The sequence below is a fragment of the Variovorax sp. UMC13 genome (genome assembly GCF_014170375.1).
GTDB lineage: Bacteria > Pseudomonadota > Gammaproteobacteria > Burkholderiales > Burkholderiaceae_C > Variovorax.
Genome location: NZ_LZZW01000018.1, coordinates 278,707 through 334,561, shown reverse-complemented (window position 1 = coordinate 334,561; position 55,855 = coordinate 278,707). Strand labels below are relative to the sequence as shown.

The 55,855-nt window shown below is 68.9% G+C and carries 49 protein-coding genes and 1 pseudogene (2 of these 50 running past the window's edge); 17 read left to right on the top strand and 33 right to left on the bottom strand.

Annotated features, from left to right (window positions below):
* Positions 1–897 carry the 3' portion of a tripartite tricarboxylate transporter substrate binding protein gene (locus tag A9977_RS16295; protein ID WP_183025899.1) on the top strand. The gene continues 99 nt to the left of window position 1, outside the view, so the window shows 897 of its 996 coding nt (coding positions 100–996); the start codon falls outside the window, past its left edge; the stop codon is at positions 895–897.
* 20 nt (positions 898–917) lie between these two features.
* The gene (locus A9977_RS16290; protein ID WP_183025898.1) at positions 918–1,904 is read left to right on the top strand and encodes a tripartite tricarboxylate transporter substrate binding protein; all 987 of its coding nucleotides are present in this window, start codon (positions 918–920) and stop codon (positions 1,902–1,904) included.
* Between the two features lie 470 nt (positions 1,905–2,374).
* On the opposite strand, the gene A9977_RS16285 is transcribed toward A9977_RS16290, so the two are convergent.
* The 5 genes from A9977_RS16285 to A9977_RS16265 all read right to left on the bottom strand — a co-directional run bounded on the left by A9977_RS16285 (position 2,375) and on the right by A9977_RS16265 (position 9,311).
* Complete coding sequence (locus tag A9977_RS16285; protein WP_183025897.1) at positions 2,375–4,702, bottom strand: ATP-binding protein; 2,328 nt, start codon at positions 4,700–4,702, stop codon at positions 2,375–2,377.
* Between the two features lie 261 nt (positions 4,703–4,963).
* Positions 4,964–5,191 (bottom strand): tripartite tricarboxylate transporter substrate-binding protein, encoded by a 228-nt coding sequence (locus A9977_RS16280; RefSeq protein WP_183025896.1) that lies wholly within the window; start codon positions 5,189–5,191, stop codon positions 4,964–4,966.
* A gap of 223 nt (positions 5,192–5,414) precedes the next feature.
* Positions 5,415–6,794: a cytochrome c gene (locus A9977_RS16275; protein ID WP_183025895.1), complete on the bottom strand. Its 1,380-nt coding sequence runs from the start codon at positions 6,792–6,794 to the stop codon at positions 5,415–5,417.
* A complete protein-coding gene (locus A9977_RS16270; protein WP_183025894.1) occupies positions 6,791–8,563 on the bottom strand; it encodes a GMC family oxidoreductase in 1,773 nt (590 codons plus the stop codon). Before A9977_RS16270 ends, A9977_RS16275 begins: the two co-directional genes overlap by 4 nt.
* 10 nt (positions 8,564–8,573) lie before the next feature.
* Positions 8,574–9,311, bottom strand: coding sequence for a gluconate 2-dehydrogenase subunit 3 family protein (locus A9977_RS16265; protein WP_183025893.1), 738 nt, complete (start codon positions 9,309–9,311; stop codon positions 8,574–8,576).
* A gap of 230 nt (positions 9,312–9,541) precedes the next feature.
* Between A9977_RS16265 and A9977_RS16260 the strand changes: the two genes are divergently transcribed.
* The 4 genes and pseudogenes from A9977_RS16260 to A9977_RS34305 form a co-directional block, all read left to right on the top strand.
* A complete protein-coding gene (locus A9977_RS16260; RefSeq protein WP_183025892.1) occupies positions 9,542–10,333 on the top strand; it encodes a hypothetical protein in 792 nt (263 codons plus the stop codon).
* 112 nt (positions 10,334–10,445) lie between these two features.
* On the top strand, positions 10,446–11,351 hold the full coding sequence (locus A9977_RS16255) for a LysR family transcriptional regulator (RefSeq protein WP_183025891.1): 906 nt from the start codon (positions 10,446–10,448) through the stop codon (positions 11,349–11,351).
* Between the two features lie 233 nt (positions 11,352–11,584).
* The gene (locus tag A9977_RS16250) at positions 11,585–12,772 is read left to right on the top strand and encodes an MFS transporter (RefSeq protein WP_183025890.1); all 1,188 of its coding nucleotides are present in this window, start codon (positions 11,585–11,587) and stop codon (positions 12,770–12,772) included.
* Positions 12,773–12,864: 92 nt separating this feature from the next.
* A pseudogene (locus tag A9977_RS34305) lies at positions 12,865–12,996 on the top strand (IS481 family transposase); the annotation flags it as partial.
* A 43-nt stretch (positions 12,997–13,039) separates the two neighbouring features.
* Here A9977_RS34305 and A9977_RS16245 read toward each other — a convergent pair.
* Positions 13,040–15,223 carry an FG-GAP repeat protein gene (locus tag A9977_RS16245; RefSeq protein WP_183025889.1) on the bottom strand — a complete coding sequence of 728 codons (2,184 nt, stop codon included), beginning with the start codon at positions 15,221–15,223 and terminating at the stop codon, positions 13,040–13,042.
* 420 nt (positions 15,224–15,643) lie between these two features.
* Here A9977_RS16245 and A9977_RS16240 point away from each other — a divergent pair, with 420 nt between their 5' ends.
* Entirely contained in the window at positions 15,644–16,075 is a 432-nt protein-coding gene (locus A9977_RS16240) for a VOC family protein (RefSeq protein ID WP_183025888.1), read from the top strand.
* 134 nt (positions 16,076–16,209) lie between these two features.
* Here A9977_RS16240 and A9977_RS16235 read toward each other — a convergent pair whose 3' ends face one another.
* The 3 genes from A9977_RS16235 to A9977_RS16225 are packed head-to-tail and all read right to left on the bottom strand — an operon-like array spanning position 16,210 to position 20,376.
* A complete protein-coding gene (locus A9977_RS16235) occupies positions 16,210–17,193 on the bottom strand; it encodes a tripartite tricarboxylate transporter substrate binding protein (protein WP_183025887.1) in 984 nt (327 codons plus the stop codon).
* Positions 17,194–17,234: 41 nt separating this feature from the next.
* Positions 17,235–19,349 (bottom strand): acetate--CoA ligase family protein, encoded by a 2,115-nt coding sequence (locus A9977_RS16230; RefSeq protein WP_183025886.1) that lies wholly within the window; start codon positions 19,347–19,349, stop codon positions 17,235–17,237.
* Positions 19,350–19,356: 7 nt separating this feature from the next.
* Positions 19,357–20,376, bottom strand: coding sequence for a tripartite tricarboxylate transporter substrate binding protein (locus tag A9977_RS16225; RefSeq protein WP_183025885.1), 1,020 nt, complete (start codon positions 20,374–20,376; stop codon positions 19,357–19,359).
* Positions 20,377–20,621: 245 nt separating this feature from the next.
* On the opposite strand from A9977_RS16225, the gene A9977_RS16220 reads away from it, so the two are divergent.
* Complete coding sequence (locus tag A9977_RS16220; RefSeq protein WP_183025884.1) at positions 20,622–22,175, top strand: long-chain fatty acid--CoA ligase; 1,554 nt, start codon at positions 20,622–20,624, stop codon at positions 22,173–22,175.
* Positions 22,176–22,184: 9 nt separating this feature from the next.
* Here A9977_RS16220 and A9977_RS16215 read toward each other — a convergent pair whose 3' ends face one another.
* From A9977_RS16215 to A9977_RS16155, 13 genes are all read right to left on the bottom strand, one after another.
* Positions 22,185–23,165, bottom strand: a complete 981-nt coding sequence (locus A9977_RS16215; protein WP_183025883.1) for an MBL fold metallo-hydrolase — start codon at positions 23,163–23,165, stop codon at positions 22,185–22,187.
* 90 nt (positions 23,166–23,255) lie between these two features.
* Positions 23,256–24,101: a helix-turn-helix transcriptional regulator gene (locus A9977_RS16210; protein ID WP_183025882.1), complete on the bottom strand. Its 846-nt coding sequence runs from the start codon at positions 24,099–24,101 to the stop codon at positions 23,256–23,258.
* 39 nt (positions 24,102–24,140) lie between these two features.
* A complete protein-coding gene (locus A9977_RS16205; RefSeq protein ID WP_183025881.1) occupies positions 24,141–25,172 on the bottom strand; it encodes a phosphotransferase family protein in 1,032 nt (343 codons plus the stop codon).
* A gap of 3 nt (positions 25,173–25,175) precedes the next feature.
* Positions 25,176–25,988 (bottom strand): enoyl-CoA hydratase-related protein, encoded by an 813-nt coding sequence (locus A9977_RS16200; RefSeq protein ID WP_183025880.1) that lies wholly within the window; start codon positions 25,986–25,988, stop codon positions 25,176–25,178.
* Between the two features lie 167 nt (positions 25,989–26,155).
* The gene (locus tag A9977_RS16195) at positions 26,156–27,382 is read right to left on the bottom strand and encodes an ABC transporter substrate-binding protein (RefSeq protein ID WP_183025879.1); all 1,227 of its coding nucleotides are present in this window, start codon (positions 27,380–27,382) and stop codon (positions 26,156–26,158) included.
* A complete protein-coding gene (locus A9977_RS16190; protein ID WP_183025878.1) occupies positions 27,379–28,671 on the bottom strand; it encodes an acyl-CoA dehydrogenase family protein in 1,293 nt (430 codons plus the stop codon). The genes A9977_RS16195 and A9977_RS16190 overlap by 4 nt, the downstream gene beginning before the upstream one ends.
* A complete protein-coding gene (locus tag A9977_RS16185; protein WP_183025877.1) occupies positions 28,668–29,072 on the bottom strand; it encodes a DUF6285 domain-containing protein in 405 nt (134 codons plus the stop codon). The genes A9977_RS16190 and A9977_RS16185 overlap by 4 nt, the downstream gene beginning before the upstream one ends.
* Complete coding sequence (locus A9977_RS16180) at positions 29,072–30,079, bottom strand: phosphotransferase family protein (protein ID WP_183025876.1); 1,008 nt, start codon at positions 30,077–30,079, stop codon at positions 29,072–29,074. Before A9977_RS16180 ends, A9977_RS16185 begins: the two co-directional genes overlap by 1 nt.
* Positions 30,072–31,103: a branched-chain amino acid ABC transporter permease gene (locus A9977_RS16175; protein WP_183025875.1), complete on the bottom strand. Its 1,032-nt coding sequence runs from the start codon at positions 31,101–31,103 to the stop codon at positions 30,072–30,074. The genes A9977_RS16180 and A9977_RS16175 overlap by 8 nt, the downstream gene beginning before the upstream one ends.
* A gap of 16 nt (positions 31,104–31,119) precedes the next feature.
* Positions 31,120–31,992 (bottom strand): branched-chain amino acid ABC transporter permease, encoded by an 873-nt coding sequence (locus tag A9977_RS16170; RefSeq protein WP_183025874.1) that lies wholly within the window; start codon positions 31,990–31,992, stop codon positions 31,120–31,122.
* Between the two features lie 3 nt (positions 31,993–31,995).
* Complete coding sequence (locus A9977_RS16165) at positions 31,996–32,712, bottom strand: ABC transporter ATP-binding protein (protein ID WP_183025873.1); 717 nt, start codon at positions 32,710–32,712, stop codon at positions 31,996–31,998.
* Entirely contained in the window at positions 32,709–33,512 is an 804-nt protein-coding gene (locus tag A9977_RS16160; RefSeq protein ID WP_183025872.1) for an ABC transporter ATP-binding protein, read from the bottom strand. Before A9977_RS16160 ends, A9977_RS16165 begins: the two co-directional genes overlap by 4 nt.
* A gap of 79 nt (positions 33,513–33,591) precedes the next feature.
* Positions 33,592–34,770 carry an acetyl-CoA C-acetyltransferase gene (locus A9977_RS16155; protein ID WP_183025871.1) on the bottom strand — a complete coding sequence of 393 codons (1,179 nt, stop codon included), beginning with the start codon at positions 34,768–34,770 and terminating at the stop codon, positions 33,592–33,594.
* 165 nt (positions 34,771–34,935) lie between these two features.
* On the opposite strand from A9977_RS16155, the gene A9977_RS16150 reads away from it, so the two are divergent.
* A complete protein-coding gene (locus tag A9977_RS16150; protein WP_183025870.1) occupies positions 34,936–36,495 on the top strand; it encodes an AMP-binding protein in 1,560 nt (519 codons plus the stop codon).
* A gap of 42 nt (positions 36,496–36,537) precedes the next feature.
* On the opposite strand, the gene A9977_RS16145 is transcribed toward A9977_RS16150, so the two are convergent.
* The 5 genes from A9977_RS16145 to A9977_RS16125 form a co-directional block, all read right to left on the bottom strand.
* Positions 36,538–37,695, bottom strand: coding sequence for an acyl-CoA dehydrogenase family protein (locus tag A9977_RS16145; RefSeq protein WP_183025869.1), 1,158 nt, complete (start codon positions 37,693–37,695; stop codon positions 36,538–36,540).
* A 127-nt stretch (positions 37,696–37,822) separates the two neighbouring features.
* Entirely contained in the window at positions 37,823–38,602 is a 780-nt protein-coding gene (locus A9977_RS16140; protein ID WP_183025868.1) for an SDR family NAD(P)-dependent oxidoreductase, read from the bottom strand.
* 11 nt (positions 38,603–38,613) lie between these two features.
* The gene (locus tag A9977_RS16135; protein ID WP_310936144.1) at positions 38,614–39,669 is read right to left on the bottom strand and encodes a phosphotransferase family protein; all 1,056 of its coding nucleotides are present in this window, start codon (positions 39,667–39,669) and stop codon (positions 38,614–38,616) included.
* Positions 39,666–40,958 carry an acyl-CoA dehydrogenase family protein gene (locus tag A9977_RS16130; protein WP_183025867.1) on the bottom strand — a complete coding sequence of 431 codons (1,293 nt, stop codon included), beginning with the start codon at positions 40,956–40,958 and terminating at the stop codon, positions 39,666–39,668. Before A9977_RS16130 ends, A9977_RS16135 begins: the two co-directional genes overlap by 4 nt.
* 28 nt (positions 40,959–40,986) lie before the next feature.
* Positions 40,987–41,766: an SDR family NAD(P)-dependent oxidoreductase gene (locus tag A9977_RS16125; RefSeq protein WP_183025866.1), complete on the bottom strand. Its 780-nt coding sequence runs from the start codon at positions 41,764–41,766 to the stop codon at positions 40,987–40,989.
* A gap of 139 nt (positions 41,767–41,905) precedes the next feature.
* Here A9977_RS16125 and A9977_RS16120 point away from each other — a divergent pair, with 139 nt between their 5' ends.
* The 3 genes from A9977_RS16120 to A9977_RS16110 all read left to right on the top strand — a co-directional run bounded on the left by A9977_RS16120 (position 41,906) and on the right by A9977_RS16110 (position 44,663).
* Positions 41,906–42,604, top strand: a complete 699-nt coding sequence (locus tag A9977_RS16120) for a TetR/AcrR family transcriptional regulator (protein WP_183025865.1) — start codon at positions 41,906–41,908, stop codon at positions 42,602–42,604.
* A gap of 89 nt (positions 42,605–42,693) precedes the next feature.
* The gene (locus tag A9977_RS16115) at positions 42,694–43,896 is read left to right on the top strand and encodes an ABC transporter substrate-binding protein (protein WP_183025864.1); all 1,203 of its coding nucleotides are present in this window, start codon (positions 42,694–42,696) and stop codon (positions 43,894–43,896) included.
* Positions 43,893–44,663, top strand: coding sequence for an enoyl-CoA hydratase (locus A9977_RS16110; RefSeq protein WP_183025863.1), 771 nt, complete (start codon positions 43,893–43,895; stop codon positions 44,661–44,663). Before A9977_RS16115 ends, A9977_RS16110 begins: the two co-directional genes overlap by 4 nt.
* Positions 44,664–44,667: 4 nt before the next feature.
* Here the strand turns inward: A9977_RS16110 and A9977_RS16105 are convergent, their stop codons facing one another.
* From A9977_RS16105 to A9977_RS16095, 3 genes are all read right to left on the bottom strand, one after another.
* Positions 44,668–45,450, bottom strand: coding sequence for an SDR family NAD(P)-dependent oxidoreductase (locus A9977_RS16105; RefSeq protein ID WP_183025862.1), 783 nt, complete (start codon positions 45,448–45,450; stop codon positions 44,668–44,670).
* A 50-nt stretch (positions 45,451–45,500) separates the two neighbouring features.
* A complete protein-coding gene (fadB, locus tag A9977_RS16100) occupies positions 45,501–47,654 on the bottom strand; it encodes a fatty acid oxidation complex subunit alpha FadB (RefSeq protein WP_220811824.1) in 2,154 nt (717 codons plus the stop codon).
* A 228-nt stretch (positions 47,655–47,882) separates the two neighbouring features.
* Positions 47,883–48,338 carry a PA2169 family four-helix-bundle protein gene (locus A9977_RS16095; RefSeq protein WP_183025860.1) on the bottom strand — a complete coding sequence of 152 codons (456 nt, stop codon included), beginning with the start codon at positions 48,336–48,338 and terminating at the stop codon, positions 47,883–47,885.
* A gap of 319 nt (positions 48,339–48,657) precedes the next feature.
* On the opposite strand from A9977_RS16095, the gene A9977_RS16090 reads away from it, so the two are divergent.
* From A9977_RS16090 to A9977_RS16070, 5 genes are all read left to right on the top strand, one after another.
* Positions 48,658–49,245, top strand: coding sequence for a chemotaxis protein CheB (locus A9977_RS16090; protein ID WP_183025859.1), 588 nt, complete (start codon positions 48,658–48,660; stop codon positions 49,243–49,245).
* Positions 49,246–49,261: 16 nt separating this feature from the next.
* The gene (locus A9977_RS16085) at positions 49,262–49,765 is read left to right on the top strand and encodes a GAF domain-containing protein (RefSeq protein ID WP_183025858.1); all 504 of its coding nucleotides are present in this window, start codon (positions 49,262–49,264) and stop codon (positions 49,763–49,765) included.
* Positions 49,766–49,939: 174 nt separating this feature from the next.
* A complete protein-coding gene (locus A9977_RS16080) occupies positions 49,940–50,863 on the top strand; it encodes a dihydrodipicolinate synthase family protein (RefSeq protein WP_183025857.1) in 924 nt (307 codons plus the stop codon).
* Positions 50,860–51,573, top strand: a complete 714-nt coding sequence (locus A9977_RS16075) for a FadR/GntR family transcriptional regulator (RefSeq protein WP_183025856.1) — start codon at positions 50,860–50,862, stop codon at positions 51,571–51,573. Before A9977_RS16080 ends, A9977_RS16075 begins: the two co-directional genes overlap by 4 nt.
* A gap of 66 nt (positions 51,574–51,639) precedes the next feature.
* The gene (locus tag A9977_RS16070) at positions 51,640–52,659 is read left to right on the top strand and encodes a tripartite tricarboxylate transporter substrate binding protein (RefSeq protein ID WP_259651989.1); all 1,020 of its coding nucleotides are present in this window, start codon (positions 51,640–51,642) and stop codon (positions 52,657–52,659) included.
* 60 nt (positions 52,660–52,719) lie between these two features.
* Here the strand turns inward: A9977_RS16070 and phnY are convergent, their stop codons facing one another.
* The 3 genes in view from phnY to phnA are tightly spaced (at most 8 nt apart) and all read right to left on the bottom strand, a layout consistent with a single transcriptional unit that may run on beyond the window.
* Positions 52,720–54,174, bottom strand: coding sequence for a phosphonoacetaldehyde dehydrogenase (phnY, locus tag A9977_RS16065; protein WP_183025855.1), 1,455 nt, complete (start codon positions 54,172–54,174; stop codon positions 52,720–52,722).
* The gene (psrA, locus tag A9977_RS16060) at positions 54,171–55,277 is read right to left on the bottom strand and encodes an iron-containing alcohol dehydrogenase PsrA (RefSeq protein WP_183025854.1); all 1,107 of its coding nucleotides are present in this window, start codon (positions 55,275–55,277) and stop codon (positions 54,171–54,173) included. Before psrA ends, phnY begins: the two co-directional genes overlap by 4 nt.
* Before the next feature lie 8 nt (positions 55,278–55,285).
* Positions 55,286–55,855, bottom strand: partial view of a phosphonoacetate hydrolase gene (phnA, locus tag A9977_RS16055; protein WP_183025853.1) — the end only. It continues 675 nt past the right edge of the window; only the last 570 of its 1,245 coding nucleotides appear in the window; its start codon lies off the right edge, out of view; it ends in the stop codon at positions 55,286–55,288.

The window sequence follows — 55,855 nt, the reverse complement described above, 5'->3', positions numbered from 1 at the left end:
GCCTGGCCCAACAAGCCGATCCGCATGATCGTGCCCTATGCCGCGGGCGGCGGCACCGACGTCTTCGCACGGATCGTGGCCGACGGCCTGGGCCAGCGACTGGGCCAGACCGTGATCGTCGACAACCGGCCGGGCGGCAACGGCATGATCGGCATCACGGCGGTGCAGCGCGCGCCCGCCGACGGCTACACGCTGCTGTTCTCGCTGACCTCGATCATTCAGAATCCGCTGCTCTACCCCAACGTGGGCTTCGACCCCTTCAAGGACTTCGTGCCGGTGTCCGAAGTCGGCCGCCAGCCCATCGTCTTCACCGTGAGCAACAAGCTCGGCGTCGACACCCTCGAGGGCTTCATCAAGCTCGCCAAGGCATCGCCGGGCAAGTATTCCTACGGCTCGTACGGCAACGGCTCGAGCGCGCACCTCTATGCCGAGGTGCTGCAGGACGCGGCCGGCATCCGGCTGCTGCACGTGCCGTACAAGGGCGAGACACCGGCCATCACCGACCTGCTGGGCGGCAACGTCGATGCGGTCTTCGTCTCGGCCAAGGGCGTGGGCCAGCACGTGGCGGCCGGCAAGGCCCGCTCGCTGGCGGTTGTCGGCACCGCGCGCGCGCCGCTGGCCACCACGGTGCCGACCTTCAAGGAACTGGGCTTCGCCGGCATGGACTCGGTCGGCTGGTTCGGCCTCTACCTGCCCGCGGGTGCCGCACCGGAGATCACGAAGCGCCTGTCGACCGAGGTCGCAACCGTCGTGCAGGGCGCGGACGCCGCCGCGCGCATCGATGCGATGGGCATCATCCCGGTCGGCAGCACGCCCGCGCAGCTGACCGCGACCATGCGCGCGGACCACGAGCGGTGGCGCGGGGTGATCCAGGCGAAGAACATCCGGCTCGAATGAAGAAACGCGAGAGGCACCCGATGGCACACCGCTCGCTCACCCTGGCCCTGGGACTGGCCCTCGGCGCACTGACCATGCTCCCCGCCGCGGCGCAGGCCACAGCCGCCGACTACCCCACGCAGACCGTCACGCTGCTCGTGCCCTTCCCCGCCGGCGGCATCACCGACAACATCGCCCGCCTGGTCGCCCAGGAACTGGGCACGGCCTGGGGCAAGCCCGTGGTAGTCGACAACCGCGTCGGCGCCAGCGGCACCATCGGCGCCGCGGCCGTGGCCCGCGCCCCCAAGGACGGCCACACGGCCCTCTTCACCATCACCACCCACGTGCAGATGCCGGCGCTGCGGCGCGCCCTGCCCTACGACGCGGTCAAAGACTTTGCCGCGGTCTCGCAGATCGGCATGTCGACCTCGGCCCTGGTCGTGACGCCCGACTTTCCCGCAACCACGTTGAAGGAACTGGTCACCGTCCTCAAGGCCGAACCCGGCAAATACGCCTACGGCTCGACCGGCGTCGCGACCACCTCGCACATTTATGGCGAGCTGTTCAAGAAGGAAGCCGGCGTCGACATGCCGCACGTGCCCTACAAGGGCGCGGCGCCGATGGTGACGGACCTGCTCGGCGGCCACATCCGCGTCGCGGTGCTCGACACCGGCACCGCGCTGCCCTACCTGCAAAGTGGCAAGCTGCGCGCCCTCGCAGCCCTGGGCACGCGCCGCTCCGAAGCGTTACCTCAAGTTCCGACCTTCCAGCAGGCCGGCTATGCCGGCTTCGAGCCCTATGCCTGGATCGGCCTGTTCCTGCCCGCCGGCACACCGCAGGCCCGCATCGACAAGATGTCTAGCGCGGTGGCCGCGATCATTGCCAGGCCCGAAGTGCAGAAGAAGATGCGGGAGATGAACATCGAGCCGGTGGGGAGCACTGCGGCGGAGTTTTCGGTGGTGTTGCGGGAGGATGCGGGGACTTGGAGGCGGGTGATTGAGGGGACGGGGATTCGGGTGGAGGAGTGAGGGGATCGAGGATCTCAAGGCGCGGCCGGATTTCAGAATCGGTCGGCGCCTCCATTCAGACCTGGCTGGACCGGTTAGGAGCGGCAGCACCGACGACAGCGGAGCCGCCACCTCGATATGCTCATTCTTCCTCACCAGAGTCGGAGGCTAGAGAAGCCGCGATCTCTGTTCGTCACGTATGCAATGCGGCACGTCTAGCCGCACGCAGAACAGGAGATCGTGGCAGGCAGCCGCTAGATCTGAAGCTCCAATAGGTCGTATCCGGTGTTCATCCGGAGTGGGTTTGAGAAACTGGAAAGTCGCCAAACACCCGATCCACTCAGGAGGAGCAACCGGACGAACATCCATAAGCATGCCCGACCGTTGCCCGCAGACTCGAGACTCAAGCAGATGAGCTTCGAATGCCTCGATGCCGTCGAGCCGCCGCTGCGCACGGCGACATGCCGACGTGTCGTCGTGGTACAGCCCACTCAAGCAGACTTAGGGTGGTATTTGTTGCTGCGATTGTTGAATGCGGGCATGGTGCCTTCGAGCACATCAACTACATGCCCATTGATCACGGGATTTTCGATCGCTCCGGACAGGTAGGAGATTTTCGATCCGCCCTTGCGATCGAATGTGGACCAGATTAGTTGCTCCGCGTCGCAAACCACCGCGAGGTTAGGGTTGTGCGTCACCATAATGATCTGACGGAATTTCTTTGCCTTAGTCAGGACGGGAACGAGCAGGTTATAGACCGTCTCGTTGTCGAGATTCTCTTCGGGCTGGTCGAGAATGATCGGGTTGCGACCTTTATCGACGAGAAGGTAAAAAATGAGCAGCAATGCGCCGCGCTGCCCCGGCGATAGCTGTTCAATCTTGGTTTCCTGAAATTGCAAGGAGTACCGGGGCTCAAGAAATGACAGTCCGAAGAGCAAGTCGTAGACATCCACACGGCTGAGCACCTTCAAGCGCTCGCGAACGTTTTGAACAGCCCGAAGCCTCCCGGCGAGGGCAAGGCTGATGGCTATGTCGTTTGTGGCACTGGCTTCAATGGCCTTTAGTCCGACCGTGATCTCCTCCAGGCGCGTTGTCGCCGCCTGCTGGTCTGGCGTCATCGCGTCAGGCGGCTTTGGGCCAGCCGTCGGCCTGATCTTTTTGTGCTCGGCGATCTGATGATTTTTCGCCCCTAGGAGTTCTTGCACCGAGCTTTTCACGTCGGGCTGAAGCCGCTCTTCGATGACGGCGATCTCAGCATTGATGAGACGTAAGTCCTTCCGGAAATCGTTCAGCTGGATGCGGAAACCAGTCTCCTGCTGCTCGATCAACTGGTCGAAGTTGTGAGCGCCCAAACGTATTTGATCGCTTGTGTGGGAGAAGATGACCGAGCGTAGCTCCTGCTCGAATGCGTTCGAGCTTCCCGAGACATGCGCATTACACAGGTCTTCAAAGTGTCCTTGTGGAATGTAGCGCACCATTTCGACCTTATCGGCCGCTGGATCTTCGGAGAGCGGCCTCGATTCGCTCGTGCCATCAGTCCAAGTCAGCTTGCCGGTGAAGTTCTTTGCCGGCTCACCGGTCTTGCCGCGAAAGCGGTCCTTTTTCAAGAAAGAGAAGTGCAGCTTCTGGCGTGAGTTGCCCAATAGCGCGACCACGTCTGCCAGGGCACTTTTTCCGCTGCCCTTGTTGCCGATGATCGCCACTAGATCGGAGTTAAAGAGGACGGCCGTGCCGTCGAGCCAGACGCCCGGTGCTCCTGCAACATGTTTCGTGATCTCGACGCGGTCGATGAAGTAGGTCTTGTTGGCTTCGATCTCTGCCTGTTTTGGCGGTCGATCGCCGATAAAGGATCGCTTCGCCGGCTCCATGATGGCTTGTTGCAGGCCGAGGAATGTCGGGTCCGCCTTGATCCATGTGACCTTTCCGGAGGGAAAGTCGCCGTAGCCACGCTTGTCGTTGTCATCCTTGACGCCGACGAAGCAGTGCGCATCGCTACCTGAGACGACAAGACGGGGAACATTGCCGAGCCGTTCTTGAAACTTCTTCAAGAAAGCTTTGTTTTTCTCAGTCTGCTCGTTGATTAAGCAGTCACGCAGTTCCAGGTTGCGAGACTCGAAGATCGGTGAGGACTTGAACAGCGAGATGAAGAACGCGTAGTGCTCCTGCCACTTGACTTCCTTGAGGCCGTCACTCGTATCAAACGGCATGAAACCAATCGCGAGACCGTCCTTGATGTGTGCGATCGCCGCCTTGTAGCTTTCGGCGGTCAGCTCGGCCAATGAGCATCCTGCATGAAGCGCCTTGGCCTCGTCTGCCATGTCGGTCTTCTTGAAGCCCTTTTGATTCAGGTTGTCCTCGGAAGTAGTCCGCGCTAATTCGACTAACGCGGCATTCGAGAGCGCGTTTCCAGTCTCCGCTATGCGGAGCATTGACTTGAAGTCGTGGAGTATCTGATCGGATGTCTGATCCGAGAATACAACATGCGCGTTGAGGCGCTTTCCCGGTGTGTTCATTGGCGCCATAAGGCGGAGTTCAATGCCCGGAAAAACAGTCTTGCTGAGTTTTGGCGCGCCGTCTTCCTTCAGGCGGCGCTGCAGTGCAAACCAGCCGTCAAACGTCCAGTAGTCCATCAATGCGAAAACCGCCGGCCGCGTCGCGTTAAGAGCCGCAATCATCTCATCGACCAAGCCGCGGTTGTGCGCAGAGTTCGGGTCAGCGTCGAACCTTGCGCCTTTCCAGTGAAAGGACGCTGGGGTGTGGACATGCAGGTCCCACTGCCTCCACTCGGATCCGCGTTCTAATAGGTTTGGCGATGTCATCAACTCTCCTTCGCGGATGTTTTCGTAAGTAAGGGTAACCGATCCCATCTTTCGCTCGGCTGCGAGCGCCGGCAATGTAGTTAGAAGCGTGATCCGGGCGCGACAGCGCGAAAGTCGGCAACGGCTGCGAAGCAGCCCCTCGGGGTTGCTATCGAACTTCCGCTTCCGTTCAACGGGTAAGCCGCCGCCGTGAGTTGCCTGGCCTCTCTCCGACAGCTCCAGCGTTCTGGCTGCGCCACCACGTACCGCCCCGCCACTCTGTCAATTGCCCCGCTGCGGCGTGCCCGTCGGCGCAAAGAAGTCCCAGAGCCCCGCATGCTCGGAGACCTTGAAGCCCTGCTTCGTGAAACTGGGGATCTGCGACGCAAGCGTTATGCGGTGGGTGCCGAGCACGCCCAGCAGTTTGGCGCGGCCTGACTCGGCGTGCGGCAGTGCTTCGCCCAAGATGACGAAACCACCCTGGGCATAGCCGCCCAGGATGTTGGCCATCAACTACATACCGACCTTGCAAAGCACTCCATAAACGCGCCCGTGATGAGCGGTGGTCTCGATCGCCTACGCACCAGTAGCCTGCCCAGTGCACAGGGCATCGGGTGCTCCCCGCAGCGAAATAAAGGAGGAGCCGAAGGCGGGGGACATTCGCGGAGGGGAGTACCCGGTGGCCTGTGCACGCGCCCGGAACGCAAGCACTCCGCAAATCACTTACAGCGTTTCACGGTCCCTTCGCCGTAGCCACAGGTTTGAGCGCTTCCCGAACCTTCGCCACCTGCCCCGCCGTCACCGCATCCCCCTGATTCCCCCAACTGGCCCGCGCAAAGCTCAACACACTGGCCACGTCCGAATCGTTCAAACGCCAACCGAAGTCCGGCATGGCGATAGGCGACGGTGCCTGCGTGGTACTCGGCATGGCCGAGCCCGCGAGCACGAGGCGGATCAGCGAGGTAGGGTCCTTGGCGTTCACCACGCTGTTGCCCGCGAGCGCCGGAAAGGTCTTGTTGGCGCCCGTGCCGTCCGAGCGGTGGCAGGCGTTGCAGTTGTTGAGGTAGACCATCGCCCCGCTGTTGGCCTCGACCGTGCCGTTGCGCAGTGCCTGCGCCGTCGGGTGCTGTGGCGCCGCGGCGACCAAGGCCGCCTGTGTCGGTACGGCGGGCCCCCCGGACTTGGCGCCCAGCGATTGCAGGTACACCGCGATCGCCTGCAGGTCCGCCGTCGACATGTGCTGCGTGCTGTTCTGCACCACGGCGACCATGGCACCGAAGGCGGCGGTCTGGCCTGTGCGGCCGGTCTGCAGGTACTGCACGATGTCTTCGGACGACCATTGCGCCATCGTCGGCCGGTCGGTGTGGCGCAAGGGCTGGGCGTACCAGCCGTCGATGATCGCGCCGGACAGGTAAAGCTCGCCCTTGCGGTCGCTGGCGGCCTTGACGCCGCCGAGCACGCTGCGCGGCGTGTGGCAGTCGCCGCAGTGGCCCAGGCCCTGCACCAGGTAGGCGCCGCGGTTCCATTCGGCGCTGCGTGCGCTGTCGGGCTGGTACGTGCCCTTGTCCAGGTAGAGCCAGTTCCAACCGATCATCAGGCTGCGCATGCTGAAGGGCCATGGCAGGTCGGTGGGCGGCGGCTGCTGCGCCACGGGCTGCACGCCGTTGCGGAAGAAGGTGAAGAGCGCGTGCATGTCCTCGTCGTTCACGCGCGCAAACGAGGGGTACGGCATGGCGGGATACAGACGGTGGCCGTCCTTGGCGACGCCTTCGCGCAGCGCGCGGGCGAAGTCGGCCTCGGTGTAGGCGCCGATGCCCGCCTGCGGGTCGGGCGTGATGTTGGTGGAGACGATGGTGCCGAAGGGCGTCTTCATCGGCAGGCCGCCACCGAAGGCCGGCTTGCCCGGCGCGGTGTGGCAGCTGACGCAGTCGCCCACGCGGGCGAGGTAGCGGCCGCGCTCGAACACGGGGTCGCCTGCAGCGGTGGGCACCGCGGCCGAAGCGGCCGGCGTTGCGGCGACAGGCGCATCGCTCTTCTGCGCCATCGCCCAGGCCCCCGCCCCCATCAGCACCACGGCCGCGGCGATGCCGCCGTACACACGACGCGCGTTCATGCCAGCGCTCCCGGGTTCTTCAGGTACTGCTCGCGGATGGCCTTGGCCGACCAGTAGGCCAGCGCGCCCACCATGCCCGTCGGGTTGTAGCCGAAGTTCTGCGGGAAGGCGCTCGCGCCCATCACGAACACGTTGGGCACGTCCCACACCTGCAGGAAGCGGTTGACGGCGCTGGTCTTGGGGTCGGTGCCCATGGGCGCACCGCCGGTGTTGTGGGTCGACTGGTAGAAGCGCACGTCGTAATGGGCGTCGGGCTTCTGGAAGTTCATCTTCATCTGCTTCGGCCCCATGGCCTTGGCGATCTGCTCGACCTTGGTGCCGATGAACTGGGTCATCGCGAGGTCGTTGGCCTTCCAGTCGAAGGTCATGCGCAGCAGCGGCTGGCCGTGCACGTCCTTGTAGGTCGGGTCCAGGTCGAGGTAGTTGTCGCGGTAGGCCATCACCGAGCCCTGGCTGCCCACGCTGGCCATGTACAGGTAGTTCTCCTTCACGGACTTCTTCCAGCCCGCGCCCCAATTGGGCGCGCCGGGCGGCAGGCTCATCTGCTGGATCGGCCGCCCGCCGGTGTTGATGCTGTTGATGGTGGCGCCGCCGATGAAGCCCAGCGGGCCGTGGTCGAAGTTGTCGCCGTCGAAGTCGTCGATGACCGAGCCGCTGGCGCCCGCGCCGACGAAGGGGTTCATCGGCTGCTCCTTGTCGAAGAACAGGCTGGCGCCGCCGTTGAGCTGGTAAGCGTAGTTGCGACCGATCACGCCTTCGCCGGTGGCGGGGTCGTAGCGCTTGCCGATGTTCGACAGCATCAGCAGCCGCACGTTGTGGAACTGGTAGGCGCACAGCACCACCAGGTCGGCGGGCTGCTCGACCTCGTTGCCTTCGGCGTCGACGTAGGTCACGCCGGTGGCGCGCTTGCCGTCAGGCGACATGTTCACGCGCAGCACATGCGACCTGGTGCGCAGCTCGAAGTTGGGCCGCTTCATCAGCACCGGCAGCAGCGTGGTCTGCGGCGAGGCCTTGGAATACATGTAGCAGCCGTAGCGCTCGCAGAAGCCGCAGAAGTTGCACGGCCCGAGCTGTGCGCCATGCGGGTTGGTGTAGGCGCGCGAGGCGTTGGCGGCGGCCTGCGGAAATGGGTGGTAGCCGAGTTCGCGCGCGGCCTTCTCGAACAGCTTGGCGCTGTTGACCGAGGCCAGCGGCGGCAGCGGAAACTCGTTGGCGCGGGCGCCTTCGAAGGGATTGCCACCGGCCTGGATCTTGCCGCCGATGTTGCCGGCCTTGCCCGAGGTGCCGCAGATCTTCTCGAACTGGTCGAAGTGCGGTTCCAGCTCCTCGTAGCTCACGCCGAAGTCCTGGATGGTCATGCCCTCGGGAATGAACTTCTTGCCGTAGCGCTCTTCGTAGGTGCTGCGAATGCGCAGGTCGCTGGGCAGCGGGCGCCAGTGGTGGCCGTTCCAGTGCACGCCCGCGCCGCCCACGCCGTCGCCGGGCAGGAAGGACGCGAGCTGCCGGTACGGCACGGCGATCTCGGCCGGCGTGTGGCGGATGGTCACGGTCTCGCGCGAGAGGTTCTGGAACAGCTTGCCGCGGATGCCGTAGCTGAGCTCGTCGGTGATGCGCGGGTAGGCGAAGTCGGGTTGGGTGTCGCGGTTCTCGCCGCGCTCCAGCGCCAGCACCTGGAGGCCGGCGGATGTGAGTTCCATGCCCATGATCGCGCCGGTCCAGCCGAAGCCGACCAGCACCGCATCGACACGGGGCTTCTTGATGTTGGCCATGTGTCGTCCTTCAGCCTTGCGGGCCGCTGATGCTGACCGGCGGCAGGTTGTACTTCACGCCGGGGCGGTCGACCCAGTCGGCATAGTCGGCGCGCGCCCCCGGAAAACCGATCATCTTCCAGGCCGCGGCGTTCTTGTTGCCGCCGTGGATGGGGTCGCTGAAGTAGCCCTCCTTGGTGTTCTGCAGCAGGAAGCCAAAGAAGTCCTTGGCGCCCACGCCCTCGAGCGTGACGGTGCCGGCCTCGAGGCCCGTGAGCACTTCGTCCTGCTGCGCGGCCGTGAGCTGGGCGAAGCCCTTGTCGGCGTACTGCTTGCGGCAGTAGGCATCGGTGGCGGCGATGCCCGCGCGGTACACCTCGCGCGGCGGCATCTTCTTCTGGTAACCGAAGAGCGGCGACACCTCGACGAAGGGGCCCTGCATGTACCAGGTGGCGGCATGGCCGAAGGCCCCTTCCATCTGGCGGTCGATGAACTCGGGCACGCCGGCTTCGATGGCGCCGGGGCCGGCATCGTCCGAAGGGATCAGGCGCGCGACGGCGGCCTGGACGAAAGTCCATTCCGTGGCGTTGAAGTAGACCGGTGTGTAAGGGGGGCCTGCCGTGACAGCCGGGGGCGGCGCGTTGGCCGTGGATGTCTGGGCCAGCGTGGCGCCGGTGAGGCCACCGGCGCCGAAGGCCGTGGCGGCCGGCACGATGGCAATGGAGCGGCGCAAGAAGCTGCGCCGGTCGGCAAAGGACTCGTCTTTCATCGCGTTGTGTGCGGCCCCAGAGACCGCTTGTTGTGATTGCGAAACGCGATGATGAAGTCGCCTGCGGCCGGCCGATGTAGGAAAGGGGCTTGCGGAGGGTCCGCATTGCTGCAGCGGCGGCCATTCGAAAGCCAACTGAAAGCATGGCGACGATCGTCGTCACGCGGAGCGTCTTTCTGCTCCGCTACGCTCGGTCTGTCGGGGCCCACTGGCCCCTCAGGAGAACCGCCATGCAAGAAGACGCCATCGACTTCCGCAACACCTCGCCGTTCAGGCCGGTCAACACCTTCAGCCACCTGCGCTTGAGCGAGGTGCGCTCGCTGGCCGAGGTGCTGGCCTGCCTGGACGCGCTGCAAAGCCGCGAGCCGGCGCACCGATTCCTCTGCACGCTCGATGACATCGACCAGTGCTGCTACACCAGCATGCACGCCCGCGAGGATGCGCGGCTCACGCCCGACGATGACGGCGCGAACGAGGACGTGGACTACGACGACCCGGTCGCGCTGCACGCCGACGAGGCACGGCAGCTCGCGCATGTGGCGGCCCAGCTCGACGTCCCCGCGTTGCAACAGGACTGGGGCACGTTGGCCCAGGCAAGGCTGAGCTCGCAAGAGGACGTGGACGCATTGCTCGCGATGAACCGCGACCCCGACCAGCTGCTGGCCCACGACGACGTGGTCTATGTGCAGCGCGTGCCGGTGGCGCGCGACGACCTGCTCATCGCCGGCCTGCCCAACGGCTACTTCAGTGCCGACTGGGACGTGTTCCAGAACCACGCGCTCATCCGCCACCTCGCCACCACGCACGGCTACCGCTTCTTCGGCATCGGCGCCTCATGGCGGGGCTTCGTGCGCCCGCAGGCACCGGACGAAGCGCAGGCGCGCCGCCTGGTGGACGATCTCGCGCGGGTCTATCCCTCCGACGATGCGGCCGCAGCGGCCGAGGCCTGGGGCGCGCTCGCTTCGCTGCTGACGGGGTGCAAGACCTTGTTGCTGGGCTACACGGAGAACTTTGCGGCGTAGTGCTGCAGCACGACTTGGCCGAGAACGTGCCGGCGCCGCCTCGACGGGGGCCCACCGTCGCGCTCGCCTGCCCCACACTGCGCCGCTACAGAAAAGAACACAGACAACGCCGATGCTCGAAACCCGCCTCCTCCAACAGTTCATCGCCGTCGCGGAAGAACTTCATTTCAGCCGGGCGGCGGAGCGCCTGCACATGGCCCAGCCGCCTCTGAGCCAAGCCATCCGGCGACTGGAAAGCGAGATCGGTTCTCCGCTATTCCTGCGCACCAACCGCAGCGTCGCGTTGACGCCGGCCGGCATCTCCTTCCTGGAACAGGTAAGGGCCATTCTTCAGTCACTGGACGAGAGCGTCGCGCACACGCGCCGCGTCGCGCAGGGGATCGACGGCCGGCTGACCTTGACCTTCATCCACATCACGCCTTACGCACCGCTGCTGCGTGCGTTGCGCCAGTTCCGGGCCGCATCGCCCGGCGTTGCCTTTGAGATGATCGAAGCGACGACGCGGGAGCAGGTCGAGGCCCTGGAAAATGGCTCGGCCGACATCGGGTTCATGCGCACGCCCGGGACGTCCACGCCGACCCTGCGCTTCGAGACCGTCGCGCGCGAGCCGATATGGGTGGCGCTGCCGGCGGGGCATCGGCTCGCGGGCCATGCCTCCATCGAATTGGCGTTGCTGAAGGACGAGGACTTCGTCGCGTCGCCCCGGCCGCTCGGGCCGGGCTTTCACGATCAACTCGTCCGTCTTTGCCAGGCTGCGGGGTTCCAGCCTCGGGTCGCGCAGCACGCACGCAAACTGCAGACCTTGGTCGCACTGGTCGCGAGCGGCTTCGGCATTGCGCTGATCCCCGCATCGTTGGCGAACGAGGCGCGGGAAGACGTCGCGTTCCGCCCCATCACCGCGGCGGGATCGGAGGACCTGTTGCAGCTGGACCTGCTCATGGCATGGAACGGGTCACGGGCATCGCCTCTGCGGGACAGGCTGATCGGGGAGATGCGGCGGCGCCTCCCGCAGCCTTGAAGCCTTGAAGCCCTGAGGCACTGAGACCTTCGACGTCTCGATTCGCGACACGAACGGTATTTCACGAGCGCCCGTGCCGGCACTAAGCTGCCTCGGCACCCACCGTCCGACGCGGTGTGTCGCAATGCCGTGACCCGTGCTGGCGCATGCAGCATCCGAAAACAGGGACAGCGCCGGCCATGGCCGCGCGAAGCGTTCCGGGGTCTTCTTTCCGTCGCCGACCTTGGAACCCCATGCCTGCAGCCATCTATGTTTTTTCACTGTGCACCTTCGCCTTCGGACTCTCCGAATTCGTCGTTGCGGGCCTGCTCTCTGCCATGGCCACGGACCTTCATGCCCAGATCGCCGCGGTGGGGACGGCCATCGCGGCCTATGCCTTTGGCGCGGCCATCGGCGCTCCCTTCGTCACGGCCTTTGTGTCGCATTGGCGGGACAAGCACGTCCTGATGGCGGCCGTGGCGGTGCTGGCCCTTGGCAGCGTGCTGATGAGCCTTTCGCCGAACCTTCCGACGCTGATGGCCATCCGCTTCGTGGTGGGACTGGGGCATGGCGTCTTCATGGCGGTCGCGTCGGATGCCGCGACGAAGCTGGTCGACCCGACACGCGCCGGCCGCGCGCTCTCCGTGGTCTGGATCGGACTGACGCTGGCGCTCGCCGTCGGCGTGCCGATGGGCACCTTCCTCGGCAGCCTCTGGTCGTGGCGCATCATCTTCCTGGCCATCGGGGCGCTGGGCACCCTGAGCATGTTCGGCTTGCTGTTCTTCATGCCCCTTCGTCAGGCCGACGCGCACCCTGACCGTCGGATGAGTGCGTGGCAGGGTCTGCAATCCGTCGCGCACCCGCAGTTGATGACCACGGCCGGCATCAGCGCGCTGGTGAGCGTCGCGACCTTTTCCTTCTTCACCTTCGTTTCGCCCTACCTGCTGGACGTCACCGGCGTCGACGTCCGATGGCTGAGCGCGGCAATGCTTGGATTCGGCCTGTGCGCCATCGCCGGCAACCTTCTCGGCGGCTATCTGGCGGATGCGATGGGGCCCGTCGGCAGCACCCTGGCCGCGTTGGCCGGGCTGACCTTGAACCTGCTCGGCTTGTATGTCTTGAACGGTTCTCCGGCCGCGATAGTGGTCCTTGTCGGATCGTTGGGCATGTTCTTCTTCTGCATCGTGACCTTGCTGACCCTGCGTCTGCTGAAGCAGGCCCAGGCACTGGCGCCCGCGTCGACGGCCGTGGCTGCGGGCTTGAACATCGCGTCCTTCAACCTGGGAACGGCGCTGGGTGGGGGACTGGGCAGCCTCACCATTTCGTATGCGGACCTGTCGCTGGTTCCCTTGGCGGGTGCGTCGGCTGCTGCAGCGGCGGCGGCGGTCCTTTGGCTGCAGACAAGACGCGTCGGGCTGCGCGAGGCAGCGGCCTGGTTGTGAAGGCCCAATAGGTTGTTTCGGGTGTTCACCCGGAGAAGTTTTGAGAGACTGGAAGTCGCCAAACCCCCAATCCACTCAAAACCCAAAACCGGATGAACACCCATAAGCATGCCCGGCTTACCTTTGCCCGCCGACTCGAGAGGGTCAAGCAGATGACCCTGGAAGGCCTCGATGCTGTGCGCGCTGCAGCCGCACAGGGCGTCACCGCTGCGACGGCAAGGAAGTCTACGAGGCCGACGGTAGAGGGCGGCGATTTCCCTTGGTTTGCTAGTAGAGGTATGCCGCCCCCCGGCTGGTGCTGCTGTTGTCGGCTTGATCGCCCCCGATGCCACTCGCGGCGCTGCTTTCTCCCGTCGCGCCCACCGCGATCGTCCGGCCGTCCGCCGCGATGTCGATCACGCTGCCGAACGCATCGCCGCTTCCGGTGTTGGGCGCCTTCAGGTATCTCGTGTGGGCGAACTGCGCGCCTGTTAGTCGGTACAGGTGAACGGCGCCAGCCGTCGGGGCCGCGCCTTGCGTCGGGTCGGCATCGACGCCGGTTCCATTGCTCGAATCACCGAGCGCGGCGATCGCCAGGACGGTGCCGTCGGGCGTGAGCGCCATGCCGAAGCCGCCGAAGGCGGCGTTCGGCACGGGTTGGGGCGCCGGGATCGTCTGGGCGAGGGTGTAGGCGCCCGCATGGCGCCGGAACACATACGCGACACCCGCGCGAAGCACGCCGCCGACCGATTTGTTGCGCGCACCGATGACCACCGTGTCGCCATCGCCCGAGATGGCGGTGGAGGCCCCGAACAGATCGTCGACGCCGGGCAGCGGTGCCTTGAGGTAGGCACGCTTGGTCCATGCGTCCGCGCCCGCATCGTAGCCATAGACGAATGCCGCGCCGGCATTGGCCATGCTGGTGTCGGTTTCATCGGTGAGCGAGCCGCTGCGTTCGTACTGTGCGCCCACCACGATCGTGCTGGCATCGGCCGAGATCTTGGCCTGCACGCCGAACAGCCCGCCCCGCTGCGGATGCTCAGGTTCGATTGTGGCCTCCCTGGCCCAGATGCCGCCTGTCTTGCGGTACACGTGAAAGCTTCCGCCGCTGGGGCTCGCGTACTCTCCGACCACGGCCACCGTGCTGTCCCGCGAGATACCGAGGAACGCGCCGAAGTTGCCGAGATAGCGAGGCGCTGGCGGGTTCCACGCGTCGGACTGCGTCCAGCCCGATGGAGTTCGTGAGAACACCTGCACCAGGCCCTGGTCGGCAAACGCGCCATCGTGGCCGAACATGCCCACCAGCAAGGTGCCGTCGTCAGAGATGACGGGCCTGGGATAGCTTCCGACCTGGAAGCTCAGCGTTTGCGCCCACTGCCACTGGCCCGCGCTGCGCGTGAACAATTCCAGGGTGGCCGAAGCGCCAACGGCCATGACGCTGCCGTCCGGGGACAGGGCCACACCTTGACCGAAGTCGCGGATGTCGGTGACGGCCTCCGGCTTGAAATAGCCGATGGCCTGCTTTGCGTCCGCCGTGACCGGCAGCGACCACGGACTGCAGCCATTGGCATTGCAGGCCTGCAAGGCATAGCGCCAGGCGGCCGGCGGCTGGGTCAGTGCCAGCTCCTGCAGCGCATAGGTGGTGCTGCCGAGGTTGTCGGCCAGCACGGTGAAGCTGCCTGTGGCGCCCGGGTCTTCGCCCAGGCGGTAGTAGCTGGCGTTGCCGATGGCCGGCCAACTGAACAGGAACGATTTGGGCGCGTAGGCCATGGTGGGCGGGGCGGGAATCGGCGGCGCGAGCGTCAACGGGTCGGCCACGCAGAGTGCGACGATGGACGTGACCGGCGCCGTGACCGTGCCGTTGGCATGGGTCAGCGTGCAGGCCTGGCCCAGAGGCTGGGTCCGCAGCGTCACTTCATAGGCGGCACCGTAAGGCAGCGCCTGAGCGAAGTTGAAGCGACCGTTGGCTGACACGCTCAGTTCGTCGATTCCGTTGTTGCGCAGCATGAGCGTGCCGGACAGGCCGCTGACGGTGCCCCCGATGGGGAAGGTCTGGGCCGCGCACACCACGCGCACTTGCGTCACATTGGCCGTTGCACTGCCGAGGCCTGCGCTGACGGCGCAGGTCTGACCGTCAGGCTGCCGGGCAACGGTCACGGCATAGGGGTTGCCCGCTGTCACGCCGGTGGCGAAGACAAAGGCGCCGTCGGCCGTGAGCGTGAGGTCGTCCCTGTCGTTGTTGCGCAGAACGATGGTGCCGCTCAGGCCGCCGACCGTGCCGCCGATGGCGTAACTGGCGCTCGTCGGAGGTTGCACGGTTGCTGGAGGCGGCAGGGAGCCTGCGCCATCCCCGCCGCCGCAGGCCACAAGCGCTGCCGTCACACTTGGCAAGAGGGCTGCACCCATGCGCCGCCGGTACAAAAACAAGAGATGCACTGCAGCCCGTGCGTGGGACATGAAAAATTTGTACATGGCAATTGCCCAGGTGAATGCAACCAAATGTGAATGCGTTCGAGCCTAGGGATGGGGTGCCAGCCTGTCTATCCCCGAAAACTGGTAAGTGGCAGGAGGCAAGGGGGTGGGGAAAAGTTGCTTTTCGACCTGCGGCTGCAGCGTCCAGCGCTGCGTCGAATGTCGACCTCATCGCCTTCAACGCGTTCTTTCCGCGACTTCATGAAGAGGCGCACTCCGCGCAGAGAAGCGGATCGAGCAATGGGCGGTAGCAGAGTCTCGCCGGCTCCATCATGTCGGGCGCGCGAACCAGTGCGGTGACGAGAAAGGCGGCCTTCTGCGTCGTGCCGATGTCTTCGGGTTGGCGGTCGTTGAGAACCCAATGACAAGCGGGCGCTTGTCGATCAGCGATCGGTGGAACCTCCAAAGGATGAGCACGCCATGAACGGACATCAACCCGTCGCGGCCTTCGGGCATTTTGCGATGAAGGTCAACGACATCGATGCAAGCTACAAGTTCTATTCCGAATTGGGGCTGCGTCCCTTCGGAAGATATCCCGGCCTGGGAATCATCGAGTTGCGCGGCGGGACCCACATCCTGCTGCTCGACAAGCGCGACGCGCAGCCGTTTTCGATCGAGTCCGGCCATCTGGGCCAGCGGAGCGCGTTCTTCAACGAGCACCTCGATCTGATGATCGAGGGACGGTCCAGGGACGATCTGGCGCGCTTCAGGACGAGCCTGGTCGAAAAGGGCTTGTCCGTGGATGAAATCGCGGACGACCAGCTCTTCGGCCACGATTACTTCGGGTTGTCCGATCCGGATGGCAACGGCATCACGTTCTACACCAGCCACACGGCAGACCTGCCGCAATAGGCAGTCGCCGGGCCAGCAGATGGCGCCTGACGCCGCCGAGAGCGGGTGAGCGTGTCGACCCGCCCTGGTCTTTCGCGCGGTCTGCCGGGCCGCGTTGACCCGCAGCCAGCACGGGAACGCTCGGGGCGCCCTCCTCACTCCACCCGCAGATTCAAATCCTTGATCAGCCGCGACCACAGCAGGTTCTCCCGCCGCACCGCCGCCATCAGTTCCCCCGGTCCCTCGCCCGAAGGCTCCAGCCCCAGCCCGACCATGCGCTCCTGAAGGTCCGGCTGCGCCACGGCCTGCCGCACCGCCACGGCGACCTTGTCGATCGCCGGCTGTGGCGTGCCCGTGGGCGCGAAGAAGCCCCAGAAGCCGCCATGTTCGTAGCCCTTGAAGCCCTGCTCGGTGAAGGTCGGGATCTGCGGCGCGAGCGGCATGCGTCGGGTGCCGAACACGCCCAGCAGCTTGGCGCGGCCCGACTTGGCGTGCGGCAGCGCCTCGCCCATGGTGAGGAAGCCGCCCTGCACCTGGCCGCCCAGGATGTCGACCATCAGCGGTGCGCCGCCCTTGTAGGGCACGTGCGTCATCTCCAGGCCATCGTCGCGCATCAGCTTCTCGCCGTAGAGATGGCCCGACGAGCCCTGCCCGGCCGAACCGAAGCTCAGCTTGCCCGGCTGGGCCTTGGCCATGGCGATGAACTCGCGCATGTTGTTGGCGGGCACCGACGCGCCCACGGTGAACACCAGCAGGCCGTAGTTCGACAGCGAGACCGGCGCGAAATCCTTGAACACGTCGTAGCCCGGCTTGACCATGAGCAGCGGCGCGAGCACGAAGGAATTGACCGCGAACAGCAGCGTGTAGCCGTCGGCCGGGGCCTTGGCCACGAAGGACGCGGCGATGGCGCCGTTGGCGCCCGGCTTCGGGTCGACCAGCACCGGCTGGCCCAGCGGCTTGGCGATGCGTTCGGCGATCGTGCGCGCGATGCCGTCGACCAGCCCGCCGGCGGCAGAGGACACGATCACCTTGATGGGCTGGGTCGGGTAGGTCGTGGCCGCGCGTGCGGGCAGCGCGCCGAGTGCGGGGGCCAGCAGCCCGCTGGCGCCCCATTGGGCGAATCGTCGTCGTTGCAGCATGGTGTTCTGTCTCCTGTGGTTCTTCGATGGATGGCTGCGCGTCAGCCGGCCGGGCCCCACACGGCCAGCGCATCGAGCGCCTCGACCGTGCGGCCCTGCACCCGCAGCGGGTTGACCTCGAGCGACACCAGCTCGGGACCCAAGGCCAGCGCGGCATTGCCGATCGCGGCCACGGCCTCGGCGATGGCGTCGCGGTCGGCCGCGGGGGCGCCGCGCCAGCCGTCGAGCAGGCGGCTGCCGCGCAGCTCGGCCAGCATGTCCTTCACGTCCGCCGGGGTCACGGGCAGCACGCGCAGGCTGGTGTCCTGCAGCACCTCGACCCAGATGCCGCCCAGCCCGACGGCCAGCACCGCGCCCCATTGCGGGTCGCGCAGCGTGCCGACGAAGAGTTCGAGGCCGTCGCGGCGCATCGGTGCCACGAGGATGCCGTCGATCTGCGCATCGGGCCGGGCCGCGCGCACGCGGGCGTGCATCGCCGTCCAGGCTTCGGCCACGGCGGCGTCGCCCTGCAGGTTCAGCGCCACGCCGCCGACCTCGGTCTTGTGCGGGATCTGTGCCGAGGCGATCTTCAGCACCACCGGCGCCTCGAGCCCGCGCGCGAAACGCACGGCCTCGTCGACGTCGCGCGACAGCTGCATGGGCACCACCGGCACGCCGCGCGCGCCCAGCCAGGCCAAGGTCTCGCGTTCGGAGGCCGGGCGGTCGGCCGAAGGCGCTGCCACCGTGGCGGCCGCCTGTGCCTGGCGATGGCGGTGCACCGCGTCGGACCAGCGCCGCACCGCACCGGCCGCGCTCATCGCGTGGTGGATGCCGCAGGCGATGTGGCGCACGCCGCTCTCTTCGATCAGCGCGCGCGAGCGCTCGGTGACCTGCATCACGTAGTGGCTGCAGACGATGGCGGGCACGGGGCTCTGCGCCAGGCCGCGCGCCACTTCCTTCAGCACGGCGCCGGTCAGTGGCGTGTCGTTGACGGGGGCGTTGGGCACATCGGCCACCACCACGGCCAGGCCGATACCCGGGTCGCGCACCAGCGCGGCGAGCGCGTCGCCGAAGAGCTCGGGCTTGAGCATGGCGGCGCCGGTCACGTCCAGCGGGTTGTGGGCCGTGCCGTAGCCCGGCAGCACCTCGCCCAGCGCGGCCACGGTGGCGGGCGCCAGCGCGGGCAACGCCAGGCCTTCCTCGTCGGCGCGCTCGGCCATGATCTCGCACATGCCGCCCGACATCGAGACCGCGGCCACGCCGCCGGCCGGCAGCACGCCGGTCTGGCTGGCGAAAGCGGCCGTGAAGACCAGGTCCTCGATGCCGCGCACGCGCATCAGGCCCAGGCGCTGGCAGACCGCGTCGAACACGCGGTCGTCGCCCACCAGCGAACCGGTGTGGGCCTGCGCGGCCTGGGCGGTGATCTCGCTGCTGCCCATCTTGAGCACCACGATCGGCTTGGCCGCGGCCAGTGCGCGCTCGGCCGCGGCGGCGAAGCGCGCGGGGTCGCGCACGGTCTCGGCGAAAACCGCGATCGACTGCGTGTGCGGGTCGTCGACCAGGTAGTCGATGACCTCGGCGATGTGGATGTCCGACTCGTTGCCGGTCGAGACCAGCCGGCTCAGGCCGATGCCGTGCACCTGCGCCATGAACGACAGCTGGCCCGCGAGCGCGCCGCTCTGCGACACGATGCCTAGCGTGCCGGCCGGCAGCGGATCGCGGATGGACGCGGTCCAGACCGCCGAGCGGTCGACGTAGTTGATGAAGCCCAGGCAGTTGGGCCCGAGGATGCGCAGGCCGCGCTCGCGCGCCATGGCGCTCAGGCGCTGCTGGCGCTCGCGCCCCTCGGCGCCGGCCTCGGCGAAGCCCGAGCTCAGCAGCACCGCGTTGCCGATGCCGGCCGCGTGCAGGTCGTCGAGCGCTTCGTCCAACGCCTCGGCCGGGATCATCAGCAGCGCCATGTCCACCGGCTCGCCGATGGCCTTGGCCGAGGTGGCGGCGTTGCGGCCGTAGACCTCGCCGCCGCGGCGGTTCACCGGGTACAGGCGGCCGTCGTAGTCGAGCTTCTGCAGCGTGGCGTGCGCGGCGTTCGACCAGACCGAGCGTTCGGTCGCGCCGACGAAGGCGATCGAGCGCGGGTGCAGGAAGCGGTGCAGTGAGGAGGATGCTTGATTCATTGCGTTGTCATTCGTTGAGCTTGAAGCCGAGTTCCTCGACGAAGCGCTTGTCGCTGGCCGTCTGGGCGATGGCGAAGCGGCGGTACTGCTCGCTGTCCATGTGGACCGCGGGCTGGCCCTGCACTTCGAGCGCCTTGAGGAATTGCGGGTCGGAACTGGCGGCCAGGAAGGCGTCGTGCAGCGTCTTCACGACCTGCGGGCTCATGCCCTTGGGGCCGGCCAGGCCGACCGGCGAGCGCACCGCGATGTCGTAGCCCAGTTCCTTCAACGTCGGCACCTGCGGCCAGCGCGGCGAGCGCTGCTCGTCCATCACGGCCAGCAGGCGCAGCTTGCCGGCTTCCACCATGCTGCCCCAGCCGGCCTCGGTCATGACCTGGATGTGGCCGCCCATCGTGGCCTGCACCACTTCGGAGGCGCCCTTGAACGGGATGTAGTTGAGCAGGAAGCCCGCGGCCCGCGACAGCCGCGAGATGCCGATGTGGCCCGAGCTGCCCTGCCCGATCGCGCCGAAGGAGATCTTGTCGGGCGTGGCCTTGGCCGCGGCGATGAGTTCGGGCAGCGTCTTCCAGGGCGCGTCGGCGGCCACCACGATGCCGAAGCTGTAGCTGGTCACGCCGATGATGTAGGTGAAGTCGGCGACCGGGTCGTAGTTGACCTTCTGCACATGCGGCAGGCGGAACAGCGTCGAGGGGATCATCGAGATCGTGTAGCCGTCGGGCGCGGCGCTGCGTGCCATCGCGGCCGGTGCCATGGTGCCCGCCACGCCCGGCTGGTTGACCACCACCACCGGCTGGCGCAGCGTGTGCGAGGCGGCCTGTGCCAGCGCGCGGATCTGCACGTCGGTGGCGCCGCCCGCAGTGAAGGGCAGCAGCAGCGTGATCGGCTTCGACGGGAACGGCGCGGCGGACTGTGCCTGCACCTGCACGTGGAAGGACAGCGAGAGCACGGCCGAGGCGGCGGCCATGGCGCCGCGGCAGAAGCCGCGCTTGCAGAGATCGGCGGCGCGGATGGCGGTTGGGTTGGGCATTGTCTTGTCTCCGGTGTGTCGCAGGCCGCGTGCTGCGGCCCCGGAGAATTCTCGGCCGCTGCATCGTGGCGAACGCTCGTCCAAAGGGACGAATTTGGCGTGCTCACCCGTGCTGGCCCATCGCACGCTACGCGCCGAATCGTCGATTCGGACGACAGCCAAGCCACGGCCCGCGCACAAGAATCGAGGCCGGGCGGGACCCTCACGCGCCCCGCCCTTTCACGCCCTCCCGGAGACCGCTTTTCATGGAACTCACCCAGCCCCTGCACAAGGCCCTGCAGGAAAAACCCCAGGCCACGGCCCTGGTCTGCGGCACGCGCCGCAGCAGCTTCGCCGCCTTCGTCGACCGCGTGGCGCGGCTGGCCGCGGTGCTGCAGGCGCAGGGCGTGCAGCCCGGCGACCGGGTCGGCATGATGGCGCTCAACTCCGACCGCTATGTGGAGTTCTTCTACGCGGCCTGGTGGGCCGGTGCGGTGGTCAACCCGGTCAACATCCGCTGGAGCGCGCGCGAGGTCGCCTACTCGCTCGACGACTGCGACACGCGGCTGCTGCTGGTCGACGCGAAGCATGCGGCGCTGGGCGCGCAGCAGCACGGCCTGTCACGCTCGCTGCAGACGCTGGTCTGGTTCGACGACGGCCCCGCGCCCGAGGGCCTGCACGATGCCGAGGCGCTGATGGCGCAGGCCGTGCCCGTGGCCGATGCGCGCCGCGGCGGCGCCGACCTCGCGGCCGTGATGTACACCGGCGGCACCACCGGCCAGCCCAAGGGCGTGATGCTGACGCACACCAACCTCTATACGGGCCAGCTCTCGGCCAACATGGCGGCCACGCGTCCGGTCGACGCGGTGGGCCTGAACATGGCGCCGCTGTTCCATGTGGGCGGCGTGGGCCTGACGCTGCAGCTCATGCTGCGGCTCTGCACCCAGATCGTGATGCCGGCCTTCGACGAGGTCCAGGTGCTGGAGGCGATCCAGAACGAGCGCGCCAGCGAGACCTTCATGGTGCCCACCATGGTCAAGCGGCTGATCGAGCATCCGCGCTTCGCCGATTACGACACCTCGAGCCTGCAGCTGGTGCTCTACGGCGCGGCGCCCATCGACGACGCGCTGCTGATGCAGGCCATCGAGAAGCTGCCCCAGGCCGGCTTCTGCCAGCTCTACGGCATGACCGAGCTGTCGCCCGTGGTGACCGTGCTGCCCGCCTGGTGCCACCACCCCGAGCAGCCCGCGCACCGCCGCCGCTCGGCCGGCCGGCCGGTGCCGATCGCCGAAGTGCGCATCGTCGATGCCGAAGGCCTGCCGGTCCCCAACGGCACGGTGGGCGAGATCGCGGCGCGCGGCCCGATGGTGATGGCCGGCTACTGGAACAAGGCCGAACAGACCGCCGAGGCGTTGCGCGACGGCTGGATGCACACCGGCGACGGCGGCCGCATGGACGACGACGGTTTCCTCTACATCGTCGACCGGCTCAAGGACATGGTCGTGACCGGCGGCGAGAACGTGTACTCGGCCGAGGTCGAGAACGCGATCACGCAGCTGCCGCAGGTGTCGATGTGCGCCGTGGTCGGCGTGCCCGACGCGCATTGGGGCGAGCGCGTGCACGCGGTGGTGGTGCTGCGCGAAGGCCAGGCGCTCACGGCCGAGGCGCTGATCGCGCACTGCCGCACACTGATCGCGGGCTATAAGTGCCCGCGCAGCGTGGCTTTCGCGAGCGAACTGCCACTGTCGCCGGCGGGCAAGATCCTCAAGTACAAGCTGCGCGAGCCGCATTGGGCCGGCCGCGACAGAAAAGTCGGCTGACGCGATCCCTCAACGCCCCGCCGGCAGCGGCGAGAACTCGGCCGGTACCCAGGCGAAGGCCGGCCCTTCGCGCCGCACATGGCCCAGTCCCGGGAACGGCAGGTGCGCGCCCGCCACCCACCAGCCTTCGCGCGTCGCGCGCTCGAGCAGGCCACGGCGCGAGGCGATGGCCTGCGGGCGGTCGGTGTCGGCCTCGAAGGAAGCTTCTGGCCGCGCGAACTGCACCGCGTGGTAGTGCAGCACGTCGCCCCAGACCAGCAGCTTCTGCGCCCCGTCCCTGCCGCCGTCGGCCAGGAAGGAGGTGTGGCCCGGCGTGTGGCCGTGCGAGGCCAGCGCCGTGAAGCCGGCGGGCAGCGCATCGCCGGGGCCGAACCGGCGCAGCCTGCCGGCCGCCGCATAGGGTGCGATCGCGCGCCGCGCCATGCCGAACAGGAAGCGCAGTGATTCCGGGGTGGACGCCTCCGAGGCCGGGTCTTCCCAATAGGCCGCCTCCTCACGCGCGAGCCACAGCGTGGCATTCGGGTAGGCCACCGCGCCCTGCGCGTCGAGCACGCCGCAGAGGTGGTCGGGGTGGGCATGGGTCATCAGCACCGCATCGACGTCCTCGGGCCGGAAGCCGGCCGCGCGCAGGTTGGCCAGCACCTGGCCCAGGCCTTCGCCGAAGCATTGCGCGGTGCCCGCGTCGACCAGCACCCGCAGGCCGCCGCGCTCCACCAGGTAGGCGTTGACCGCCGTCTGCAGGCCCTTCTCGCCCTCGGGCACATGGCGGTCGGCCAGCAGCGCATCGACCTGCGCGGGCGCGATGCCGGTGAGCTGGGCGCGCGGCAGCGGCACCACGCCGTCGAACAGCGCGGTCACACGCAAGTCGCCGATGGCCTGGCGGTAGTAGCCCGGCACCTGCGCGTTCGGCTGGGCCGGCGCGGCGAGCGCCAAGGTCGTTGCCGCGGCGGCGATGAGCAGGCGCAGGCGGGAAGAAGCATGAAGAGGCATGAAAAAGGTCCAGGGACAAGGAAGCCTCATCCTCGGTGCGGCGCGCCTCGCGAGGCGCTCAACTTCGTGCGTGAAACGCTCGCGCCGTGCTCAGCCTTCGGCGTTGCCGATGTCGCCGGGCTGCAGCCCGTAACGCGCGACGAAGCGCCGCACGAAGCTCGCGCTCGAGCGGTAGCCCACGCGCCCGGCCACGGTCTTCACCGGCCAGCGCGTGGTGTAGAGCAGCGTCATCGCGTGCGCAAGGCGGGCTTCGGTGATCGCGTCGCTCAGCGAGGTGTGCTCGGCCGCCAGGCGCCGGCGCAGGGTGGCGCCGCTCATGCCCAGCGCGGCCTCGAAGTCCACCGAGCGCCAGTCGCGCTCGGGCTGCGCTGCCACCAGGGCCTGCACCTGCGCCGCCAGGCTGGGCGGTGGCGGCACCAGCATCGCGGTGTGGCCCCAGCCGCACAGGCGCACCAGCATGGCCGCGAGCGCCAGCCGCGCCTCGCCGTAGCGCGCGGCCTGCAGCGCGCCGCTCCAGGCCATCAGGTCGGCCTCGAGCCGGGCCGCAGGCATGGCGACGATGCTGTCGCCGCCCTGCACCACCGGCACCGCCCACAGCAGGCGCGCCGCATCGATCACCTCGGCGCACAGCGGGATGGTCAGCGTGAGGTAGAGGCCGTTGTGCGCATCGGGCCGGTTCATCACGTCGATGCGGCAGCTGCGCGTGACCAGGAACAGCTGGCCGGGGTCGATCGTGAGGTCGATGCCCGCGCCGCGCAGCCACTTCTGACCCGACAGCACGATGGCCAGCGTCGGCCCCTCGATGGTCACCGAGCTCGCGCCATGCTCGCGCCGCGCCGTGATGCAGGCATAGCCCTCGGCGCGCGGGCAGTCGGCCAGGGTCTGCAGGCGGTCGAGCAGCGGCGAGGGGGAATCGAGGAGCAGAGCGTCGGTCATGGAGAAGCGGGATTTTCCCACCTCTCCCTGCACGCCCCTTCAGTCGATCAGCGCCGCGGCCCTTCGCGCGAAGCCCGCGGCCTGCGCGCCCACCTGCACGGCGTCGCTGGCGGCCGCGCTGCCGCTGCGTGCGCGCGCCGCGATGCCTTCGAGAATGACCGCGAAGCGGAACAGCGAGAAGGCCAGGTGGAAGTTCGTCACCGGCTCCGCATGGCCGCCGGTCTGGCGGTAGTGCGCGGCGTAATCGGCCTGCGTCGGGATGCCCTCGGCCGCCAGGTCGACGCCCAGCATGCCCTCGAACTCGTCGGCCCCCGTGTGCCAGGCCATGCAGCTGTAGGCCACATCGGCCAGCGGATGGCCGAGCGTCGACAGTTCCCAGTCGAGCACCGCGATCACGCGCGCCTCGGTGGGGTGGAACATCAGGTTGCCGAAGCGGAAGTCGCCGTGCGCGATGGTCGTGTGGTCGCCCGCCGGGATGTTCGCCGGCAGCCAGGCGATGAGCCGGTCGATGTTCGCGTCTTCGCGGGTGCGCGAGGCTTCCCATTGCCGCGTCCAGCGCGTGACCTGGCGCTGGAAGAAGTTGCCGGGCCGGCCGTAGTCGCCCAGGCCCGCGGCGGCCCAGTCGACCGCATGCAGGCGCGCCAGCGTCTCGGCCATGGCGAAGTAGTAGGCACGGCGCTCGGCCGCAGGAATCTCGGGCAGCGTGTAGTGCGGGAACACGCGGCCTTCAAGCTTGTCCATCACGTAGAACGGCGTGCCGACCACGCTGCGGTCGTCGCAGTACAGCACCGCGTGGGGCACGGGCACGTCGGTGCCGGCCAGCGCGCGCAGCACGCGGTACTCGCGGTCGACCGCATGGGCCGAAGGCAGCAGCTCGCCCGGCGGTTGCTTGCGCAGCACCAGCGCGCGGTTGTCGAAGTCGACGAAGAAGGTCGGGTTCGACTGGCCGCCGCCGATGCGTGCCAGGCGCATCGGGCCGCTCAGGCCCGGGATCTGGGCGCGCAGGTGGCTGGCCAGGCGTTCGGCGTCGAATTCGGGCACGGTGGCCGCGGTGTGGTTCTCGCTCGCCATGGCTCAGTGGCGCCCGAAGACCGGATCGCGCTTCTCGCCGAAGGCCTTCACGCCCTCGGCGAACTCGGGTCGGTCGATGAGTTCGCGCTGGCGCTCGGCCTCGTAGTGCATCTGCGCCTCCAGCGGCACGCTGCCCGCCGATTCGTAGGCGTTGCGGATCTCGCGCGCCGCATGCGCGGGCAGGCGCGCCAGCCGCTGCGCGGTGGCCAGCGCCTCCTGGCGCAGCGCCGCGTCGTCGACGCAGGACCAGATCAGGCCCCACTGCGCGGCCTGCTCGGCGCTCAGCCGGTCGCCCAGCAAGGTCAGCGCGACCGCGCGCGCACGGCCGATCGAGCGCTCGAGGAACCAGGTGGTGCCCAGGTCGGGCACGATGCCCAGCCGGGGCATGAAGGGCAGGTAGAAATAGGCCGAGCGCGCCGCCAGCACCACGTCGGCCGCCAGCGCCAGGCCCACGCCCGCACCCGCGGCCGGGCCGTTGACCGCGCTCACCACCGGGAAAGGCAAGGCGCGGATGTCGGCGATCAGCCGGTTCGACAGCTCGGCCATGGTGTCGGCCGTGCGCTGGCCCAGGCTGCCGCCACCCTCGTTCGGCCCCATGCTCGACAGGTCGGCGCCCACGCAGAAGGCTTTGCCCGCGCCGGTGATCACCAGTGCGCGCGTCGTGCCCTCGTCGCACAGCCGCGCCAGGCGGTCGCGCAGGCCGCGCTGGATGTCGAGCGTCAGCGGGTTGAGCCGCGTCGGCACATGCAGGCTCAGGATCGCGACGTCGCCGTCGCGCTCGTACAAAAGGGACGACTCGCTTGTGTTTTCGTTCATGTCTGCCTCTCTGATGGTTGGGAACACGGGGACGGCCCGGCGGCCTTCATCGGACCTTGATCACGTCGCCGACCGGCGCCTCGGCCCGAATGATTCGATCCCTGCAGATTCTGCTGTGGAACTGACTGGACAAGAGACCGATGCGGGACAGGGGGCGCCGGACGCCCTCACTTCATCTGCAGCACCGGCCCGAGCGGATCGAGCTCGACGCCGTTGAAGCGCACCGGCTGCATCGAGGCGTAGGCGTGCAGGTCGCTGGCCGAGTTGGCCATCAGCACGCCGGGCAGCAGCATCGGCAGGCGCACGTCCTTGAGGTTGCTGGCCACGCGGCGCACGTTGTCGCGCGAGAGGTCGTCGCCCGCGGCCTGCAGCACATGCGCCATCAGCGCGGCCACCAAGTAGCCCGAGACGCCGCTGCCGTTGCTGGCATCGACCTCGGGCGCATGGGTCTTGAGCAGGTCCAGGTAGGCCAGCACCTCGGGGTCGCGGCCCCAGCGCTGGCTCATCGGTTCCTTGTAGACGGCCAGCGAGATCACGCCCTTCGACTTCTCCGCGCCCGCGGGCTCGAAGGCCATCTTGACCGAGGCCGCCGCGAAGTTGAGGTAGCGGTCGGGCTGCCAGCCCAGGTCGGCGGTCTTGCGGATCGCCTGCGCGGCGGTGCGCGCCGTGGCCGCCATCACCAGCACATCGGCACCCGAATTCTTGAGCTGCACCACTTGCGAATCGACCGTCGGGTCGGTGACCTCGAAGGTGGCCTGCGCCACGACCTTCGCCTTGGCCTGCCCGGCCAGGCCCTGCTGCAGGCCCTTGAGCACTTCGCGGCCCAGGTCGTCGTTCTGCATCAGCACCGCCACCTTGGCGTCGGGCCGGTTGGCCAGGATGTGGCGCGCGAAGGCCCTGCCCTCGCCCTGGTAGCTGCCGAGGAAGGGCACGGTCCAGGGCGACTTCGCCGCATCGTCGAACTGGGCCGCACCGCTCTGGATGAACAGCTGCGGCACCTTCTTGGTGTTCATGTAGCGCTGGATCGCGGTGTTGGGCGCGGTGCCCAGGTTGCCGAAGATGGCCAGCACCTGGTCTTCCTCGACCATGCGGCGCACCACCTCGACCGTCTTGGGCGGCGAGTACTGGTCGTCGTAGATCAGCAGGCTGACCTTGCGCCCGCCGATGCCGCCGGCCTCGCTGAGCTTCTTGAAATAGGCCTGCGCGACCTTGCCCACCACCGAGTAGCCCGAGACCGGGCCCGACAGCGGCATGGGCATGCCCAGCTTGATCTCGGTGTCGGTCACGCCGGGGTCGTACTTCTTCTGCGCCGCGGCCGGCAGCGCCACCGCCAGGGTGAATGCAGCCAGGGCCGCGAGCGTGCGCCGGCGCGTCGGTGGAATGCGTGAGTTCATGCCTTGTCTCCTTGGTTTTTCTTCGGCCCCATGTAGCCGAACAGGTAGCCCGCGACCTTGCGCATCTGGATCTCCTCCGAACCCTCGGTGATCCGGTAGCGCCGGTGGTGCCGATAGATGTGCTCGAAGGGTTTGTGGCGCGAATAGCCGATGCCGCCGTGCACCTGCATCGCGCGGTCGGCGGCCTCACAGCACAGCCGGTTGGCCCAGAAGTTGCACATCGAGACCTTGTCCGAGAGCTGCTTCTCGACCTCGGGCTTGGGCATGCGGTCCATCTCCCAGGCGGTCTTGCGGATCAGCAGACGCAGCATCTCGACCTGCGTGGCCAGTTCGACCAGCGGGAACTGGATGCCCTGGTTGCGCGCCAGTTCCTCGCCGAAGGGCTTGCGCTCGCGGGCGTACTTCACGCTCTCGCGCACGCAGTAGTCGGCAGCGCCCAGGCTCGAGGCGGCCTGGCGGATGCGGTTCTCGTGCACGAAGTGCTGCGCCACTGCAAGGCCGCCGTCGAGCGGGCCCAGCACCGCGTCCTCGGGCACCCACACGTTCGTGAAGCTCACGCGCGGATGGTCGGTGGGCATGTTGAAGGTCCAGAGGTACTCCTCGATCTTCACGCCCTCGGCCTGCGCCGGCACCAGCAGCGCGCTGATGCCGCGCGCGGCGCCGTCCTCGCCGCTGGTGCGCGCGAACACCACGCAGTGCGTCGCCACGTGCATGCCGGTGGTCCACATCTTCTCGCCGTCGATGCGCCAGCCGGCGCGGCCGCCGCGCGCCTCGGGCACGGCGCGGGTCTCCATGTGGGTGGCGTCCGAGCCGTGCTGAGGCTCGGTCAGGCCGAAGGCCAGGTGCACGCTCTCGTCGAGCATGCCGGCGATGAATTCCTGGCGCTGCGCAGGCGTGCCGAAATCGCGGATCGCGAGCACGAAGGGGTTGTTGGCGACGATCGAATGCTCGTTCTGCAGATCGTTGTGCAGGCCCAGCCCGCGCGCCGCGAAGTGCTCGCGGATCACGGCCATCCAGAGGTTGCCGCCGTCGCGGCCGCCGAATTCGCTCGGCAGCGCGAAGCGCAGGTGGCCGGCTTTGTCGGCGCGCCGGCGCGCCTCGCCCAGCAGCGCCTCCCACTCGGGGCGCGGCAGGCCGCCGTTGTCGAAATCGGTGCGTGCCCATTCGCGCCGGTGGTCGAAGAAGCGCTCGTTGTCGTCCTGCGCCTGCAGCGGCACGATCTCGCGTTCGATGAAGGCGTCGAGTTCGCCCAGGTAGGCGACCAGTTCGGGCGGGAGATCGAAGTTCATGGCGTCGGTGTGCGGGAGATCGAAGGGTCGAGGCTGCGCCGGTAGCTGCCGTAGCCGGGCTGGTCCACGGCCAGCTTGGCGCGCGTGATGTGCCACAGGTGGTCGGCCAGGCCGGGCGTGGCCAGGTCGAGGGCGCCGTCGGCGATGCGCCGGCACAGCGTGCGTTGCAGCGCGTCGAGGTCGGTCTCGCTGCTGTCGAGCAGGGCCTGCAGCGAAGCGCGTTCCCCGGCCGCCTGCTGTGTGTCGGCCTCGGCCAGCAGCTCGCGCCGCGCAATGTCCAGCGCATTGGCGGCCACGCGCGCATGGAAGGTCAGCGTGCCGTCCGCGGCCGGCACCACCTGCTCGCGCAGGAAGGCGGCCACGGCTTCGAGCAGTTCGGTGGGGCTGGGGTGGTCCTGCATCAGGCGCCTCCTTGGGGCGCGATCAGCGCCAACAGGTCGATCTCGGCCTCGGAAGCGCGGCGGCCGATCACGGCCTTCTCGAGCTCGCGTTCGCTGCCGCCGAGCCAGGCATGCGCCATGGCCTCGCAGACGATGCCCCACTTGAGCGTGCCCAGCACCTGCCAGTAGCGCAGGCGCCCGGTGTCCACCGTGCCGCCCTCGGCGGTGTAGCCCTCGAACAGTTCGGCCAGCGTGCCGAAGCCGCCCACGGGCAGTTCGTCGCGGCCGAAGCGCCAGGCGTTGACGCAGAGCCAGCCCAGGTCTTCCATCGGGTCGCCGATGTGGGCGAGCTCCCAGTCGAGCACGGCGCGCAACCCCTGCTCGCCGACGATCAGGTTGCCGTTGCGGAAGTCGCCGTGCACCAGCACCGGCGCGGCCTCGGTGGCCGGCGCATGCCGGCGCAGCCACTGGAAGGCCGCCTCGAACACCGGCCTTGCCGTGCCATGGCCGCGATGCAGCGCGAGCTGGAAGTCGAGCTCGGCGCGCGCGCCCGAACGGCGCAGCGGCGGCAGACCCGCGAGCGGCACGCGGTGGATCTTCGCGAGCGCCTGGCCGCATTGCCGCGCGAGCACGCGGCGGGCCGGTTCGAAGCGTTCGTCGCGCACGATCCGGCGGCCCAGCGTCTCGCCCTCGATGCGCGCCATCACGAAGCCTTCGCCCAGGCCGTCGGCGGGCTGCAGCACATGGCACACGGCGGGGGCCGGCACGCCCAGCGCGCGGGCGGCATCGATCAGCGCGGCTTCGGTCGCGAGGCCGGCCGAGCCGTGGTCGCGCGCGCTCTGCACACCCGGGGCACGCCGCAGGATCAGCGGCAGAGCGCCCTCCCCTGCGGTGCCCAGCTCGAAGGCCCAGGTCTGCTGGCTGGCACCGCCCGAGAGCCGGCGCAGGCCGTCGACCGTGCGCCCGCCGGGGGCGATGCGCGCGGCGATCGCCTGCAGTGCGGCGGCGATCGCCTCGGGTTCATCCATGGGCTTTGAAGCGCGCCTGGATCTTGCGCAGCAGGCCCACCACGCCGCCGGGCATCGCGAACATGATCGCGATCAGCACCACGCCGTAGATGGCCCAGGGTGCGGCCTTCGACACCTTCTCCGCCAGCGAGGGCACGAACATGATGAAGATGGCGCCGAAGATCGCGCCCCACAGCGTGCCCACGCCGCCGATCACGATGCCCACCAGCAGCGAGATCGACAGGAAGAGCGTGAACGAATCGGGCGCCACGAACTGCACCGCGATGGCCGACAGCGCCCCGCCCACGCCGGTGTAGGCGGCCGACACGCCGAAGGTCATCGACTTGTAGTGGCTGTTGTCCACGCCCATGGCCTCGGCCGCCATCGCGTGGTCGCGGATGGCGCGCATCGCGCGGCCGGTGCCGCTCTGCAGCAGGTTGTGCGCGATCACGAACATCACCACCGTGACGAAGAGCGCGAACAGGTAGAGCCACTGGTCGGGCGTGAGCGGCAGGCCGAAGGGCGCGTCGGGCTTCATCAGCACGATGCCCTGCACGCCGCCGGTCCAGGCTTCGAGGTGCTTGTATTTCAGCAGCTGCGGCATGGCCACGCCCAGCGCGAAGGTGGCGAGCGCGAGGTACAGCCCCTCGAGCTTGAGCGCGGGCCGACCGAAGGCATAGCCCACCACCAGGCAGACCACGGCCGCGGCCGGCACCGTGGCCCAGTACGGCGTGCCGGCATGCTCCATGAGGATGGCCGTGGTGTACGCGCCGATGGCATAGAAGGCGCCATGGCCCAGCGAGATCTGGCCGTTGTAGCCGGTCAGGATGTTCAGGCCCAGCAGCGCGATCGCGTACGACAGCACCATGGTGGCCTGGAACAGCTGGAAGCCCTTGGCGACGAAGGTCAGGCCGATGGCGAGCAGGGCCAGCACGGCGAGCGTGCCGATCCAGCCGGGGGCGAAGCCGCCTCGGCGTGCGGGCTTGGGCGTCGATGGCGCAGCGGCAACGATGGGCGCGCGGGATGTGGCGTCGAGAGAGTTCATGTCGAGGAATCCTGGGTCAGACGCGGGTGACGACGGTGCGGCCGAGCAGGCCCGCCGGGCGCACGATGAGCACGCCGACGATGAGTACCAGCGCGACGGACAGCTTGAGTTCGGTGCCCACGACGTAGGTGCCGATCAGGTTCTCCAGCACGCCCACGAGGAAGCCGCCGAGCACCGCGCCGATGGGGCTGTCGATGCCGCCGATCAGCGCGCCGGCGAAGGCGTAGAGCAGCACGCCGGTCATCATGTGGGGGTCGAGGAAGACCACCGGCGCGACCATCATCCCGGCGACCGCGCCGATCGCGCCGGCCAGGCCCCAGCCCAGCATCAGCATGCGCCCGACGTTGATGCCCACCAGCCGCGACGAGGCCGCGTTCTGCGCCGCGGCGCGCATCGCCAGGCCCAGCGGCGTGAAGCGGAAGAAGGAGAACAGCGCGACCACTACCACCAGCGTGACCACGATCGCGCCCACCTCGTGCGCCGACATCATGGCGCTGCCGTACCAGGCATCGGACGGGAACGGGCTCGGGAACTGCTTGATCGTGTAGCCGAACAGCCAGCCCGCGAGGCTGTGGAAGATCACCAGCAGGCCGATGAACACCACCACCACCGATAGCGCGGGCTTGTCGTGCATCGGCCGGATCACGGTGAACTCCACCACCGCCGCCAGCACGAAGGACAGCACCACGGTCGCGATGAAGGCCAGCCAGTACGGCAGCCCGGCCTGGATCAGCATCCAGGCGATGAAGGTCGAGAACATCGCCATCTCGCCCTGGGCGAAGTTGATGTGGTGCGTGGCCTGGTAGATCATCACCAGGGCCAGCGCGACGCTGGCGTAGATGCCGCCGGACGCGAGCCCGGCGAGCAGTTGGTGCAGGAAAGCGTTCATGCGTTATTCACCCAGATAGGCGCGACGGACTGCGTCGTCGCGGCGGATGTCGTTCGAGGGGCCGGACAGCACGATGCGCCCGGTCTCCAGCAGGTAGGCGCGGTCGGCCAGGTCGAGCGCGAGCTTGGCGTTTTGCTCCACCAGCAGGATCGACACGCGCTCCTCCTGGTTGATGCGCCGCATGATCGCGAAGATGTCCTTGACGATCAGCGGCGCGAGGCCGAACGAGGGCTCGTCGAGCAGCAGCAGCTTGGGCTTGCCCATGAGCGCGCGGCCGATGGCCAGCATCTGCTGCTCGCCGCCCGACAGGGTGCCGGCCTGCTGGGCGCGGCGCTCCTTCAGGCGCGGGAAGTAGCCGTAGATGCGTTCCATGTCGGCCTCGGCGCCGGCCCGCCTGGGCCGTGCATAGGCGCCCAGCCGCAGGTTCTCCTCGGCCGTGAGGCCCAGGAAGGTGCCGCGGCCGTCGGGCACATGGCCCACGCCCAGCTTCGCGATCTGCTCGGTCGAGCGGCCGTCGATGCGCTGGCCCACCAGGGTGATGCTGCCTTCGGTCGAGACCATAGCCTGGCACAGCGCGCGCAGCGTGGTGGTCTTGCCCGCGCCGTTGGCACCCAGCAGCGCGACGATCTCGCCGTCGGCGATGTCGAGGTCGATGCCCTGCAGCACGCGCGTGGCGCCGTAGGCCGCGCGCAGGCCGCGCACTTCGAGGATGGAACTCATGCTGCGACCTCCTCGTCCGCGCCCAGGTAGGCGCGGATCACTTCCGGATGCGCACGCACTTCGGCCGGCGTGCCCTCGGCGATCTTCTTGCCGAAGTTGAGCGCCACCACCTTGTCGGAGACGCCCATCACCAGCCCCATGTGGTGCTCGACCAGCAGCACCGTGACCTGCAGGCGGTCGCGGATGTCGCGGATCAGCGCGCCCAGGCTCTCGAGCTCCTCGTGGTTGAGGCCGGCCGCGGGCTCGTCCAGCAGCAGCAGCTTCGGCTGGGCCGCGAGCGCGCGGGCCAGTTCGACGCGCTTCTGCGTGCCGAAAGGCAGGTCGGCCACGGTGCGCTCGGCCACGCTGCCCAGGTCGAGGAAATCGATCAGCGCCTGGGCGCGTGCACGCGCCTCGGCCTCGATGCGGGCCGCGCCCGGCAGCCGGAAGGCGTTGCGCAGGAAACCCGCGTGGTGCTGGCTGTGGCAGCCCACCAGCGCGTTCTCGCGCACGGTCATCGTGCGGAACAGCGCCAGGTTCTGGAAGGTGCGGCCGATGCCGATGCCCGCCATGCGGTGGCGCGGCATGGTCGACAGCGGATGGCCGTCGAAGGTGATCCGGCCGGTGTTGCATTCGTAGAGACGCGACAGGCAGTTGAACAGCGTGCTCTTGCCGGCGCCGTTGGGGCCGATCAGTCCGCAGATCTGCCCGCGCTGCACGTCGAAGGTCACGCCGTCGAGCGCCACGATGCCGCCGAAGCGCACCGAGACGCCGTCGATGTGCAGCAGGGCCTTGTCTCCGCGATCGTTGTCATGGGTCATGCTTCGATCTCTTTTTTATGGGATGAAAGGCGCCGCCCACGCGGTCGCCAGAAGCCGCCCGCCTGGCGGGCGCCGCGGACTAGAGCCGCTCGAGAATCGTGACGTTCGCCAGCCCGCCGCCCTCGCACATCGTCTGCAGCCCATAGCGCTTGCCGCGCTGGCCCAGCGCATGGACCAGCGTGGTCATGAGCTTGGCGCCCGAGCCGCCCAGCGGGTGGCCCAACGCGATCGCACCGCCGTGCACGTTGAGGCGGGCCGGGTCGGCGCCCAGCGTCTGCAGCCAGGCCAGCGGCACCGGGGCGAAGGCCTCGTTGACCTCGTAGAGGTCGATGTCGTCGATCCTCATCCCGGCCTTCTGCAGCGCGCGCTGGGTGGCGGGGATCGGGGCCTCGAGCATGATCACCGGGTCGTGGCCGATCACGGTCATGTGGTGCACGCGCGCCAGCGGCTTGACGCCCAGCGTCTTCAGGCCGCGCTCGTTGACCACCAGCAGGCCGGCCGCGCCGTCGCAGATCTGGCTCGCGGTGGCCGCGGTGCAGCGCCCGCCCTCGGCGATCAGCTTGACGCCCGCGATACTTTCCAGCGTCGCTTCGTAGCGGATGCCTTCGTCGGTGGTGTGCATCTCGCCGGTTTCGCTGCCATCGGCCAGGCGCACCGCGACCGGCACGATCTCGTCGGTGAAATGCCCGCCGCGGGTGGCGGCGATGGCGTTCCGGTGGCTGTGCAGCGCGTAGGCATCGAGCTGCTCCTTCGACAGGCCGTACTTGACGGCGATCTGCTCGGCGCCGGTGAACTGGCTGAACTCCACGCCGGGGTAGCGCGCCGCCATGCCGGGGCTCACATAGCTGCCGAGGCCGTTCTTGTAGGGCAGGATGCTGGGCGTGCCCATGGGCACGCGGGTCATGCTTTCCACGCCGGCCGCGATCACGATGTCCATCGCGCCCGACATCACGGCCTGGGCCGCGAAGTGCAGCGCCTGCTGCGAGGAGCCGCACTGGCGGTCGACCGAGGTGGCCGGCACCGACTCGGGCAGGCGCGAGGCCATGACCGCGTTGCGCGCGATGTTGTTGGACTGCTCGCCGGCCTGGCCGACGCAACCCATGATCACGTCCTCGATCAGCGCCGGATCGGCGTCGGCGCGCGCGATCAGCGCATCGAGCACCTGAGCGGCCAGGTCGGCGGGATGCCAGCCGGCAAGGCGGCCGTTGCGGCGGCCACCGGCGGTGCGGGCGGCGGCGACGATATAGGCTTCGGGCATAGGTTTTCTCCAGTTTCGAAAGTAGGCAGCGAGGGCATTGTTGGCGCCAGGGCCGCACCCAGCGTCGTCGGAACGGACGATTTTGGAAAGCGCTCTCCGGGCGCACGATGGCGGCACGCGGCGCAGGCCCGCGCCCCCCCTGCAAGACCGACCCGGAGACACCCGATGCATCCCAGCCCCGCGCTGAACGACGGCCCCAGCATGGGCCACCTGCTCGTCACCGCCATCCAGCGCGGCGGCGACGCCATCGCTTTCATCCACGAAGACCAGCGGATCAGCTATCGCGACTTCGGCCGCATGCTGAGCCAGCTGGTGCAGGCACTCCATGCGCGCGGCCTGCGCCAGGGCGACTCGATCGCCGCCCTGTCGGCCAACCGGCCCGAGGCCTTCATCGTCATGGCGGCCAGCCACCTGATGGGCCTGCGCATGACCTGGATCAGCCCGGTGTCCTCGGAGGAAGACCACGCCTACATCCTGGCCGACGCGGGCGTGAAGGCCCTGTTCGTCGACCCCCTGCCCTTCGGCGAGCGCGCGCGCCGGCTGTGCGCACGCACGCCGGCCATCGCGCAGTGCTTCGGCCTGGGCCCGCTGGAAGGCTGCGAGGACATCCTGGCCGCGCTCGCCGCCTACGCGCCCGGTCCGCTCGCGCCACAGGCCCGCCCGCAGGACGACTGCGTGGTGGTCTACACCGGCGGCACCACCGGCCGGCCGAAGGGCGTGGTGCACAGCCACCTCGTGCAGGCCACGATGGCGATCACGCAGATGGCCGAGTGGGACTGGCCGGCCGAACTGCGCTTTCTCGCGCTCTCGCCCATCACCCATGCGGCCGGCGCGATCATCCCCACGGTGCTGATGCGCTCGGGCACCTTCGTCACCACCGCCGGCTTCGACGCCGACCGCTTCATCGACCTGGTCGAGCGCCACCGGATCACCGCGACCTTCCTGGTGCCGACCATGGTCTACGTGCTGCTGGACCACCCGCGCCTGCCCGCGGCCAAGCTCGACAGCCTGGCGCTGATCGTCTACGGCGCCGCCGCGATGCTGCCCGGCCGGCTGGTCGAGGCCATGGAGCGCTTCGGCCCGATCTTCATGCAGCTCTACGGCCAGTCGGAGGCGCCGATGGCCATCACCGTGCTGCGCCAGCGCGACCACGATCCGGTGAACCATCCGCAGCGCCTGGCCTCCTGCGGCACGCCCACCTCGGCCGTGCAGCTGCGGCTGCTCGACGACGCGGGCCAGGAGGTGGCCGAGGGCGAGGTCGGCGAGATCTGCCTGCGCGGCCCGCTGGTCACGCGCGGCTACCTGGGCAAGCCCGAGGAGACGGCCGCCGCCTGGCGCCACGGCTGGCTCTACAGCGGCGACCTCGCGCGGCGCGATGCCGACGGCTATCTCTACATCGTCGACCGCTCGAAGGACATGGTGATCAGCGGCGGCTTCAACGTCTTCCCGCGCGAGATCGAGGACGTGCTGAGCCGGCACCCGGCCGTGGCCGGCGCGGCCGTGATCGGCGTGCCCGATGCCAAGTGGGGCGAGGCGGTGAAGGCCGTGGTGGTGTGCAAGCCCGGCGCACGGGTGGAGGCGGCCGAGCTGATCGCGCTGGTGAAGCACCACAAGGGCGCGGTCTATGCACCCAAGAGCGTGGACTTCGTCGACTCCCTGCCCGTGACGGGGCTGGGCAAGCTGGACAAGAAGGCGCTGCGCGCGCGCTACCGCAGCGTCGCCTGAGGCGAAAACGCCGGCTTGGCGCCGGCGTTTGGTCAGGAGACGCTAGAGGCGCGAGATCCGCTTCGCCATGCTCCAGCGATGCACTTCCGACGGGCCGTCGTAGATCCGGAAGGCCCGGATGTCCTTGAAGATGCGCGCCACGATGGTCTCGTCGGACACGCCACTGGCGCCCAGGATCTGCACCGAGCGGTCGACCACGCGCCATTCGGCCTCGGAGCACAGCACCTTGGTCAGGCTGGATTCGTGGCGGCCCTTCTGGCCCTGGTCGAGCACCCAGGCGCAATGCCAGATGGCCAGGCGCGCACTGTGCAGGTCCATCTCGTTGTCGGCCAGCATGAAGCCCACGCCTTCGTGCTCGATCAGCGGCTGGCCGAAGGCCTGGCGCTTGCGCGCGTAGTCGCTGGCCACCTCGTGCGCGCGGCGCGCCTGGCCCAGCCAGCGCATGCAGTGCGTGAGCCGCGCGGGCGCGAGCCGCACCTGGGCGTAGCGGAATCCATCGCCGATCGTGCCCAGCACGTCTTCGGCCGGCACGCGCAGGCCGTCGAAGCGCACCACGCCATGGCCGCCGGTGAAGCAGCTGTCGAGCGCGTCGATCTGGCGCTCGATCACGATCTCGGGCTGGTCCATGTCGGCCAGGAACATGGTCGACGAGCCGTCTTCCATACGCGCCATGATGATCGCGAAGCCCGCGCCGGTGGCGCCGGTGATGAACCACTTGCGGCCGGTGATGACGTAATGGTCGCCGTCGCGCACGGCCAGCGTCTGCATCATCGACGGGTCGGAACCCGCGCCCGGCGGCGGCTCGGTCATGCAGAAGCAGGAGCGCACATGGCCGTCGATCAGCGGCTGCAGCCAGCGCGCCTTCTGCGCGGCGGTCGCGACCTCTTCCATCAGGTGCACGTTGCCCTCGTCGGGCGCGTGGATGTTGAGCGCGACCGGGCCCAGCGGCGAATAGCCGGCTTCCTCGAACACGATCGCCTTGTCGACGTGCGACAGGCCGAGCCCGCCGTGCGCCTTCGAGGCGTGCGGCGTGAGCAGGCCGTGGCGGCGGGCGCGCGCGACGAGCTCGTTGCGCAACTCTTCGCTGGGGCCGTGCGAACCCTGGCGCGGGTCCGACTCGAGGGGGATCACTTCATCGGCGATGAAGCGGCGGGTGCGCTGCTGCAGATCCAACTGCGCGGGAGACAGGCTGAAATCCATTCGGTCTTCGTTTTCGTTGTCGTGTGTTCGATCAGAGGGGGCGGCCCGAAGGGCCACCAGAGTGCATCCGATTGTCGGCATGCGCCCCGCAAATCCGGTCACCAACGCGACCGGAATCACACTTTCGTCATGCGTTGCGCGCCATCAGGCCGCCATCGACCGGGATCACCGCCCCCGTGAGGTACGAAGCCGCGGGCAGGCACAGGCTCGGCATCATGTGCGCCACCTCCTCGGGCAGGCCGTAGCGGCCCAGCGCGGTGCGCCGGCGGGCGAAGGTGCGCTTGTGCGCGTCGGCGATGTCGGCCGTCATGCCGGTCTCGATCGGGCCGGGGCAGATGCAGTTGACCGTGATGCCCTCGCGGCCCAACTCGACCGCCAGCGCGCGCGTGAAGCCGGCCACGCCGGACTTGGCGGCCGCGTAGGCGCTGTGGCCCGCGCTCGCGCCCAGTGCCTCGGTCGAGGCCACGGTCACGATGCGCGGCGCGTCGGAGCGACGCAGCCAGGGCAGCGCGGCGCGCACGATGCGCTGCTGCGAGGTCAGCAGCACCTCCAGCCCGCGCAGCCAGCGCAGGTCGTAGCCGGGGTCGTCGAGCGCGCACTGCACCGAGATGCCGGCGTTGCTCACCAGGATGTCGAGCGCGCCCCAGTGCTGCGCGGCGGCCTCGACCACGCGCGCGACCGCGGCGCCGTCGGCCACGTCGAGGGCGAAGGCCCGGGCCTGGCCGCACCGGTCGCGGATCGATGCGGCCACGGCCTCCACCGCCTCGCCGCGGATGTCGGCCAGCGCCACGCGCGCGCCCTGCTGCGCGAACAGCCGCGCCGCCGCCTCGCCCATGCCGCCGGCCGCGCCGGTCACGAGCACGGCGCGATCGCGCACGCTGCGCGGGTCGTCGTGTGTGTCTGTCATCTTCTGTTCCTTCAGCGCGGCGCGCGCGCGTCGATCCATCCAGCCGCGCGCTCGAAGAGCTTGCGGGCCATCGCATGCAGCCGGTCGCCGGTGGCGCGGTCGGCCTTGCCCGCGCAGGCGCGCGCATGGCTGCCCTCGAGCAGGATCGCGAGCTTGTAGCAGGCCAGCACCGCATACCAGTGCAGTTGCGACAGGTCCCGTTGCGAGCCTTGCGCGTAGCGTTCGATCAGTTCGTCGGCCTTTGGGAAACCCTCCCAGGGCCGGGGTACGTCAGGCCCGACGGCTTCGCCATCGGCGCCGGGCCAGGTGGCGAGCAGCCAGCCCAGGTCCAGCAGCGGATCGCCCTGCACCGCCAGCTCCCAGTCGACGATGGCGGCCAGCTGCGGGCCGTCGTGGCGGTACATCACGTTCGCGAGGTGGTAGTCGCCGTGCATCAGGCCGGCCACGAAGGACGCGGGCCGGTGCGCCTCGAGCCAGCGGCCCACGGCATCGACATCGCCCAGCGACGCGGCGCCGGGCCAGCCCTCGAACTCGGCATAGCCCGCGAGCTGCGCCCGCCAGCGCGGCACCTGGCGCTCGAGGAAGCCGTCGAGCCGGCCCAGGTCCGACAGGCCGATGGCCGCGGGCACGACGCGGCCCAGCGCGGCCGCGCCGTCGGCGATCGCCAGGCCCATCGCATGGCGCAGCGCGGGATCGCCCGCATGCAGCGCGGGCAGGCCGGCGCAGGCGTTGAAGCCCGCGACCGGTTCCATCAGGTAGAAGGCCGCGCCCAGCACCCCGGTGTCGGTGCAGCCCGCGACCAGCCGCGGATGCGGCACCTCGCTGCCGGCCAGCGCGCCCAGCACGCGGATCTCGCGCCGCATGGTCGCGTTGCCGTCGATCCGCGGATGCAGCGGCGGCCGGCGCAGCACGTAGTCGCGGCCGCTGCGGCCGAAACGCAGCAGCAGGTTCTGCGTGCCGCCGGCCAGCACCGTCGGCGCCTCGATGGCGCCCTCGCCCAGGCCCTGCGCGTCCATCCATTGCGCGAGGCGCGGCAGGTCCACCAGCGCTTCCCAGGGCTCGCTCACACCACGCCCTGCAGGTCTTCTAGGGCGTCGCCGTACAGCGCCAATGCGCGTTCGTGGGCACGCGGCAGGTGGTAGTGCGGAAACAGCTGGTCCGTGGGCGTGAACTCGCGCAGCACCTGGCGCGCCACCGTCACCTTGTGCACCTCGGTCGGCCCGTCGGCCAGGCCGAGGAAGTAGGAATTGACCACGCTGTTGACGAAGGGCATCTCGCTGGAGACGCCGATGGAGCCGTGCAGGTGCAGCGCGCGCGAGGCGATGTCGTGCAGCAGCCTGGGCATGGCGGCCTTGACCGCCGCGATGTCCTTCTGCACGCGCTTGTAGTCCTTGTGCTTGTCGATCAGCCAGGCCGTGCGCAGCACCAGCAGGCGGAACTGCTCGAGCTCGATCCAGCAGTCGGCGATCTTCTCCTGCACCATCTGCTTGTTCGCCAGCGGCTCACCCTTGGTCTGGCGCGAGATCACGCGCTCGCAGGCCATCTCGAACAGCATGCGCGCCTCGCCGATGGTGCGCATCGCATGGTGGATGCGGCCGCCGCCCAGCCGGGTCTGCGCCACCACGAAGGCCTGGCCCACGCCACCCAGCACATGGTCGGCCGGCACCCGCACATCGGTGAAGCGCAGGTAGGCGTGGGTGGGGATCTTTTCCGATGCGATGCCCGCGTCGCGCACGATCTCCACGCCCGGCGTGTCGGCCGGCACGATGAACATCGACTGGCGCGAGATCAGCGGAGCCTCGGGGTCGGTCACGGCCATCACGATGAAGAAGCTCGCGTAGCGTGCGTTGGAGGCGAACCACTTCTCGCCGTTGAGCACCCAGCCTTCGGCGTCGCGCACGCCCCGCGTGGTGAAGACCATCGGGTCGGCACCGCCCTGCGGCTCGGTCATGGCGAAGCAGGAGACGATCTCGTTGGCCAGCAGCGGCTCGAGCCAGCGCTTCTTCTGTGCGGGCGTGCCGAAGTGCGCGAGGATCTCGCCGTTGCCGGTGTCGGGCGCCTGGGTGCCGAACACCGTGGGCGCGAAGATCGAGCGGCCCAGGATCTCGTTCATCAGCCCCAGCTTGACCTGGCCGAAGCCCTGGCCGCCCAGCTCGGGCCCGAGGTGGCAGGCCCAGAGGCCGCGCGCCTTGACCTCCGCCTGCAGCGGCCGCACCAACCGCACATTGCGCGGATTGGTCACGTCGTAAGGGCTGCCCAGCACCTCGGCCAGCGGCTCGACGCGCGTGCGCACGAACTCGTTCATCCAGTCCAGCTGTTGCTGGAAGTCGGGGTCGGTCTCGAAATCCCATGCCATGTTCTTGTCTCCTGTGGGGTGTGCGGTGTCAGGCGAGCGTGAGGCCGCCGTCGACGATGAGGGTCTGGCCGGTCACGTAGGCCGCCAGCGGTGAAGCGAGGAACAGCGCCGCGCCGGCCATGTCCTGCGGCAGGCCGAAGCGGCCGGCCGGGATGCGCGAGAGCATCGCGTCGCGCCGCGCGGGCACGGCCGTCGTGACCTTGGTGAGCTTGGTGTCGACCAGCCCCGGCGCGATGCCGTTGACGCGGATGCCTTCGCCCGCCCAGGCCTCGCCCAGCGTGCGCGTGAGCCCCACCGCGCCGGCCTTGGAGGCCGCGTACGCGGGGTTGCCGCGCGTCGATCGGAAGCCCGCGGTCGAGCTCACGGTGATCAGCGCGCCGCCGGCCGCGCGCAGCATCGGATGGAACTTGAGTGCGCAGCCCATGAGGCTGCCGAGGTTCACGCGCAGCACGCGGTCGAAGCCCGGCATCTCGAACTCGCCGCGCTTGTAGGCCACGATGCCCTGCGCGAGCACCAGCACGTCGAGCCGGTCGAAGGCCGGCACGTGGGCATCGATCGCGCCCTGGTCGGCCAGGTCGAGCGGCGTGTAGTGCAGGCCTTCCAGGTCGCTGCCCTCCTCGTCCGCGTAGTCGGCGGCCGACGGGCGCGTGCCCCAGGCATGGACCTGCGCACCCAGCGCGCGGAAGGCCTGCGCGATGCCATTGCCGATGCCGCTCGAGCCGCCGACCACCAGCACGGTCTTGCCGCTGAAGTCGAGCGCGCTCGCGTAGCGCAGGGGCGCCGGGGTGGGCGCTGCCGGGTTCGTCATGTCGGTGTCTCCGTTGGAATTAAAACACTGGCCTAATTGATTCAATGTAGCCTCGCGGCCCAGCCCGGTCAACGAAGACAATGCGCGGCAGGCGATCCGGCTGCCACCTGGGCGACAGGCACACTCATCCATCCACACCATGCGCGGCCCCGACACACGCACCCACATCAAGCAGATCGCCCTGCAGCTGTTCGCAGCCCAGGGCATCGACAACGTCTCGGTCCGCGACATCCTGGTCGCGGCCGGACAGAAGAACGGCGGTTCGCTGCACTACCACTTCGGCAGCAAGAAGGCGCTGGTGCAGGAGCTGGTGGCCGACGGCGCGCAGCGCATCGACGCCTGGCGGCTGCAGCGCCTCGACGCGCTGGAGGCCCTGGCGACGCCGCCCAAGCTGCGCGACATCGTGAAGCTGCTGGCCGAACCCATGGGGCCGCGCGGTGATGCGCCGGCCGACGCCGACGACGACGCCGGCTACATCCCCTTCATGAACTCGCTGCTGGTGCGGCACCACGCGGTCTTCCTCGAAGGCGTGGAGGGCCACGATGTGGGCTTCAGGCGCTGCATCGCCCACCTGCGCGCGCTGCTGCCCGACATGCCCACCGAGCTGTTCAACCAGCGGCTGCGGCTGATGATGCTGTACCTGTTCACGGCCGTGTCGGCACGCGAGCAGACCGGCGAAGGCAGCACCTGGTACCGGCTCTGGGCGCATCCGGCCAGCGAGGAGAACTTCATCGACAGCATCGAGGGCCTGCTGCGCGAACCGGCCTCGGCCGCCACGCGCGCGGCCATGGGGCCGCCGGCCGCGAAGCCGCCGGCGCGCCCGCGCAAGCCGCGCTGATTTCGTCGCTTTGGACGATGCGCGCCCCGGCGCGCCGCGCGAACACTGCCCGACGCCCCGCATTCGACGGGGCGACGGAGACAGATCCCATGCACTTCAGACGCCATTTCATCGCTGCCCTGGTGGGGACGGCCTTCGCCTGTTCGTCACTGCACGCGGCCGAGCCCGGCATCAGCGCGAGCGAGATCCTGATCGGCTCGACCCAACCCTTCAGCGGCCCGGCCTCGGCCTACGGCAGCGTGGGCTTCGCGACCGAAGGCTATTTCGCCAAGGTCAACGACGAGGGCGGCATCCACGGCCGCAAGCTCAAGCTGATGGCACTCGACGACGCCTTCACGCCCTCAAAGACCGTCGAGCAGACGCGCAAGTTGGTCGAGCAGGACCAGGTCTTCCTGATGTTCGCCTCGCAGGGCACGGCGGCCAACGCCTCGGTGCAGAAGTACCTCAACGCCAAGAAGGTGCCGCAGCTGTTCGTGATGTCGGGCTCGCATGTGTTCCAGACGCCCGACAAGACACCCTGGACCGTGCCCGGCCTGCTCTCGTACTACGCCGAGTCGCGCGCCTACGCCACGCACATCCTGCGCAACACGCCCAACGCCAAGGTCGGCGTGCTGTTCCAGAACGACGACTTCGGCAAGGACTACCTGCGCGGCATCAAGGCCGGCCTGGGTGCGCAGGCCGCCAGGCTGATGGTGGCCGAGCAGAGCTACGAACTCACCGACCCGACCGTCGATTCCCAGGTCGTCGCGCTGCGCGCCGCGGGCGTCGACACGCTGGTGATGGGCTCGCTGTCGAAGCAGACCAGCCAGGCGATCCGCAAGATCCACGACCTGGGCTGGAAGCCCACCATCTACCTGAGCTACATCTCGGCGGCCGTCTCGCCCACGCTGGTCAACGCCGGGCTCGAGAAGTCGGTGGGCATCCTGACCGCCACCGTGATCAAGGACCCGACCGACACGCGCTGGCACCAGGACGCCGACTACCTCGAGTGGCTGGCCTGGATGAAGAAGTACTACCCCAAGGGCGACCTCAGCAACATGAGCAACGTCTACGCCTACGTGGCCAACAGCACCATGGTCCACGTGCTGCGCGCCGCCGGCCCGAACCCGACGCGCGAGGAAGTGCTCAAGCGCCTGACCAACCTGCGCGACTACGCCGCGCCGATGCTGGTGCCAGGCGTGACGCTGAGCTTCAAGCCCGACGACTACACCGGCTTCCGTCGCATGCAGCTGCAGAAGTTCGACGGCGCCAAGTGGGTGCAGGTGGGCGAGCCGATCGGCGACGGCACATGAGCGCGCTGCTGCAACTCACGCGGCCGCAACCCGGCTGCGCCTGCCTCGTGCTGAACCGGCCCGAGGCGATGAACGCGCTGTCGACCCCGCTGCGCCTGGCGCTGGTGCGAACGCTCGAAGAACTGGCACGGGACGAGAGCGTGCGCGTGCTGGTGCTCACCGGCGCCGGCAAGGCCTTCTGCGCGGGGCTCGACCTGCGCGAACTGGGCCGGCAGGCGCTGGACATCGCCTCGCCGGCCAACGACCCGGTCACGGCGCTGGCGCGTTTTCCGCGCCCGGTGATCGGTGCGATCAACGGCGCGGCCATCACCGGCGGCTTCGAGCTGGCCCTGGCTTGCGACATGCTGATCGCCTCGAGCGCGGCCCGCTTCGCCGACACGCACGGCCGTGTGGGCGTGATCCCGGGCTGGGGCCTGTCGCAGAAGCTGAGCCGGCTGATCGGCATCGGCCGCGCCAAGGAGCTGTCCTTCAGCGGCAACTTCATCGGCGCCGTGCAGGCCGAGCGCTGGGGCCTGGTCAACCGCGTCGTGGCGCCGGACGACCTGATGTCGCAGGCGCTGGCCCTGGCGGCCGACATCGCGGGCGCGCTGCCCGAGATCGTCGCGCCCTACAAGCGGCTGATCGACGAGGGCTACGGCCTTCCCTTCGACGATGCCATGCGGCTGGAGCAGCAGGCCAGCGCGCGCTGGGCCGAGCAGCTGAAGCCCGAAGCGCTGGAGGCCCGCCGCGCGTCCGTGAGCGCACGGGGGCGGCAGCAGGCCGGCTGAGGACTCAGCGCGGCGCCATGCGAATGGCGCCGTCCAGGCGCACGCTTTCGCCGTTGAAGTAGCCGTTGGTGATCATCAGCTCGGCCAGCGTCGCGTACTCGGCCGGGTCGCCCAGGCGCTTGGGGAAAGGCACCGATGCGGCCAGCGCCTCCTTCACGTTGTCGGGTGCGCCCTGCAGCAGGGGGGTGTTGAAGATGCCCGGCAGGATGGTGTTGACGCGGATGCCCTCGCCCATCAGGTCGCGCGCGATGGGCAGGGTCATGCCGACGATGCCGGCCTTCGACGCGGTGTAGGCGGCCTGCCCCATCTGGCCGTCCTGCGCCGCCACCGAAGCGGTGTTGACGATGGCACCGCGTTCGCCGTCCACGCCCGGCGCCAGCGAGAGCATGCCGGCCGCCGACTTGGCGATGCAGCGGAAGGTGCCCACCAGGTTGATCTGGATGATGCGGTCGAAGTTGGCCAGCGGGAAATGCTTGACCTCGCCCGAAGCCTTGTCGCGGCTGGCGGTCTTGACCGCGTTGCCCGTGCCGGCGCAGTTGACCAGCACGCGTTCCTGGCCGTGGGCCGCGCGCGCCTTGGCGAAGGCCGCGTCGACCTGTTCGTCGCAGGTCACGTCGACCTTGCAGAACACGCCGCCGAGCTCGGCCGCCAGGGCTTCGCCCTGCGCTTCGTTGAGGTCGAACAGCGCGACCTTCACGCCGTGGCTGGCCAGGCGCCGCGCGGTGGCCGCGCCGAGGCCCGAGGCGCCGCCGGTGACGACGGCGGCAATGCTGGAATCGAGTTGCATCGAGAGTCCTTGAGGGATGGATCTGGGGAAGAAAGAAGGAAGAAAGGAGATCAGACCGGGTAGTAGCGCGCGCCGCTGGCCGCCATCTCGCGCATGCGCGGCGTGGCGGCGTACTGCGGGCCCAGCGCCGCATGGCGTTCGGTCAGCGCGACCACGCGGTCCAGGCCCAGCCAGTCGGCGTACTTGAGCGCGCCGCCCGCATAGGCCGGGAAGCCGATGCCCAGCAGCAGGGCCATGTCGAGCTCGGCCGGGGTCGCGACCACGCCCTCCTCGAGCGCATGGGCGGCCTCGACGATCAGCGGCAGCATCATGCGTTCGACGATGTCGGCATCGGAGAAGTCGCGCCGCCCTTCGGGCTGCAGCGTGGCCACCAGCGCATGCGCCTCGGGCGCGGAGAACTTGCGTGGCCGGCCGGTGGGGTCGTTCTCGTAGCGGTAGAAACCGGCGCCGTTCTTCTGGCCGTAGCGCTGCTTCGCCACCATGAGCTTGACCGCGTCGCGCTGCGTGGGGCGCATGCGCTGCGGATAGCCGGCCGAGATCACGTCGCCCACGTGCGCGCCCACGTCCATGCCCACCACGTCCTGCAGGTAGGCCGGGCCCATGGGCCAGCCGAAGGCTTCCATCACGCGGTCGATGTGCTCGAAGTCGGCGCCGTCGGCCACCAGCTGGGTGAAGGCCGTGATGTAGGGCGTGAGGATGCGGTTGACCAGGAAGCCAGGGCAGTCCTTGACCACGATCGGCGTCTTGCCCATGGCCACCGCATAGCCCACGGCCGTGGACACCGCCGACGCCCGCGTGCGCGAACCCTGGATCACCTCGACCAGCTGCATCACCGGCACCGGGTTGAAGAAGTGCATGCCGACGAAGTCCTCGGGCCGCGCGAGCGGCTGCGCGATGTCGTCGATGCGCAGGCTCGAAGTGTTCGACGCGATCACCGTGCCGGGCCGGACCACGTTCTCGAGCGCGGCCAGCACCGTGCGCTTGACCTCGAGCTTCTCGACCACCGCCTCGATCACGCAATCGACCGCATCGAAGCCGGCCTCGTCGAGCTGCGGCCGGATCGATGCGAGCACCGCGTCGGCGCGCGCCTGCGCGAGCCGGCCGCTCTTGACCTGTTTGGCCAGCTGCTTGCTCGCCTCGGCGATGCCCAGGTCGAGTGGCGGCTGCGCGATGTCCTTCATGCGCACCGGCGTGCCGCGCAGCGCGCTGGTGTAGGCGATGCCGCCGCCCATGATGCCCGCGCCCAGCACCGCCGCCTGCGCGACCTGGCGGCCTTCGCGCGCATGGCCCTTGTAGCGCTTCTTCAGGGCTTGGTCGTTGAGGAAGGCCTGCACCAGCGAGGACGCGGCCTGGGTCTTGGCGACGCGGCCGAAGGCGGCGGCCTCGAGGTCGAGCGCGCCCGCACGGTCCTGCCCCGCGGCCTGGGCCATCATCTCGAGCGCAATCACGGCGGCCGGCTGGTGCTTGGGGCCGCGCGCCAGCAAGGGGGTGCGCGCGGCTTCGACCAGCCCTTCGGCTTCCTGCGAACCCAGCGCGAGCTTCACGCGCTTGCGCTGCTGTGCGGCCTGCCAGTCGACCTCGCCGCGCACCGCGCGCTGCAGCAGCGCCAGGGCCTCGGCGCGCAGCGCGTCGGGGCTGGCCAGCGCGTCGACCACGCCCGCGGCCAGCGCCGCGGCGGCCTTGACGGGCTTGCCGCTCGCGACCCAGTCGATGGCCGTGGCCAGGCCGGCCACGCGCGACAGCCGCACCGTGCCGCCGAAGCCGGGGAACAGGCCCAGCTTGACCTCGGGCACGCCGACCTGGGCCGTGTCGGACATCACACGCAGCGGCGCCAGCAGCGCGAGCTCGAGCCCGCCGCCCAGCGCAAAGCCGTTGATCGCGACCACGCTGGGCACCGACAGGTCCTCGAAGGCGTTGAACAGTTCGTTGCTGGCGCGCACGCCGGCGGCGATCTCGGCCTCGGTCTTCTGGAAGGTGGCGCCGAACTCGGTGATGTCGGCGCCGACGATGAACACCTCCTTGGCGCTGGTGACCAGCACGCCGCGCACCTCGGGCGCCGCCGCGATCACCGCCGTGGCCTGGCGGAACTCGTCGACGGTGCGTGCGTCCAGCTTGTTGATGGCTTCGCCGCGGCGGTCGAAACGAAGCTCGACCAGCCCTCCTTCGGTCAGCGGCAGGACGCTGATGCTTTCGCCTTGGAACAAGAGATATCTCCTCATGGCCGGCGACACGCCGACCCTGGGGAAAAAGTTTAGGGACGCAGCCTGTGGGCCGGCATCGTCCGAAGCGACGAATCCATGCGCTCAGACCGGCCGGAACACCGGCCGTTCCGCTTCGCGGCGACCTGGTACCGGCCGCCCTCGAGGAGGGCCATGCTTGCCGCAGCCCAAAAAAAGGCCCCCGAAGGGGCCTGGTTTGCGACGCGCGACGGCTCAGCTTTGGGCGCGAGCGACATTGCGCAGGTCGCGGATCTGGTCGTGGTTCTTCTGCGCACCGGCAGCCTGGCGCTCGACCACCGCGCGCACGTCGGCGGGCAATTCTTCCTTGAGCGCCTTGCGGTAGCGTGCGATCGCCGCGTCCTCGCCCTTTTCGCAGGATTCGAGAATCGAGAGTTCGCTGTCGGCACCGACCGCGCCCTTGACCTGGACCCAGCCCCGGTGCAGGGCGCCCGCCGCCGTACCGCCCGAAGCGGGTTCGCCCCCATATTGAACGATCAGAACTTCCAGTTCACGCGCCGCCTCTGCGCAACCGACCGAACGGCTCGCGAACAGCGTCTTGATGTTGGAGGTTTCGACCTGCTCAGCACAGGTCTTGAAGCCATATTCACCGTCACGTGCGTTCTCGAGCAAATCGTTGAGAACGCTCACCACTGCATTGTTGTCAGCCATAAATTATTCCTTTTCGCCCGAAGGCTGGGGTTGAATTGAAGGCGCTGCTTGAGCGCTTGGAGCAACCATGGCGTGGCGCCGCGACAGCAGGCGTCATCGCCGTGGACCCCCGGCTGTAGTCCATGACGCTGGTTCCGTGGCCGATCGTGATGACAGGGTCTCGTCATCGCTGCCGGTCCCGGGCCCGGCGCGACTGCTGGCATGTGAGCCCTCATCGGACGCCAAGCCGTGCAATCGTCCGCCGGCGCTTTGGACGACAGCCGATCGGCGCCTCGACCTCGGCCAAGCGCCCCAGGCACGCGCTTGATGAGGAATGATCATGAAGGCCACCTTCGCAAGAGACATCGTCGTCATGGGCGGGTCCGCGGGGAGCTCGCAGGCGTTGGTCCGCATTCTTTCGGCCCTGCCAGCGAATTTCGCCGCGGCGATCGTTGCATGCGTCGATGCGCCCGTCGCACTGAATGAAGCGTTGTCCTCCCGCGAACCCGCTTGGCTGCAGACGCGCCTGCCCTGCCGCCATGCACAGGAGGGAACGAAATTGATCGTCGGTACCGTTTTCCTCCTGCCCTCCGATGTCGGTGGCTCGATCTCGTCGGGAGGCCTCGTATCGCTGAAGAAGATGACCGACGCCGAGGGTGCACCGAGCCGTATCGACGCGCTTTTCTCCTCTGCCGCGGCAGCCTTCGGGCGGCGCTTGATCGGCGTGGTGCTCAGCGGCGACAACGACGATGGCACGGAGGGCCTCAAGACGATCGAAAGCCATGGCGGCCTGGGCATCGTGCAGAGCCCGGTCGATGCGCTGCAGACACGCGCACCCTCGCATGCGGTCTATGCCAACCATCCCGATCGCGTGGCAATGCTCGACGAGATCCCTCGCCTCCTCATGCAGTGGACCCACTCGAGCTGACGCACCGGGGCCGCGCATGACCCATGCTCCTCGGAGACGCCTGGCCCGACTGACCGCCGACGGCACCGACTTCCTTCATGCAGGCATCGCGGAGGTCCTGCGCCTCATGCGGACCGAACTGGCGATGGACATCGCCTTCGTGACGCAGTATCTCGACGACCACATCCACTTCCGATGGGTCGATGCCAAGGCGCCCTACGACAAAATGCAGGGCCTCACGCAGACGCCGCTGGAGAGCTTCTGCCAGCGGGTCCTCGACGGGCGCCTTCCAGCGCTGATCCCGTCGATGGCGGCACTCGCGCAGACGCACGACGTGCCCAAGTCGCCCATTCCGATCGGCGCCTACATGGCGGTGCCGGTGCGGCTCAAGACCGGCCAACTGTATGGAACGCTGTGCTGCCTCAGCTTCGAGCCGACCCCTTCGCTGGACCGGAAGGCGCTCAAGCGGCTCGAGATGTCGGCGCGGCAGGTCGCGCGGCTGATCGAGCAGGAGATCGGATGGGGACCCGTACCGAGGTAGCGTCCGCGCCCAGCGGCGGTTTGGACACGCGCTGGAAGGGCCCATCTGACCACCCCCCTCCCGGCCACGGTCACCTCCGACACCTCGACATCTTCCCCCCTTTGCCCAATTCAAATAACTCCGATAATATTATTTATTCTCAGTTACGTTGACCTGCACAACCCGGGCCCACCCATGCCGAAATTCCCCCCCGACAGCTTTCACGGCATCCACGCCATCCTCTATGCGCTCTACGACGCCGACGAGAAGCTCGACCGGGCGGCCATGCGGCGCCAGGTCCAGGCCTGCCTGGCCTGCGGCGTGCATGGCATGGCGGCGCTGGGGCTCGCGACCGAGGTGGCGAAGCTGACGGAGAGCGAACGCCGCACGGTGATGGACTGGGTCGCCGAGGACACGGCCGGTGCCGTGCCGCTGGCCCTCACCATCTTCGGGTCCTCGGTGGCGGAGCAGCTCTCGCAGGTGCGCCACGCCGAATCGGTCGGCGCCGACTGGGTGATCCTGCAGCCGCCCGCGGCGGGCGCGTTCGCGGCCTCGGAGTACATCCGCTTCTTCGGCCGCATCGCCGACGCGACCAGCCTTCCCGTGGCGATCCAGAATGCGCCCGCCTTATTCGGGCGCGGGCTCAGTGCGGACGAGATCCGGGACCTGGTGACGCAGCATCCGAACATCCGGCTGCTCAAGGGCGAAGGCTCGGTGGTCGAGATCGCCGGACTGATCGAGCGGACCGCAGGCCGCGTGCCCGTCTTCAACGGACGCGGGGGGTTGGAGCTGATCGACAACCTGCGTGCCGGCTGCCGCGGCATGATCCTCGCGCCCGATTGCATCGACCATGCGGTCGCGGCCTACGAAGCCTTTCGCCGCGGCGACGAGCCTGCCGCCGAACGCGCCTACCAGGCCATGCTGCCGGCGGTGGTCTTCGTCATGCAGGGCATCGAGAATTTCCTCTGCTACGGCAAGCGCCTGTTCGGCGCGCGCGCGGGCATCGCGACCCACGACCGTGCGCCCGCGCAGCAGCCCGTGGCCGCTGGCGAGGCGATGGTGGCGCGCTTCGCCGCGGCGCTCGGCCCGCTGGTCGACCGGCGATCGGCTGCCGCATGAAGCTCCCGGGCGACGACGGCCCCCGCGAGCTGGAGCGCGGCCTGCCGGCACAGATTGCGGGCCGGATCGGGCGCCGCATCCTGCAGGGCGAACTCCAGCCCGGCGACACCCTGCCCAAGGAACTCGAGCTGCTGGCCGAACTGCAGGTCAGCCGCACCACGCTGCGCGAAGCCCTGGCGGTGCTGGCCAGCAACGGCTTCATCGAAGCCAAGCAGCGCATCGGCACGCGGGTGCGTGCGCGGGCGCACTGGAACACGCTCGACCCGACGGTGATGGCCTGGCATGGCGAGACCGGTGCACCGGGCGCGCTGGCGCAGGAGCTGTTCGAGATCCGTCTGGCCATCGAACCGATGGCCGCCCGGCTCGCGGCGGCGCGCGCGACGCCCGAGGACCTGGCGCGGATCGGCACGGCGCTGCAGGCCATGGGCGACGAGCGCCTGGGTGCGCAGCGCGCCATGGAGGCCGACATCGACTTCCACCTGCAGGTGATCGCCGCGGCCCACAACCGCTTCCTGATGCCGGTGGCCTCGGTGATCCGCGCGGCGCTGGAGGTCAGCGTGCCCAAGACCTTCGAGGAATTCGGCGGCATGGGCCACTCGATGGCGATGCACGCCGCCATCTTCCGCGCGATCGAGCAACGCAAGCCCGAGGCCGCGGCCAGGGCCGCCACGAAGTTGCTCGAGGACACCTACCGACGGAATTTCGCCTGACGCCACTGCGCGCACGGCCCTCTTTTCCCCAGCCCTCTCCATCCAAAACAACAGCACGAGACAAACATGAGCGCCAACAACCCAGCCCCCCACGCCACGGCATCGATCGCCGGAGCAGAGCCGCACGACCGGCGCCGACGCCGCCTGCTGCAATGCATGGGCGCCGCCGCCCTGCCCCTGTCCTGGCCGGTGCTGGCCGAGACCTACCCGGGCAAGCCGGTCGAACTCGTGGTGCCGGCTTCCGCGGGCGGCGGCACCGATGCGCTGGCGCGCGCCTTCGCCGAAGCGACCCGCAAGCTCTTCCCGCAGCCCATCGTGGTCAACAACCGCCCCGGCGCCAGCGGCGCGATCGGCATGAACGACGTGCTGGCCAGCCGCGCCGACGGCTACAAGCTGTGCATGGTGATCGCCGAGGTCACGACGCTGCCCAACCTGGGCCTGGCCAAGTTCGACTACACGAAATTCGAGCCGATCGCGCGCCTCAATGCCGACCCGGCCGCGATCACCGTGCGCGCCGACGCGCCGTGGAACACGCTCGAGGAGTTCCTGGCCGCGGCCCGCAAGCAGCCCGGCGAGGTCAAGCTCGGCAATGCGGGCACCGGCTCGGTCTACCACCTCTCGGCCATCGGGCTCGAGGACCAGGCCGGCGTGAAGTTCAACCACGTGCCCTACTCCGGCGCCGCGCCGGCCGTGATCGCGCTGCTCGGCGGCCACATCGACGCGCTCGACGTGAGCCCGGCCGAGGTCGGCACGCATGTGCTGGGCGGCAAGCTCAAGATGCTGGGCATCATGGCCGACCAACGCATCCCGGCCTTCGGCAACGTGCCGACCTTCAAGGAACGCAGGATCGACCTGGCGCTGGGCACCTGGCGCGGGCTGGCCGCGCCCAGGGGCACGCCCAGGCCCGTGATCGACATGCTGCGCGCCACCGCGCGACAGGCCGTCGAGGAGCAGGGCTTCAAGGACAGCCTGGCCAAGCTCAACCTGGGCCTGGCCTACCTCGATGCGCCCGATTTCGAGCGCGCCATGAAGCGGGACCACGAGTACTTCGGCCAGCTGATCCAGAAGAACGGGATCAAGATCTGAGCGCATGGAAAAAGGCTGGGAGCGCCTTGCGCCCCGGCCTTCGCCATCGACGATGTCGCCTCACCAGGGCATCGTGAAGGTCTTGCCGTTGCAGAAGGACTTCATCGCTTCCTGCACGCCCTCCTTGTAGCCCAGGCCCGAGTCCTTGATGCCGCCGAAGGGCGTGAGTTCGATCCGGTAGCCGGGCACCTCCCAGACGTTCACCGTGCCCACGTTCAGCTCCTGCGCGAAGCGCGTCGCATGGTCCATGCGGTCGGTGCAGATGCCCGAGGACAGGCCGTAGGCCGTGCCGTTCGAGATCGCGATGGCCTCGTCGATGTCGCGGAAGGTCAGGATCGGCGACACCGGCCCGAAGGTCTCCTCGCGCACCAGCGTCATCTCGGGCCGCACCCGGTCGAGCACGGTCGGTGCGTACAGGGCGCCCTCGCGCCGGTGGCCGGCGAGCACGCGCGCGCCCTGCGCCACGGCCTCGTCGACGAGCGCCTCGAAATGGCGGGCCGCCTGTTCGTCGATCACCGTGCCCATGTCCATCGACGGGTCGCTGGGGTCGCCGTGCTTCCAGCGCAGCGTCTTCTCGACCACCAGCTCGGTGAAGCGCTCGGCCACCGAGGCCTGCACCAGCATCCGCTTGATCGCGGTGCAGCGCTGGCCCGAGTTCTTGTACGAGCCCTGCACCGCAAGGTCGGACGCGCGTTCGAGGTCGGCGTCCTCCATCACGATCAGCGGGTCGTTGCCGCCGAGCTCGAGCACGATGCGGCGGTAGCCGGCCTTGTTCGCGATGTACTTGCCGATCGGCACGCCGCCGGTGAAGGTGATCAGGTCGACCTGCGCGTTGGTCAGCATCTCGTCGGCGATCTCGCGCGGGTCGCCGGTGAGCACCTGGAACATCTCGGGCGGCAGGCCCGCCTCGTAGAGCACGTCGGCCAGGAAATAGGCCGACAGCGGCACCTTCTCCGACGGCTTGAGCACCATGCGGTTATTGGTCGCGATGCTGGGCACCACCTTGTGCGCGACCTGGTTCATCGGGTGGTTGAACGGCGTGATCGCGGTGATCACGCCCTGCAGCGGCTCACGCATCGTGATGACCTTGCGCCGCTTGCCGTGCGGCGTGAGGTCGCAGGAGAACACCTGCCCGTCGTCGCGCAGCGCCTCGTTGGCGCCGAACACCAGCACGTCGGCCACGCGGCCGATTTCGTACATCGAGTCCTTCACGCACAGGCCCGACTCCAGCGTGATCAGCCGCGAGGCCTCGTGGGCACGCTCGCGCAGGATCACCGACGCGCGCTGCAGGATGGCCGAGCGCTCGTAGCGCGAGAGCCGCGGGCGGAACGCATGCGCGATGCGGTAGGCGTGGCGCACGTCGTCCAGGCTGGCGAGCGGCACCGTGCCGACCCGCTCGCGGGTGAACGGGTTGACCACGTCCAGGGTGCGTTCGCGCGCCACGCGCTCGCCGCCGATGCGCAGGGTCTCGGCGCGGAAATCCGGGCTGTCCTTCAAGGGCAGTCGTGCGTTCATGTGAGTGTCTCCGTGGGGGTGGGGCGACCGATGAAGTTCTTGCCGCGTGCGCCGCCTTGCGCATGCAGCACCATGGCCCGGGCTTCCTGCGCCGAGACGCCGTAGTCGCCGAAGCGCGTCTTGACGCCCAGGCCCTCGATGAAGCGTTCCAGACGTTCGGGCGCCTCGGCCAGCGGCGCGCCCAGCGCGCGCTCCAGCACCGCGTCGCGGTCGGCCCGCTGGCCGATCGCGCTGCGCAGGACCATCGGCAGCGAGAAGGAGCAGGCGATGCCGTGCGGCAGGCCGTAGCGCAGCGTCATCTCGTAGGAGATGGAATGCGCGAGCGCGGTCTTGGTGTTGGAGAAGGCCATGCCGGCCTGCAGCGCGGCCAGTGCCATGCGTCCGCGCAGGCCCAGGTCCTGCGGCTGCTGCATCAGCGCCGGCAGCACCGCCAGGATCTCGTGCACCGCCGAACAGGCCATGGTGTCGGAGAGCGGGTTGGCGTTGACGTTCCAGATCGACTCCAGCGCATGCGACAGCGCATCGAGCCCGCTCTGCAGCGTGACCGAGGCTGGCAGCGAGAGCATCAGCTCGGGGTCGATCACCGCGTATTCGGGCCAGGTCTGCGGCAGGTGCAGCGAATGCTTCTTCTGCCGCGCCCGGTCCCAGATGGTGGCCCAGGGCGTCACCTCGCTGCCGGTGCCGGCCGTGGTCGGCACCGCGATCAGGCGCTTGAAGCGCGTCGGCGTGAAGGGCTTCTCGCCGGCCAGTCCGCTCACCAGCGCATCGAAGCGGCCGCTCTCGTCGGCCACCATCAGCGCCTTGGCGGTGTCGATGGCGCTGCCGCCACCGACGGCCACGATCACCTCGACCTCGGCGCAGGTGCGCCAGAAGTCCTCGTAGGTCTGAGACAGCTCCTGCACGTCGGGGTTGGGCGAGATGCAGTCGATCACGCAGGCCAGCCGGTCGCCGAGCACGGCCTCGAGCCGCGCCACCAGGCCCAGTGCGCGCGCCTCGGGGAAGGTGACCACCGCGGCGCGGCGGCCGTCGAGCAGTTCCGGCAGGGACGACAGGGCCCCTGCCCCGTACACGCTGTGCACGGGGTTGAAGTAATGGGCGTTCATGCGGATTCCTAGGCGGGGACGCGCACCGCGTGGTTCAGCGCGAGGTCGAACACGTCGAAGTTGCGCAGGCGGCGCGTGGCATCGACGCCCTGCAGCCGGCGGTTGAACAGCAGCGGCACCTTCTGCTCCGACACGCCGCCGTGCGAGCGCAGCGGCACGGTCAGGCCGCTCAGGTCGTGCTCGGCCGCGCGCGTGCCCAGCACGGTCAGGTGGTCCGACACCACCACCAGGTCGCCGATGCGGTCCGGCGGCAGCTCGAAGCGCTCGGCCGCCTCCTCGCGCGTCAGCACCCCTTCGATGCCGACCACGCCGCGCAGCGCCCGGGCCGTGGCGGCGCGGTCGACACCGGGCGCCAGGTAGACGGTGGCGAAGGAGCCGAGCGCGCCATGGTGCACGACGTAGGGGTCGGTGATCGGCAGGATCACGCGGTTGGCGCGGCCACCGTCGAGGCCGTCGAGCACCTCCTGCAGGAACACGATGCGCGGCTGGCCCGCGGCATCGGTCTTGGGGCTCATGCCGTGGTCGGCGGTGATGGCGATCACGGCGCCCAGCGCGTCGAGCTGCGCGAGGTAGCCGTC

Bases quoted from the DNA above. Each gene is read 5' to 3' on its own strand.
- A9977_RS16290 (WP_183025898.1), top strand. From the start codon at position 918: ATGGCACACCGCTCGCTCACCCTGGCCCTGGGACTGGCCCTCGGCGCA.
- A9977_RS16285 (WP_183025897.1), bottom strand. From the start codon at position 4,702: ATGACATCGCCAAACCTATTAGAACGCGGATCCGAGTGGAGGCAGTGG.
- A9977_RS16280 (WP_183025896.1), bottom strand. From the start codon at position 5,191: ATGGCCAACATCCTGGGCGGCTATGCCCAGGGTGGTTTCGTCATCTTG.
- A9977_RS16275 (WP_183025895.1), bottom strand. From the start codon at position 6,794: ATGAACGCGCGTCGTGTGTACGGCGGCATCGCCGCGGCCGTGGTGCTG.
- A9977_RS16270 (WP_183025894.1), bottom strand. From the start codon at position 8,563: ATGGCCAACATCAAGAAGCCCCGTGTCGATGCGGTGCTGGTCGGCTTC.
- A9977_RS16265 (WP_183025893.1), bottom strand. From the start codon at position 9,311: ATGAAAGACGAGTCCTTTGCCGACCGGCGCAGCTTCTTGCGCCGCTCC.
- A9977_RS16260 (WP_183025892.1), top strand. From the start codon at position 9,542: ATGCAAGAAGACGCCATCGACTTCCGCAACACCTCGCCGTTCAGGCCG.
- A9977_RS16255 (WP_183025891.1), top strand. From the start codon at position 10,446: ATGCTCGAAACCCGCCTCCTCCAACAGTTCATCGCCGTCGCGGAAGAA.
- A9977_RS16250 (WP_183025890.1), top strand. From the start codon at position 11,585: ATGCCTGCAGCCATCTATGTTTTTTCACTGTGCACCTTCGCCTTCGGA.
- A9977_RS16245 (WP_183025889.1), bottom strand. From the start codon at position 15,223: ATGTACAAATTTTTCATGTCCCACGCACGGGCTGCAGTGCATCTCTTG.
- A9977_RS16240 (WP_183025888.1), top strand. From the start codon at position 15,644: ATGAACGGACATCAACCCGTCGCGGCCTTCGGGCATTTTGCGATGAAG.
- A9977_RS16235 (WP_183025887.1), bottom strand. From the start codon at position 17,193: ATGCTGCAACGACGACGATTCGCCCAATGGGGCGCCAGCGGGCTGCTG.
- A9977_RS16230 (WP_183025886.1), bottom strand. From the start codon at position 19,349: ATGAATCAAGCATCCTCCTCACTGCACCGCTTCCTGCACCCGCGCTCG.
- A9977_RS16225 (WP_183025885.1), bottom strand. From the start codon at position 20,376: ATGCCCAACCCAACCGCCATCCGCGCCGCCGATCTCTGCAAGCGCGGC.
- A9977_RS16220 (WP_183025884.1), top strand. From the start codon at position 20,622: ATGGAACTCACCCAGCCCCTGCACAAGGCCCTGCAGGAAAAACCCCAG.
- A9977_RS16215 (WP_183025883.1), bottom strand. From the start codon at position 23,165: ATGCCTCTTCATGCTTCTTCCCGCCTGCGCCTGCTCATCGCCGCCGCG.
- A9977_RS16210 (WP_183025882.1), bottom strand. From the start codon at position 24,101: ATGACCGACGCTCTGCTCCTCGATTCCCCCTCGCCGCTGCTCGACCGC.
- A9977_RS16205 (WP_183025881.1), bottom strand. From the start codon at position 25,172: ATGGCGAGCGAGAACCACACCGCGGCCACCGTGCCCGAATTCGACGCC.
- A9977_RS16200 (WP_183025880.1), bottom strand. From the start codon at position 25,988: ATGAACGAAAACACAAGCGAGTCGTCCCTTTTGTACGAGCGCGACGGC.
- A9977_RS16195 (WP_183025879.1), bottom strand. From the start codon at position 27,382: ATGAACTCACGCATTCCACCGACGCGCCGGCGCACGCTCGCGGCCCTG.
- A9977_RS16190 (WP_183025878.1), bottom strand. From the start codon at position 28,671: ATGAACTTCGATCTCCCGCCCGAACTGGTCGCCTACCTGGGCGAACTC.
- A9977_RS16185 (WP_183025877.1), bottom strand. From the start codon at position 29,072: ATGCAGGACCACCCCAGCCCCACCGAACTGCTCGAAGCCGTGGCCGCC.
- A9977_RS16180 (WP_183025876.1), bottom strand. From the start codon at position 30,079: ATGGATGAACCCGAGGCGATCGCCGCCGCACTGCAGGCGATCGCCGCG.
- A9977_RS16175 (WP_183025875.1), bottom strand. From the start codon at position 31,103: ATGAACTCTCTCGACGCCACATCCCGCGCGCCCATCGTTGCCGCTGCG.
- A9977_RS16170 (WP_183025874.1), bottom strand. From the start codon at position 31,992: ATGAACGCTTTCCTGCACCAACTGCTCGCCGGGCTCGCGTCCGGCGGC.
- A9977_RS16165 (WP_183025873.1), bottom strand. From the start codon at position 32,712: ATGAGTTCCATCCTCGAAGTGCGCGGCCTGCGCGCGGCCTACGGCGCC.
- A9977_RS16160 (WP_183025872.1), bottom strand. From the start codon at position 33,512: ATGACCCATGACAACGATCGCGGAGACAAGGCCCTGCTGCACATCGAC.
- A9977_RS16155 (WP_183025871.1), bottom strand. From the start codon at position 34,770: ATGCCCGAAGCCTATATCGTCGCCGCCGCCCGCACCGCCGGTGGCCGC.
- A9977_RS16150 (WP_183025870.1), top strand. From the start codon at position 34,936: ATGCATCCCAGCCCCGCGCTGAACGACGGCCCCAGCATGGGCCACCTG.
- A9977_RS16145 (WP_183025869.1), bottom strand. From the start codon at position 37,695: ATGGATTTCAGCCTGTCTCCCGCGCAGTTGGATCTGCAGCAGCGCACC.
- A9977_RS16140 (WP_183025868.1), bottom strand. From the start codon at position 38,602: ATGACAGACACACACGACGACCCGCGCAGCGTGCGCGATCGCGCCGTG.
- A9977_RS16130 (WP_183025867.1), bottom strand. From the start codon at position 40,958: ATGGCATGGGATTTCGAGACCGACCCCGACTTCCAGCAACAGCTGGAC.
- A9977_RS16125 (WP_183025866.1), bottom strand. From the start codon at position 41,766: ATGACGAACCCGGCAGCGCCCACCCCGGCGCCCCTGCGCTACGCGAGC.
- A9977_RS16120 (WP_183025865.1), top strand. From the start codon at position 41,906: ATGCGCGGCCCCGACACACGCACCCACATCAAGCAGATCGCCCTGCAG.
- A9977_RS16115 (WP_183025864.1), top strand. From the start codon at position 42,694: ATGCACTTCAGACGCCATTTCATCGCTGCCCTGGTGGGGACGGCCTTC.
- A9977_RS16110 (WP_183025863.1), top strand. From the start codon at position 43,893: ATGAGCGCGCTGCTGCAACTCACGCGGCCGCAACCCGGCTGCGCCTGC.
- A9977_RS16105 (WP_183025862.1), bottom strand. From the start codon at position 45,450: ATGCAACTCGATTCCAGCATTGCCGCCGTCGTCACCGGCGGCGCCTCG.
- A9977_RS16095 (WP_183025860.1), bottom strand. From the start codon at position 48,338: ATGGCTGACAACAATGCAGTGGTGAGCGTTCTCAACGATTTGCTCGAG.
- A9977_RS16090 (WP_183025859.1), top strand. From the start codon at position 48,658: ATGAAGGCCACCTTCGCAAGAGACATCGTCGTCATGGGCGGGTCCGCG.
- A9977_RS16085 (WP_183025858.1), top strand. From the start codon at position 49,262: ATGACCCATGCTCCTCGGAGACGCCTGGCCCGACTGACCGCCGACGGC.
- A9977_RS16080 (WP_183025857.1), top strand. From the start codon at position 49,940: ATGCCGAAATTCCCCCCCGACAGCTTTCACGGCATCCACGCCATCCTC.
- A9977_RS16075 (WP_183025856.1), top strand. From the start codon at position 50,860: ATGAAGCTCCCGGGCGACGACGGCCCCCGCGAGCTGGAGCGCGGCCTG.
- A9977_RS16070 (WP_259651989.1), top strand. From the start codon at position 51,640: ATGAGCGCCAACAACCCAGCCCCCCACGCCACGGCATCGATCGCCGGA.
- phnY (WP_183025855.1), bottom strand. From the start codon at position 54,174: ATGAACGCACGACTGCCCTTGAAGGACAGCCCGGATTTCCGCGCCGAG.
- psrA (WP_183025854.1), bottom strand. From the start codon at position 55,277: ATGAACGCCCATTACTTCAACCCCGTGCACAGCGTGTACGGGGCAGGG.